The following is a 53,497-nucleotide window of genomic DNA, read 5'->3' on the forward strand; positions in this document are numbered from 1 at the left end:
CGTTCCGCTCATACCGCCGGCTCCTCCTCGGTGCTCGCCAGGATCTCCGCGATGTGCACCGGCCGCATGTCAGTGCCGGTCCGGGTCATCGTGCCGTTCCGCTCATACCGCCGGCTCCTCCTCGGTGCTCGCCAGGATCTCCGCGATGTGCACCGGCCGCATGTCCGTTCCGGTCCGGGTCATCGTGCCGTTCCGCTCATACCGCCGGCTCCTCCTCGGTGCTCGCCAGGATCTCCGCGATGTGCACCGGCCGCATGTCAGTGCCGGTCCGGGTCATCGTGCCGCCGATGTGCATCAGACAGGAGTTGTCGGCCGCGCACAGCACCTCGGCACCCGTCGACTCGGCGTTGCGCACCTTGTCCGCGCCCATCGCCGACGAGACGTCGGAGTTCTTCAGGGCGAAGGTGCCGCCGAAACCACAGCATTCGTCGGCACCGGGCAGCTCGACCAGCTCCAGCCCCTTCACGGCCTGGAGCAGCCTTCGGGGACGGTCGCCCAGTCCCAGCCCGCGCAGCCCGTGGCAGGCCGGGTGGTAGGTGACCTTGTGCGGGTAGTACGCGCCGACGTCCGTGACCCCGAGCACGTCCACCAGGAACTCCGTGAGCTCGTACGTCTTGCGGACGACGGGTGCCAGGGTGGTCGCGAGGGTGTCCCCGCGCCCCTCCGCCCGGGCCCGCTCACCCATCCGCGGATAGAGCTCCCGCACCATCGCACCGCACGACCCGGACGGGGTCACGATCGCCTCGTACTCCCCGAAGACATCGGAGAAATGCCGGGCGAGCGGCTCCGCCTCATGCCGGTAGCCGGTGTTGTAGTGGGCCTGCCCGCAGCAGGTCTGGGTCATCGGGAAGTCGACCTCGACGTCCAGCCTGGTCAGCAGTTTCACCACGGCGCGCCCGGTGTCCGGATAGAGCGTGTCGTCGACACAGGTCAGGAACAGGGCGACACGCATCGCGGCTCCTTGTGGTCGGTCATCGGATGAGTGAAGCGTAGTCGTGGGACGCGGCCCGGGGGAGTCCCCCCTCACGTCCCGGCGAGCCGGGCCCGTGCGGCGCGCTTCCTCGACCGCCTTTCGGTGGGCAACGGCGGGCGATGCGCGATCGTCGGCTACGACGACATCGAGCTCCCCGGCCGCCGGCTGAAAGAGCCGAAGCACGAGCCCCGGTGGGTGGTGCTCCAGCCGGGCCCGCCGTGCGCCGCTCCGGCCTGTCGGCCCGCTGACCGCGCATTCAGTACGATTTCCTGATCCAGGGGTCGGTGCCCGGAGAAACATGTGCTGAACTGGGACGCGGCCAGCAATCCGTCCGTCCCGGGAGCCCTGTTGACCTTCACCTACCGTCAGCCCGGCGTCGTCCTCACCGACCGTCACTTCACCGTCCCGCTTGACCACGACGAACCGGCGGGGGAGGCGATCGGGCTCTACGGCCGCGAGGTCGTCGCGAGCGACAAGGCGGACCGGGACCTCCCGTGGCTGGTCTACCTCCAGGGCGGCCCCGGCTTCGGCGCCCACCGTTTCGTCGGCAGGCAGTCCTGGCTCGACCGCGCCCTCGGCGAGTACCGCGTCCTGCTCCTCGACCAGCGCGGCACCGGCCACTCCACCCCCGCCAGCCGTCAGACGCTCCCGCTGCGCGGCGGCCCCGCCGAACAGGCCGGACTACCTCGCCCTCTTCCGCGCCGACGCGATCGTGCGGGACTGCGAGGCGATCCGCGCCGAGGTCACCGGCGGCGGCCCCTGGACCGTCCTCGGCCAGAGCTTCGGCGGCTTCTGCACCGTGCACTACCTGTCCACCGCCCCCGAGGGCATGGCCGCCGCCGCGATCACCGGGGGCCTGCCCTCCCTCGACGCCCACGCCGACGACGTCTACCGGGCGGCGTACCCCCGCATCGAGCGCAAGGTCACCGAGCACTACGCGCGGTACCCGCAGGACGTCGAGCGCGCGCGGCGGATCGCCGAGTACGTGCTGCACCACGAGCCCGTCCTGCCGAACGGCTACCGCCTCACCGCCGAGGCCTTCCAGTCCCTCGGTATCGTCCTCGGCGCCGGCGAGGGCAGCCATCGCCTGCACTACCTGCTGGAACACGCCTTCGTCCGCACAGCGCGGGGATCCGTCCTCTCCGACGCCTTCCAGGAGGAGGTGCAGGGCCTCCTGTCCTACGCGGGCCACCCTCTGTACGCCCTCGTCCACGAGGCGATCTACGGCCAGGACGAGCGGCCCACCGCCTGGTCGGCCGAACGCGTCCGCGCCGAGTTCCCGCAGTTCGACGCCGCGAAGGCCCTCGCGGCCGACGGCCCGCTGCTGTTCACCGGCGAGTCGATCCACCCCTGGATGTTCGACTGCGACCCGGCCCTGCGCCCCCTGCGCGAGACCGCGGCACTGCTCGCCGCCCGCACCGACTGGAAGCCCCTGTACGACCCCGCCCGCCTCGCCGCCAACGAGGTGCCGGTAGCGGCGGCCGTCTACCACGACGACATGTACGTCGACACCGCCCACTCCCTCGAAACCGCCCGGACGATCCGCGGCCTGCGCACCTGGGTCACCAACGAGTTCGAACACGACGGCGTGCGGGCCGGCGGCCCCCGGGTCCTCGACCGGCTGCTGGCGATGACGCGGGACGAGGCGTGACGTCACAGGCCGCGGCCGGGACCGCGGGTCCTTGGCCGACGCGGCACTAGTCTGCGGACATGACCGAGCCGCGGATCACCCAACTCCAGCCCATGCCCGACGACTGGCGGCGCGCCCTCGCGGTCGTGGCACACCCCGACGACCTCGAGTACGGCTGCTCGGCGGCGATCGCCGCCTGGACCGACGCAGGCCGCGAGGTCGCGTACGTCCTGGCGACGCGCGGCGAAGCGGGCATCGACACGCTGGAGCCGGCGGAGTGCGGCCCGCTACGGGAGCAGGAGCAGCGGGCGAGCGCGGCCGTGGTGGGGGTGTCGGCCGTGGAGTTCCTCGACCGCAAGGACGGTGTGATCGAGTACGGCACCGCCCTGCGCCGCGACATCGCCGCCGCGATCCGCCGCCACCGGCCCGAACTGGTCATCACCCTCAACCATCGGGACACCTGGGGAGGCGTCGCCTGGAACACCCCGGACCACGTGGCGGTGGGACGTGCCACGCTGGACGCGGCCGGGGACGCCGGCAACCGCTGGATCTTCCCGGAACTCGTGGAACAGGGCCTGGAACCCTGGAACGGCGTCCGCTGGGTCGCCGTCGCCGGCTCCAGCACGCCGACGCACGCCGTGGACGCCACGGCCGGTCTGGAGCGTGCGGTGCGTTCGCTGCTCGAACACCGCACGTACATCGAGGCGTTGACGAACGAGGACCCGGAGACGTATGCCCGGGGATTCCTGACCACGGTCGCCGAGCGGACGGCGGAGCGGTTCGGGGGCAGGCCGGCGGTGGCGTTCGAGGTGTTCGGGCGGTGACTCCGCCTCGCCGCGCTCCGCTCGGCACGCCGGTCGCGCCCTGACCCGGCATGCCGCGGGTCTGGCGCGCCGTACGGGCGCGGGTGTGTCATGACCCTGACATCTCAGGGCTCCGACATCATCCGGACCGAAAGGAAACCTGTGCGCATGCCCCGTCTGCGCGTCCTGTGCGGGACCGCCGCCCTCGCCCTCACCCTGCCCGTACTGTCCCCGGGAGAGGCCGTCGCGGCGGTCCCCACCTACGCGGTCTACCTGCAGAACCGTGCCACCGGCCAGAACGCGGCCGACAGCGGCGGCACGGTCGCCCAGCACAGTCCCAAGGGCAACGAGGACCACCAGCAATGGATCCCCGTCACGGTCACCGGCGGGCACCAGCTGCAGAACGCCGACGAGTCCGGGACCTGCCTCGGTCGCAGCGGCACCGCGGCGGTGACCGCGGCCTGCGGCGCCGACGGCACCACGTGGACGATCACCTCGGCCGGGGACGACACCTACACCGTCGGCGTTCCCGGGACGTCCCAGTACCTCACCGGCGTCGCCGACTCCACGGCCGTGCAGCTCGGTTCGGGCGGTGACCTCGCCCGCTGGTACCTCACACCGGCCGACCACGCCACGACGGCCATGCCGTCCGCCGACACCCGGACGCTGGACCAGGTCACGTTCCTCACCGCGCACAACGCCTTCGCCAACGGCGCCGACGGCAGCTTCGCCTCGTTCCCGGTCAGCCTCTTCCCCAACCAGGCGCGCGGCATCAGCCGGCAACTGACCGACGGCGTACGCGGGTTCATGCTCGACACCTACACCGTCGCGGGGCGGGCCGTGCTCTGCCACAACAGCTGCAGCGGCGTGAGCGGCCCGGTACCGCTCGCCACCGACCTGCAACGCATCGTCGACTTCCTCAAGGCCGCCCCGGGGCAGTTCGCCACCGTGTTCCTGGAGGACTACGTCTCCTCCGACGTCCTCAAGTCGTCCCTCGCCTCCGTGAGCGGCCTCGGCGACGTCCTCTACCGGCCCGACCGGGAAGGGGTGGCCGCCAAGGGCTGGCCGGCCATGGCCGACCTCGCCGCCCGCGGCAAGCAGCTGCTGATCTTCAGCGACCGCACCCGCGCCGGTGACGTCGCGAGCGGCTGGGCCACCCGTGACACGTTCGGCGTGATGTACCAGCGGGAGTGGACCGTCGAGAACCACTGGTCGATGGGGTCGGGCATCGGTTCCTCCGACTGGTCCTGCCACAGCCGCTGGGGCACCTCACGGCCGCTGACGACGGACTCGGCCGTCTTCCACCCGCTGTTCGTGATGAACCACTTCCGTGACGCCACGATCGGCGCGACCGTCACCAACGACAACGGCAAACTCCAGAACCGCGCGCAGAGGTTCTGCACTCCGGCGGCCCGAAAGAAGCCCAACTTCCTCGCCGTGGACCGCTACGACCTGGGCACCCCGGCACCGCTCACCACCGTGAGCACACTCAACACCTACATCCTCGCGCCGGGCCAGTAGGGACGCGGCGAGCGGAGCGCACCGCCCCTTCGCCTCAGGCGACGACGGCCGGCGGGCCGAGGGCGCGGTGCGGGCTCACCACCCTGAGGAGGCGCCCACAGGACCGGAGACTCACCGGTGAGTCTCCGGTTCCGGCACGTCAGTAGGCTTGACGCCATGCGAGACCACACGACCGACCGGGCCGGCCTGCGCGGCGACTGTGCGCAGTGCTTCGGACTGTGCTGCGTCGCCCTGCCCTTCGCCGCCTCCGCCGACTTCGCGATAGGCAAGGACGCCGGCACGCCCTGCCCGAACCTGCGGGACGACCACCGCTGCGGCATCCACGCGAAGCTGCGGCAGAAAGGATTCAACGGCTGCACGGTCTACGACTGCTTCGGCGCGGGGCAGCAGGTCTCGCAGGTCACGTTCGGCGGAGAGGACTGGCGTAGCGGTCCGCGTGAACACGCCCGCCTCATGTTCGACGTCTTCCCGGTCGTCCGGCAGCTGCACGAGCTGCTCTGGTACCTCACCGAGGCGCTCACCCTGCCCGCTGCCCGCCCGGTCCACGCCGACCTGCGCCGGGCCCTGGACCAGACCGAACGGCTCACCCGCCAGACCCCTGAGGAACTCGTCGCGTTGGACGTGGGCGCCCACCGGCAGGAGGTCAACGTGCTCCTGCTGAGAACCAGCGAGCTGGTGCGGGCGGGAGCCCGTGGGCGCGGGAAGAACCGCCGGAACGCGGATCTGATCGGCGCCCGCCTCAAGGGAGCCGACCTCCGTGGCGCCAATCTCCGCGGCGCCTACCTCATCGCCGCCGACCTCACCGGCGCCGACCTGCGCGGCGCGGACCTCATCGGTGCCGACCTGCGGGACGCCGACCTCACGGACGCCGACCTGACCGGCGCCTTCTTCCTGACCCAGCCCCAGCTGAACGCGGCCGGCGGCAGCGCCGGCACCAGGCTGCCGAAGTCACTCACCCGCCCCGTGCACTGGGCAGTGCAGCTCTGACGGCTGTTCCTCCCCGGTAGATGCGGTAGATGCGGTCGATGCGGTCGATGCGGTCGAGGTCGACCCGGCGGCCGACGCGCCCGGAGCGGCGGCCCGCCTGCGATCCAGATGCAAGCGCAGCCCCTCCGGCATCAGCGTCAGCCGCTCGGTCACCCGCAGCCGGTAGCCGGGCTCGGCGCACAGCTCGTAGCGGCGCAGCAGCAGGCCGAGCACCAGCGTCGCCTCGTGCAGCGCGAACTGCCGTCCGATGCAGGCCCGCGCCCCGGTGCCGAACGGCTTGAAGGTGTGCGGGGGCCGGGACCGTACTGCCCTCGGGTCGAAGCGGTCCGGGTCGAACCGATCCGCGTCGGGGCCCCAGACGCCCGGATCGCGCTGCAGCATCGGCGTGAGGACCAGCGTCCAGGCACCCCGCCGCATCGGGTGGTCCCCGGCCAGCACGGTGTCCCGGCGGGCCTCCCGGGCGAAGGCCGGTGCGGTCGGCCACAGCCGCAGCGTCTCGTCGAGGACCCGGCGCACGTACCGCAGCCTGGCCACCTGGTCGTAGCCGGGCGACGGTGTGTCGCCCCAGACGCGGTCCACCTCGGCGCGGGCACGGGCGGCGACGTCGGGGTGCCGGGAGAGGTGGTGCAGGGCGAAGGAGAGCGCGCCCGAGGTGGTCTCGTGGCCCGCCACCAGGAAGGTGATGACCTGGCGGCGGACGTTCTCCGGCGACAGCCGCTCCCCGGTCTCCGGATGGGCCGTGTCCAGCATCCGGTCCAGCAGGTCCCCGTCCCCGGTCGCCGTGCGGCGTGCCCGGACCAGGCCGTCCACGGTGCTGTTGAGGTGGGCGATGTCGGCCTCGTTGCGGCGTGCGGCCCTGCGCAGCAGCAGCGGTGAGGGCACGGTGTTCAGCCGCTGGGCGTAGGTCAGTGTGCCCACCATCGCCGTGACGAACGGGTGCGGGCGGGTGCGCTCGAAGGAGCCGAAGTCGTGTCCGAAGCCGGTCCGAGCGATCGTCTCCAGGGTCAGTTTGGTCATGTCGCCGGGCACGTCCACCGGGCGGCCCGCCGCGAGCGCCCGGTCCCAGTGGCCGGTGAGGCGCTCGGCCACGGCGAGCATCATCGGGTGGTAGGCCTCCATGGCCTCGCGGCTGAAGCCCGGCGCCAGGACGTGGTGCGCCAGCTGCCAGTTGCGCTCGTGGTTGTACGCCGTGAACAGGCCGTCCCCGGCGAGAGGCCGCAGATTGGCGACGCCGAGCCCCACGTGTTTGGCGAACCGCGTCTCGTCCGCCAGGTCGGCCACGAGATCGGGTCCCCACACGAACACGAACTCCCGGCCGAAGGCCCTGCGCCGGAAGATCGGGCCCAGCTGCCGGGCGTACCGGAGGGAGTCCTGCAGGGGGGTGCGCCTGCTCGCGCCGAGGACGTCGCCGAGGAAGGGGAGCCGGTGCGGCGGATGCGGAATGCGGTGCAGTTCGGGCCAGCCCTGTTCGGCACCGCGGAATCCGCCCGGCAGGCCGGCTGCGGTCGTCGTCTCCGCCATGACGCGATCTCCCTTGATCCAGCGACACGTTGCGAGGCAGCACGTATTCCGACACGTGTTGTACGTCGGTTCAATAGCGCGTTCCAGTGTGGTCCCGTTGTTGAACCGGCGTCAAGTAAAGTGCGGGCATGGCCGCGAACCAGGGCGGGCGCACGCGCCGCCGGCTCAGCACGCAGGAGCGCAGGGAGCAGCTTCTGGCGGTCGGGGCGCGGCTGTTCTCGGAGAGCCCCTACGACGAGGTCTGGATCGAGCAGGTCGCCGAGATCGCCGGGGTCTCGCGCGGGCTGCTCTACCACTACTTCCCGACCAAGCGGGACTTCTTCGCCGCGGTCGTCGAGCGCGAGAGCGAGCGGATGCTGCGCATGACGGAGGCGGTGCCCGGGGTTCCGGTGCGCGAACAGCTCGTCGCCGGGCTCGACGCGTATCTGGAGTACGTCCAGGCGCATGCGCACGGCTACCGCGCCTTCCACCGTGCCGACGCGGCGGGGGACCGGACCGTGCGCAAGGTCTACCGGAGGGCGCTGGCCGCGCAGGAGCGGCAGATCCTGGCGGCTCTCGGCGCGGACCCCGAGTTCGGGCCGGTCTTCGAGGAACGGCCCGAGGTGCGCCTGGCCGTGCGCGGCTGGCTGGCCTTCACCACCGCCGTCTGCCTGGAGTGGCTGAGGGACCCGGGACCGACCCGGGAGGAGGTGCGCGACCTGTGCGCGCGGGCCCTGCTGGGCGTCATCGCGTAGTGGTTGCTGGTGGTCGCTCGGCACGGTCGTGCCGGTGATGCGGCAGACGCCCTGTTCCCTGTTCCTCGTTGCCCGGGCGCAGGTCGCAGGCTAGACGGTGATCACGAGCTTGCCGCGGGTCCGCCCGTCCAGCATGTGGCGGATGGCCGCGGCGACCTCGGCGAGCGGGTATTCGCGGTCGACGGCGGGTGAGACCTGGCCGGACTCGATGAGCTCACGCAGGGCCCTCAGGTCTTCGGCGTTCTCGGACGAGACGAAGGTCCCGAGCTTCTGGCCGACGAACGGAGACAGCAGCTGCGCCCGCATCTGACGGTCTGTGCCGCCGAGCCAGCGTCCGCCGGTCTCTCCTCCGACGATGACGAGCCGTCCCTTCGGGGTGAGGGTGCGGCGCAGATCCGACAGCCGGCGGTTGCCTCCGGTGTCGAGGATGACGTCGTAGCGGTCGGCGCCGTCGGCGAAGTCCGCTCGGGTGTAGTCGATGACATGCCCGGCGCCGAGGCCGCGGACCATGTCCGTCTTCGGGGTACTGCACACCGCCGTCACCTCGGCTCCGTAGGCCTTCGCGATCTGCACGGCGAAGGTGCCCACTCCTCCCGACGCGCCGACGATCAGCACCTTCTGTCCCGCCCGGACTCCTCCCTGGTCACGAACGGCCTGGAGCGCGGTGAGGCCGGAGACGGGTACGGCGGCAGCCTCGCCGAAGGAGAGGTTCGCCGGCTTGGCGGAGAGCTTGTCGGCGCGGACGCGCGCGTACTCGGCGAACGAGCCGCTGCAGATGCCGAACACCTCGTCACCCGGCTTGACGCCGCTCACGTCGGCGCCGACGGCTTCGACCGTTCCGGCGAGGCTGCGGCCCGGGTTGGCGTACTTCGGCCGGCGGACGCCGAACCCCGCCAGCCGGATGGGATAGGGCAGGCCGGCCATCACATGCCAGGTGCCCCTGTCCACGCTGGCCGCGTGCACCTTCACCAGGACCTCGCCACGCCCGGCCACGGGCCTGCCGACCTCCGCGAGCCGCAGGACGTCCTCGGGTGCCGGTCCGTACCGGTCCTGCACGATCGACTTCATGGTCTCCGCCCGGGCGGCCGCAGCAGCCGGCCGTGCCGAGTTGTCGAGCTGCTTGTGCTGCATGGCGAAACTCCTGGTCCTTCGACGATCCTTACGTCGTAAGGTTCGTCCTTACTGGGTAAGGTTGTCAAGGTCGACGACGGGAGGACACGCATGACCCCGCGGACCGGGCGCGATCGAGCACCCCGCATTCCGCTCAGCCGCCAGAAAGTGCTGCACGCCGCTGTCGCCCTGGCCGACGAGAGCGGGCTCGATGCGCTGACGATGCGCAAGCTCGGCGAGGCGGTCGGGGTCGAGGCGATGTCGCTCTACACGCACGTGGCCAACAAGGAAGATCTCCTCAACGGCATGATCGACGTGGTGTTCGGCGAGATCGATCTGCCGTCCGGTGAGGACGACTGGAAGACGGCGATGCGCCTGCGTGCGATCTCGGTCCGCCGGGTCCTGTCCCGGCATCCATGGGCGATCGGTCTGATGGAGTCCCGTCGCTCACCCGGTCCGGCGACACTGCGGCATCACGACGCCGTCCTCGGGTGCCTTCGCAAGGCCGGCTTCACCGTCGCCTTGACGGCGCACGCGTACTCGGCCCTCGACAGCTACATCTACGGGTTCGCGCTGCAGGAGAGCAGCCTGCCGTTCGACACTCCCGCCGAGACCGCGGAGCTGGCTCAGGCCATCCTGACGCAGGCCCCGGCCGACCGGTACCCGCACCTGGCCGAGCTGACGACCGAGCATGTACTCCGCCCCGGCTACGACTACGGCGACGAGTTCGAATTCGGGCTGGACCTGATCCTCGACGGGCTCGAAAGGGCCGGCGGAAAGGAAGGCCTGCCGACCATGGTTGGCGTACACCCCGATCTTCGGTAAGTTAGGCAAGGCTTACCTAAGGAGGTACGGGATGGGTGACAGCCAGACCTGGACGGCCGCGCCTGCCGCAGCGGAACAGGCCCGCTCGGTGCTCGCCGCCGCCTGGTCCTGCGCGGTGACGGCGGAAGGCGGCCGCGAGGAGCTCGTCGGGGCGCACAGTGTGACCGAGGACGGCCGGGTGCTGCTGCACGTGCCGGAGGACAGCGCCCTGCTCGCGGCCGCGATCTGCGCACCCCGCGGCGAGCCGTCCGCCGTCCTGGAGTTCGCCGACGTCGCGCCCGTCCCCGTACGCAACCGGATCCGCGCCCGGCTCTGGCTGGCCGGATGGTTCGCCCCCGAGGACGGCCGTCCGGCGTTCCGGGCCACCCGGGTGGTGCTGCGCCGGCCGTCGGGCGCCGTGGTCGTCGACCTCGACGAGTACGCCGCCGCGCACCCCGACCCGCTGGCCCTGGCCGAGTCCCGGCTGCTGACCCACCTCGCCGACTGCCACTCGGACGCGGTCGAGCGGCTCACGCGCCTCGTCGACTCCGACAGCCTGCACGGCGCGGTGCGCGTCCAGCCCCTCGCCGTCGACCGGCACGGGCTGACGCTGCGGATCGAGCGGGCCCGGGCCCACGGCGACGTACGGCTGCCGTTCCACGCGCCCGCCGGCGACGTCGCGCAGCTCACGGAACGCATGCACGTCCTGCTCGAACAGGCGGGCGCGGCCTCCTGCCCGCGTGCCCTACAGCGGCAGCGCACAGACGGCGGTCGGTGACGCGAACGGCTTGCCCGCGAGCCGCAGTCCGCCGCTCTCGCGGTCCACGTGGAACACGCTGACGGTGCCGGACCTCTGGTTCGCGGCGAACAGCAGCGCCCCGTCCGGCGAGAAGGAGATCTGCCGCGGGAAGTCACCGGCCACCGGCACCGTGTCCAGCAGTCTGAGCCCCGCCCCGTCGGCCTCCACCGCGTACCGGGTCAGGCTGTTGTCACCCCGGTTGGCGAGGTAGGCGTACGAGCCGTCCGAGGTCACGAGGAGTTGCGCCGGGTAGCTGGTGCCCGAACCCGTGCCCGTGGACTGCGGCCTGCCGATGGTCAGGCGGCCGGTGCCCGGCGCGTAGGCGCATACCGCCACCGTGTTGTCGGCCTCGTTGGCCAGATACGCGTACCGCCCGCCCGGGTGGAAGGTGAGGTGACGCGGCCCCGCACCCGGCCGGGTGTGCGCCTGGGCGGCTTCGGTGAGGGTGCCCTTGCGCTCGTCGAGACGGTAGGAGTAGACGGTGTCCGTGCCCAGGTCGACGGCGAGCACGTGCCCGCCGTCCGGACTCGTGACGAACTGGTGGGCGTGCGGTCCCTGTTGCCCGGGCCCGGGCCGCGGACTGGAGTGGATGACCAGGTCGGTGCGCTCGCCGAGCGAGCCCGAGGCGCCGATCGGGTGCACGGCCACGCTGCCTGACCCGTAGTTCGCGCTGAGCAGCCACCGCCCGCCCGGATGCACGGACAGATGGCAGGGACCCGATCCGCCTGTGCTGCGGGCGCCGAGGACCTCGCGGTCGGACAGCCGGACGGCGGTCACTGCGCCGTTCTCGCGCTCGTTCACCGCGTACAGCGTGCGGCCGTCGGGATGCACCGCGAGATACGACGGGTCCTCGATGCCGGTGAGCGTGCCGGTCCCGGTGACACGACCGGACTCGATGTCGTACGTGGCGAGACCGATGCCCTTGCCGCCGCCCTCGGCGGAGGTGTAGGTGCCGACGCAGAGCGGGCGGGCGCGGGAAGGCTGCCCGCTCGGCGGCCCCGGCGCGGTCGTGGTGTCCGCGGGCGTCCGGGACGCGCTCGCCGTTTCCGCGGGCGTCTGCGGGGTGGGGCCGGGCGCGGACGTGGAGGACACACAGGCCGGGAGCGCCGACATCGTGGCCGCTCCCGCCAGAGCGCCGACGAAACGGCGTCTGTCCCAGCCGCCGGGCGACGCTGGTGCCCCACTGCTCATGTCCGTACCTCAGGTGATCGGCTCCCCCGGTCGTACCAGCCACCCTGGCGCGCTCCACCCGCCGCACGCAAGCACCACTCTTCCCGTCGCGCAGCGAGCAGCGGCCCGCCGGCGGCTACCAGTCCCCGTCCTCGACCGGCTTGCCCGGCGCGTCCTTGAGCGGGGTCACCTGGTGCGGCGCCGGGTCCTGCCAGGGTTCGTGGTCGTCACCGAGCCAGTCGCCGACCGGCTGTACCGCCTCGAGCGCGTCCGTGGGTGCGAGATCCTGCCCGTCCTGGTCGTAGTAGTCGTACCAGGGCAGCCCCGCGCGGGTGTAGGCCGCGCGGTCCACCGGGGACGCAGGGGGCGCCTCGCCCGTGATCCGGCGCCACTCCGGAGGCGTCACCAGGTGCACGAAGACCCGGCCGGCGGGTTCCTTCGCCCAGTGCTTCAGGGGCCGGTCGTCCTCGTAGACCTCTTGGCGCATCGAACCGCCCACGCCGAGTCCCATGGCCGCGGCGGCCCGGGGCGGGCTCGCGGGAGCGGCGGCCGGCGCCTGGGCCGCGCCGGGAGCCGGCGGGGCCGCCATGGGCAGTGCGGCGCCGTACCCTCCGGCCGTCTTCACCGACCGCAGTTCCGCACGGCGCCTCTCCTCCTCGCGCCAACGGGTCAGTTCGCGGTCGTTGAGCGGGAACGACTGCAGTTGTACACCGCCCCAGACCTCCTCGCCGGTGACCTGGCCCTCGACTGTCGCGCCCAGTCCCAGCGGCACCGCGACGAACTGACGGACGGTCCCCTTGCCGGAGTTGATGCCGTCCAGCCACGGCTGGCGCGGCAGCACGACGTAGTTCTGCGGCTTGCGGGACAGCCGGCTGCTCCACGGCCTGCCCGAGACCGCACACACCTTGCCCACCCCGACCTGCAGCGCGGCCGGCTCCGTCGTGCCCGAGAAGCTCAGCCACATCGCCTCGCGCAGATACACCGGCAGCATCACGCCGCCGCGCGCCCGCCATGCCTCGGGCACCGTGTCCGGGTAGTCCGCGACCCGGCGCACGGGGAACTCGCCGAGCCCCGGCGGCAGCGGATGTGTGCCCGTCTCTGGAAGGCGCAGCGTACGGACGAACCGCACCGCCACACCGCCCGGCAGCCGCAGCGTGTTCCCGTCGATCCGCACGGTGGTGCCGTCCATACGCCCCGCCCCCTTCGTCCCCCTCGATGACTACGTCACCTAGAACGACGGGCGGCCACCGCGCGGTTCCGGCGCAGCCGCTCCGGGACACGCGCCCTCTCCCGCAGCCGGGTCAGCCGGGGCATCCGCTCGCGCTGCTCACGGCTGACCCGGTCCAGCTCCTCCAGGAGCCGGCGCGAGCGGTGCTCGGTGTCGAGCTCGTCGAGGATGCGGTTGACCTCCGTCAGCACGGCGCCGTGCAGCTGCCACTGACGGACGTCGCGCCGCACCTCCTCCAGGAGCAGCATGGCCAGCTTGTCGCGGGTGGCCGCGGCCTGCCGCAGCTCGGTGGAGAGCCGCTCCTCCGCCGACTCCGCGCTCAGACTGACATGGGTGGTGACGAGCACCGCGAAGCTGACCACCGCGTCGGCGATCTCGGACAGCAGCTGCTCCACGGCGGCGCCCGTCTCCGCCGCGAACAGCGGCTCGTGGTCGCGTTCCTTCGCGAGGTCGGTGAAGGTGCGTGCGAGCACGCGCAGGACGACCGTGCAGATCTCCAGCGTGTCCAGGCCGGTGCGCAGCACCACCCGGTGCAGTACGGCCTCGCGGACGCGCGGGTTGAGCCGCAGGCTGTCCTCCGCCTGCCGCAGTGCCGCGTCCACCTCCACGATGTCGTGGTCGAGACGGCGTGCCTCGTGCAGCCGGGCCGCCGCCTGCTCGACGGGCGTGCGGCCCGCGGCCTCCTCGCCCATGCTCAGCATCAGCTGCCGCAGCCGACGGGCGAGCCCGTCGATCGACTCGCCGGCCTCGTCCACCCACACCGGAGGGGCCAGCAGCAGATTGCAGCCGAGCCCGACGACCGCGCCGATCAGCGTCTCCACGACCCGCGCCCAGGCCGTGTCCCCGACGGTGGTGACCCCGAGCACCAGCATCGCGCTGATCGCCACCTCGGGCACGTACTCGTCGACCCGCACCAGGTGGCCGACGGCCAGGGAGGCGACGATCAGCAGGGCGAGACTCCACCAGGTCAGGCCCACGAGCAGGCTGAAGGCGATGGCGACGAGGACGCCGGCGACCACCGAGTTCACCCGGCGGATGCCGTTGGTGAGCGTGGAGTAGAGGGTGACCTGGACGACCAGCAGCGCGGTCAGCGGCGCGGTGAGCGGCGCCGCCTCGGGGCTCAGGCGCAGCGCGATGACGTAAGCGAGCGACGCCGCGACCGCCGATCGCAGCGTCTGGACCACGACGGGGTCCCGGTGCAGCTTCACGAAGCGCACGGGGGACGCCGCCCACTCACGAACATCTCGCATCCTTGGGCCGACCTCTTCCACAGACGCACAGGCGGTACTCATCGAGGACCATAACTGTCCGCAAGCAAGCCTAGATTGTTCCCGTCAGCCGGAGCCGTCCGGACACCGGCAGGAGCCGTCCGGACACCGGCAGGAGGGGGCGGTCACGGCGCACACCCACGGCATCGAGATTCTCACGCAGTCGCACGCCTCTCTGGCCGACGTCGTCGCGGCCGTCCCGCGGGAGGCGTGGGGAGCGCCGACGCCGTGCGACGAGTGGACGGTACGACAGGTCCTCAACCATGCGCGCGTCGAACACCCCGACCGGCTCCTCGCCGCTCGCATCGAGCACCGCGGCGATCCGCGCCAGGGGCATCCTGTCCCGCGCGACAGCGCGATGCGGCGGGCCCGCTCGACCTGAGCGGGCGCCGCGCTGACGTTTCGCCGGTCACCGCGGAGGTACTCGCGTGTCGCCACCCGAGGAGAAGGGAGTACGCCGTGCCCGAGCAGCGCCCCGAAGGACCCGGCGAGAACGGCACACCCCTACCGCGGGACCTGCCCGACCAGCAGGCCGGCGAGGGCGAGGACCCCTGGGACGCCGACACCTCCGATGCCGCCGCGCAGGAGGAGGGCGAGCCCGCCGACGACGTGCCCGACACCGACGAGGCCGGCAGCGGCCCCCAGGGGGCGCCCCAGCCGGGCGCCGTGAACCCCGAGCAGCCCGTACCGGACGAGCCCTCCGCCTGACCCCGACCGGGAGCCGCCAGGGGCATGGCCGACCCGGTCCGCCCCCTGCCCGTCCACCGTCAGCTCACCCGTTCCGGCCGGAACGGCCGGGCAGTGCCGCGGAATCCCCGCCCACCGGGCGGCTGCGACCGTGCCGAGCGGGCGGCGGACGGGGCGGCGGACGGGGTGGAGCTGCGCCATCGGGTGACCCCGCCTCGCCGGTCAGCCGCGGCCCCCTGTGGCCCCAGGGTTTGTGCCCCAAGGGTTCGGCGACCCTCCGGCCGACCACGGGCCTCGCCCGGCCGTCAGCCGTTACGAGGCAGCCGTTACACGTGGGCGGCCCTGCCGTGGCCGACTCCGTCGTACGGACGATCGGCCCTTGGGCGCGGGCGTCAGCTTGCCTTGCGGCCCCGCAGCGGCTCCGTCTCCGCGCCCTCGCCCCGCTGCAGCCCCTGCAGGAACTCCTGCAGCACCTCGGTCGCCGTCTGCTGCGCGTGCCAGCCCAGCTCGGTACGGGCGCGCGTGCAGTCCATCAGGGGCAGCCTGAGGACGGCGTCGAAGAGATGGGGTGAGGCCGGCAGCAGACGCAGGCCCCATGCCGCGGCGATCGCCGAGCGTGCCGCCGTACGGGGCAGCCTTACCGTGCGGGCGTCGAGCATCTCGCTCAGCATCTCCGCGTCCACCGGCGGCTCGGCGGCCAAGTTGAAGGCGCCGCGGGCGTCGGAGTGCACCGCGAGACGGTACGCCTCGGCCGCGTCGTCGGTGTGCAGCGCCTGCACTCGCAGTCCCGGGATGTCCGGCAGGAAGGGCAGCAGCTCCGGACGCGCCAGCGGGCCCGGCAGGAAGCGTCCGCCGAAGATACGGCGCTGCTCACTCGCCGACTCCCGCTTGAAGAGGAAGGCGGGCCGCATCCGCACCACCCGGACGTCGGGGTGCTCGCGCTCGAAGGTGTCCAGCGCGCGCTCCAGATAGGCCTTCTCCCGGCAGTAGGCCGCGTCCGGCCAGCCGTGCGTGGGCCACGACTCGTCCACCGCGTGCTCCTTGGGCCCGGGCGAATACGCGCCGACCGACGATGCGTGCACCAGCGCCGGTACACCGGCCGCCGCCACCGCGTCGAACACCCGGATGGAACCGAGGACGTTGGTGCGCCAGGTCACCGCCGGATCGTGCGTCGGCTGGAACGCCCAGGCGAGATGAATCACCGCGTCGGCGCCTGTGAACTCGCCCACGAGATCGGCTGTTTCGGACGCCAGGTCGACCGAGGACCATTCCGTCTTCGGAGGCGACCACTCGGGCGTCCGGCGGGCCAGCCCCAGCACGGACCCGACCTCAGGGTCCTCGGAGAGGAGCCGCACGACGCTGGTGCCGACGTTGCCGGTGGCGCCCGTGACCACGATCCTGCTGGCTGTTGTGCTGCTCATGACCGACTCCTCTCGGGCGGTACTGGGCGGGAGGCCCGAGTACCCGGCCGGAGAGGATGCACGCGCTTCGTGCGTGCGGGCATATGGCCGCGCATCGGGCCTGAGCGATGATCACCTCATTGAGTAAGATTTCGTCGAGGGATACCGCCCGCCGGACCTCCAGCGCCACTGGTTCGAGACGTACGCCGACGAGCCGCGCGCCGGGCACCCGGACCGCACCGCCGACCGGAACCGCTCGGCGGCCGGCCGCTACGTGTCCCCACCGCACATCGCCCCGCACACCGCTGGCGCGGCCGTCGACCTCACCCTCGCCGACGCCCACGGCCGCGAACTCGACCTCGGCACCCCGATGAACGCCGGGCCGGGGAAGAGCTCCGTCGCCTGTTACTCCGTCGCCGACAACATCACCGAGGAGGCGAAGGCGAGCCGTGCCGGGTGGGGCGCCGGCGGCGGCCGGTCTGGTCAACCACCCGACCGAGTGGTGGCACTGGTCGTACGGCGACCGCTGCTGGGTCCCGAGCACCGGCGCACCCGCCGCCCGGTACGGGCCCGGGGAACTCCACGAGCCCCAGCCCTGACACGGCGGGGTTCCCACACCGTCCTCACGAGCCGGCGGCGAACGCGTCCACCCCCGTCCGCTCGGCCGACAGTGCCCACAGACGGGCCGCCTGCTCAGGGTCGGTCGCCCAGTCCTTGACGCCGGTACGGGAGCCGTCGGCCGGGGCGGGTTCGGCGATGTCGCAGTCCTCCAGGTACACGCCGCCCAGGCCGTCCAGCCGGGGCGAGGTCGCGGCCCACACCTGGGTGGCGGCGCCCTGCTGCGGGGTCTTCAGACCCTCCTGGGGGATCGGGTTGCCGTCCTCGTCGATCCAGCCGGCGGCCACCATCTCCTCCTTGGGAAGGTGGCGCTGGAGCGGGGTGAGGATGCCGCCCGGGTGCAGCGAGAAGGCCCGTACGCCGTGGTCCCGGCCGAGCCGGTCGAGTTGGACGGCGAACAGGACGTTCGCCGTCTTCGCCTGGCCGTACGCCTCCCACTTGTCGTAGCGCTGCCGCCAGTCGACGTCGTCCCAGCGGACGCCGGAGAGGTGGTGGCCGCGCGAGGACACGGAGACCACCCGGGCGCCGCCGGCCTCGATCGCCGGCCACAGGCGGTTGACCAGCGCGAAGTGGCCGAGGTGGTTCGTCGCGAACTGTGCCTCCCAGCCGGGCCCGACCCGGGTCTCGGGGCAGGCCATGATCCCGGCGTTGTTGATGACGAGGTCGACCGGGCGGCCGGTGGCGAGGAACCGCCCGGCGAAGCCGCGCACGCTGTCCAGGTCGCCGAGGTCCAGTTCGTCCACCTCGACGCCGTCGAGGTCGGCCACGGCCTCCTGTGCGGCGGCGGGGCGGCGGGCCGGGACGACAACCCGGGCGCCGGCCCCGGCGAGCGCACGGGTGGTCTCCAGGCCGAGACCCGAGTAGCCGCCGGTGACGATCGCGAGCCGTCCGCTCAGGTCGATTCCGGCGAGGACCTCGTCGGCGGTGCTCCGGGCGCCGAAGCCCGAGCCGATCTTGTGCTGTGCAGTGCTCATGTCCCGAACGCTACGAATTGGAGTGCGCTCGAAGTCAAGGTGCCCGGGTGTGCGGCGCGGGCACCTCAAGGCCCCGACCGGACGGGGCATCACGGTCGGGGCGGCCATGGGCGGGCGTGGATGGCGGTCGCCTCTCGGCCAGAGGCTCCACAGCCTTCGGCGGAGCGATCGTCCCTGTGGGCAGATCGTCCCTGTGGGCAGAACGTGAGGCCCGGTGAGCAGAAGGCGAGGCCCGGTGGGCAGAAGGCGAGGCCCGGTGGGCAGAAGGCCATCCCCGGGTGAGCCCCCGGGACACAGTCCCATCCGCCCCCACCCGTTGTTCAAGGGACAACCACCCAGGGGTGTTCCTCACCCCGGCGCCGTCCGGGGTGACTCCGTAACTCACGCCAGGGGGCTGTCCGCCAGGGACTCCAGCAGGTCGGCGGGGCCGTCGTAGATCGCCTCCGCTCCCGCCTCCTCGAGGTCGGCGCGGGGGATGCCGCCGCACAGCACACCCACGCAGCGCACCCCGGCCCGGCGGCCGGCCTGCATGTCCCACACCGTGTCGCCGACGAAGACGGCACGCTCGGCGGGCACCCCCGCCAGTTCCAGGGCGTGTTCGACGGGCTCGGGCGCGGGCTTTCCCTCCTCGACGTCGTCGGCGCTCGCCGTTGCGGTGATCGCGTCGTCCGCGCCGATCGCCCGGCGCAGGGCGGACAGTTCGGCGCCGCTCGCCGAGGTGGCGAGCACCACCGTCCAGCCGTCGTGGTCGAGGCGCCGCAGCAGCCGGCCCGCGTCCCTCAGGGCGGGCAGCCGGTCGAAGTACTGCCCGTACAGCGCCTTGTGGGCGGCGCTCAGCTCGGCGTCCTGGTCCTCGTCCCGGCCGTCGCCGAGGAGATGGGCGACGAGGTCGGCGGAGCCGAGGCCGACGGCGCGGTGGATGGCGTGCATCGGCACCTGGTGGCCCGCCTGCCGGAACGCCTCCCACCAGGTCGCCACATGGAGGTGGTTCGTGTCGACGAGGGTTCCGTCGACATCGAACACTGCTGCCCGCTCCATACCCGTCACCCCGTCCTTCCTTCGGTGCTCGCCGCCGAGTACCACATCAGCGGCCCGCCACGCCGGCCGGTGTCCTGCCCTCCCGGGTCCAGGCCAGCAGGTCGTCCATGGACCATGTGGTGACCACCCGCCCGGCGGGCACCCCGCACTCCTCCGCCCGGGCGCAGCCGTGGATCTGCCAGTCGAGCTGGCCGGGCGCGTGTGCGTCCGTGTCGATCGAGAACAGCACACCCTCCTCGACGGCCCGGCGCAGCAGCCGCCGCGGCGGGTCGAGCCGCTCGGGCCGGCTGTTGATCTCCACTGCGGTACCGGACTCGGCGCACGCCGCGAACACCTCGTCCGCGTCGAACTCCGACTCGGGCCGCCCCCGCCCGGTCACCAGCCGACCGGTGCAGTGACCGAGGATGTCGGCATGCGGATCGCGTACGGCGGTCACCATCCGGCGGGTCATCGAGCGGGCGTCCATCCGCAGCTTGGAGTGCACGGACACCACCACGACGTCGAGCAGCTCCAACAGCTCCGGCTCCTGGTCGAGCGAACCGTCCTCGAGGATGTCGCACTCGATACCGGTCAGCAGCCGGAACGGCGCCCAGCCCGCGTTGAGCCGCGCGAGCACCTGCAGCTGCTCGCGCAGCCTCTCGGGCGACAGCCCGCGCGCCACCGTCAGCCGCGGCGAGTGGTCGGTCAGCACGGCCCACTCGTGGCCGAGCTCCGCCGCGGTCCGGCCCATCTCCTCGATCGGGCTGCCGCCGTCCGACCAGTCGGAGTGCAGATGGCAGTCCCCGCGCAGCAGCGCCCGCAGCCGCTCGCCACCCCGGGCGAGCGGGGCCTCGCCCTCGCCTTCCAGCTTCCGCAGATAGCCGGGGACCTGCCCCGCCAGCGCCTCGCGCACCACTTGCGCCGTCTTCGGACCGACGCCCTTGAGCGACTCCAGCGTCCCGGCGTCCGCCCGCTCGCGGACCTCGTCCTCGGGGAGCCCGGACAGCACCCGGGCCGCCGTACGGAAGGCGCGCACGCGGTACGTCGGCGCCAGGGACCGCTCCAGCAGGAAGGCGATCCGGTCCAGGGCCTCGACGGGATCCATCACCACCTCCTCCTCCAGAGTTCCCCAGCTGCCCGGAGGCCGCACGACGGGCGGACGGTTTCTGCGCCGCACGCGTCGTCCTGCGCGGGCACGCCGCGCTCACCCGGCTGGGCGAACACCCGGACTTCGGGCGTCCGCCACGCGAGAAGCCCTCGGGGCGGTGGTTGCCGGCCTGCTCGGCGGGTGACGTGAGCATCTCGCCGCCGCGGGTTGCGCTCTACCCTCTATGCATGACCGAAATCGCGAGCCCTCACATCGCCAACCCGCGGATCTTGGTGCTCGGGGTGCAGCCGGGCACGCCGCCGTTCCGGATCGTGGAGATCGACGGCCAGGTCGTCGGTGAGGCGAAGGCCGTCACCGACGTCCTGGAGGCCGCCGCAGCGTTCGGCATCACGGTCCACGACCTGGACGATCCGGAGGTGGTCCGCTGGGTTGGCGGGGACAAGTTCACCTGGAAACTGCACCGGCGCTAGGCCCACTTCTGGTCGGCGCCGCCCGTGCAGGTCCAGATCTGCAGCCGGTGCCGCCGGCCGGGTTGTCGCCGGTCACGTCGAGGCACTTGTCGGCATGCGGGTTGACGATGTCGCGCCGGGCGGTGACGGTCCGTTCTGGCTGGGGCCGCCGGTGCAGTCCCACAGCTGGACGGTCGAGCCGTCCGCGGTGCCGTTGCCGGCGTCGAGGCGCTTGCCGAGCACCCGGGAGGTGCCGTCCGATCCGGCGGTCGTCCGCCACTTCGAGGAGTCGACGGCGGCACCGGCGGGCCCGTCGAAGGTGTCGGAGAACTCACCGCGGTGGCGGCGGCGCCCGGCGGTCCGGCCTGCGGACCGGCCTGGGCCGGTCCGGTCGCGACCGACGGGGCGAGCACGCCGGGCAGGGCGGCGAGGAGGCATCTGCGGAGCAGGCGTGGACGGGCCACGGCTCTCCCTTCCGCGCGGTGGACGCGCGTGCGGCCGACTGAGGTGGGGGGTGAGTGCGTCGCCTCTTGATTCAAGGAGTGGATAAGCGGGCGTCAATACCTTGGTGCGGACCAGGTGTTGAGAGTCATGACGAGCTCACTCGCTCCGCTCGCGCGCGTGCACCGCCCGGCTCAGCCTCCGTCCCAGCAGGAGGTAGCCGACCAGGGCGCCGGTGGTGTTGAGGATGACGTCGTCGATGTCGAAGGCCCGCCCGGTGACCAGCGCACCCTGCGCGAACTCCACCAGCAGCATGACGACGGCGGTGAGCAGCAGGATGCGCACGATCCCGCGGGTGCGCGGCGCGAGCACCGGTACCAGGACGCCGAACGGCACGCCAAGCAGCAGGTTGCCGCCGACCTGCCGGACGGCGTCGCGCAGTGCCGGCTGATCCAGGTAGGCGCGCAGGGATCGGCCCGGACGCATGTTGGTGTGCGTCAGCGCCTCCGATGCGGGGGAGGGCTCCAGGGTGAGCCGGGCCAGTACGGCGGCGAACGCCACCATGAAGGCGAAGGCGCACAGCATCGCCAGCAGGCGGAGAGGAAGGGCAAGTGGTCGCCGCTCGCGCCGGGCCGGCCGCGGCGCACGTCCCGTCCTCGCGGTGCGCGGGCGTTCGGACTTGTCCGTGCGGGGGTTCTCGGTCCTGGCCGTGCGGGGGCGTAACGCGGCGAGTGCACGTGAGGCTGCCCGGGCCATCTGGTCCTCCAGTCTTCAACTTCCCTGTTTCTCAGGGCGGTTACCCCCGAATGGTCCGAGGATGCCGCCGCCGGCTCCCGGACGTCGGACTCCCGCGGTTTCCCTTCGCGCGGTCGGGGCACTCCGGGCTGAGACCCGCGCGCCGCCACCCCCCACACCGGGGGCGGTGTTTGGATGGCGCGGGAACGTCATGACGGACATCTCGCCGCGCCGGTGAGCGTGCAGGGCCGAGGAGGTACGGCGCATGAACCCGCGTACGGCACTCCTCGCGCTGGCCGAGATCCTTGCCTGGTGGGTCGCGCTCGCCGTGCTCTGGCTGGTCCTCATCAGCGCGGTGGACACCCTTGAGCTCGCGGTCGGCGCGGGCGCCGCGGGCGCGGGAGCGGTCGCGGCCCGGGCCGCGCGACGGTCGGTGAATGGACGGTGAACGGACGGTGAACGGCTGGACGTTCGCCGCGGCCCTCGCGCTCGGCGGGGGCGTGGGAGCCACCCTGTGGGGCGTGGCCACCGGGCCGCTGCGGCGGCGGGTCGTGGCACAGAACCTGTCCACCGCACTCGCCTGCCCCACCCTGCTTCTGCTCTCCCAGGGATACGGCCGCCCGTCCTACGTCGATCTCGCCCTGGTCCTGGCCGTGCTCGGCCCGGTCGGCACGCTCGTCTTCGCCCGGCTGCTCGCCGACGAACTCGCCGGCGACCCGCCCCGCGCCTGGGGCGCGACCTGGGCGGCGGCCGGCCTTTGCGCGGCGGTGGTGGTCGCGCTGTGCGTGGCCGTCGGACCCGGCCGGGCGATGGTCAAACTCCTGCTCGTCGGCGCACTGCTGATCGGCGGGAACGTCATCGCCTCGCGTGCGCTGTCGGGCGGGTTCCGGAGCGTCCGACGTGGCTGACGCGGTGATCGTCGTGGCGCTGCTGCTGGTCGCCGGGTCCGCGACGGCGGCGGTGGCGGTCCGCGACCCGGTCCGCCAGTCCCTCGTCCTGGCCGTGCTCGGCGTCGTGCTCGCCGTCCTGTTCACCGTGCTCCAGGCGCCCGACGTCGGCCTGTCGCAGCTGGCGGTGGGCGCCGCGCTCACCCCGCTGCTGCTGCTCCTCGCGGTCCGCAAGGTGAAGCGGCGCGGGCAGAGGAAAGAGCGCGAACGGTGAACCGGCGCACCCGGCTGTGGCTCGTGGCCGCGGGTGGGGCGGGCCTCGCCGTCCTCCTCGTGGCCGCGTGCCTCGAACTGCCGTCCTTCGGAGGCGACAGCCACCCGTACGGGGACCGGGCCGTCCGCGCGTCGCTTTCCCGGCACACCGCCAACACCATCGCCTCCGTCAACTTCGACCAGCGTGCCTTCGACACCCTCGGCGAGATGAGCATCCTCTTCGGGGCCGTCCTGGGCTGTGTGGTCCTGCTGCGCCAGACCCGCGACGAACACCGCGCCCGCCCCGAACCCGAGGAAGTGGCCCCGCCCGTACGCCGCTACGCCCTCGTCGTCCTGCCCGTCGCCCTGCTCACCGGCCTGTACGTCATCGCCCACGGGCAGCTCAGCCCCGGCGGCGGCTTCCAGGGCGGCGTCGTCGCCGCGACCGCCCTTCACCTGCTGTACCTGGGCGCCGACTACCGCGCCCTGGAACGCGTCCGGCCGGTCGGCCTCTACGAGGTCGGGGACGCCGTAGCCGTCTCGGCCTACGTCGTCACCGGTCTCGCGTGCCTCATCGGCGGCACCGCGTTCCTGGCCAACACCGTCCTGCCGTACGGCACGTTCAACACGCTGTCCTCCGGCGGCACCGTCCCCCTGCTGAACGCGGCCATCGGCATGGAGGTCGCGTGCGCGGTCGTCGTGCTGCTCGCCCGCTTCCTGGACCAGGCCGTCGAGATCGAGGAGGAGAGCGGGAAGTGAGACCGCTGTGAGCGCCGTGATGCACGTCCTGCCGTACCTGGTCGCCGTGTGGGTCTTCCTGGCCGGCTGCTACGGCCTGGCCACCAGCCGCAACCTGATCCACGCCGTCGGCTGTCTGTCCGTGTGCCAGTCCGCCACATACGTCCTGCTGCTCGCGGTCGGCTACCGGGACGGCGGCACCGCGCCCGTGTTCTCCGACCTCGAGCCCGGCTCGCGCCCGGTCGTCGACCCGGTGGTCCAGGCGCTGGCCCTGACCGACGTCGTGGTCGGCGCCACCGTCACCGCGCTGCTGCTCGCGCTCGTCGTGCAGATCTCCAAGCGGCACGGCACGGTCGACCCCGATGAACTCTCCGAGCTGCGCGGCTGATGCACCACCTGCTGCCGCTTCTCGTCGCCGTACCCCTGCTCGGGGCGGGCGTGCTGGCCGCCGGGGGCCGTCGGGTGCCCCGGTTCGCCGCCGAGTCCGTGGGCTGTGCCGTCTCGGCCGGCACGGCCGGGCTCGCACTGGTCCTCCTGCTGAACTCCTCGCCCCCCATGGTGGAGTGGGCGGGCGGCTGGGCACCCGTGGACGGCAGGAGCGTCGGCATCGTCCTCGTCGGGGACGGCCCCGGGCTCGCCATGGCCGCGCTCGCCTCCCTGCTGACGCTGGCGGCCCTTGCGTACTCCTGGCACTACTTCGAGTCGGCGCCCCGCCGGCACGCCGGGTCCTTCCCGGCGCTCATGCTGCTCTTCCAGGCCGGTATGTGCGGCTTCGCCATCGCGGGCGACCTGTTCAACGCGTTCGTGTGGTTCGAGCTGATGAGCGTCGTCGCGTACGCACTGACCGGCCACCGGGTCGAGGAGGCCAAGGCGGTCCAGGGCGCGCTGACCTTCGGCGTGGTCAACTCCCTGGGCGCGTACGCCATGCTGATGGGCGTCGCGCTGCTGTACGCCCGCACCGGCGAACTGGACATGACGCAGATCGGCCGGGGACTCGACGCGCACGGCCCACCCGACGCCCTCGTCCTCGCCGCGTTCGTCCTCGTCCTGACCGGCCTGCTGGTCAAGTCGGCCGCCGTGCCCTTCCACTTCTGGCTGCCGGACGCGCACGCCGTCGCGCCCACCCCCGTGTGCATGCTGCTGTCGGGCGTCATGGTCGAGCTCGGCGTCTACGGTGTCTGGCGCGTGTACGGGACCGTGTTCGCCGGGCCCGGCGGGGTCCCGGCCGCCGGCTTCGAACGGGCCCTCGTGGTGCTCGGAGCGCTGACGGCGGCCGTCGGCGCGGTGATGTGCTGGTACCAGCGGCATATCAAACGGCTGCTGGCGTACTCGACGGTCGCCCACACCGGGCTCTTCCTGATCGGCATCGGCGTCCTGACACCCGAGGCCGACGACGGGGTCGCCCTGTACATCCTCGGCCACGCCGGCGTGAAGGCGGCCCTGTTCGCCTGCACCGGCATCCTGCTCGACCGGTACGGCACCGTCGACGAGCACGCGCTGCACGGCAGGGCCCGGCAGCTGCGCGGCGTCACCGTGCTCTTCGCCACCGGAGCGCTCGCCCTGGCCGGGCTGCCGCCGTTCGGCACCGCGCTCGGCAAAGCAGTCACGGAGGAGGCCGTGGGCGGCCCGCTCACCATGCTGTACGTCGTCGCGTCCGCGGTGACGGGCGGGGCGGTCCTGAGGGCCGGCGCCCGCGTGTTCCTCGGCCTCGGGCCCCGGCCCCGGGACGGGAGCGGGTACGAGACGACCGGCGCGGGGGAGAGGCCCGAGACCCGGCACCGGCTCAGGCGGATCCCCGACACCATGACGGCGGTTCCCGCGGTGCTGCTCGCGGCGGCGCTCGCCGTAGGCGTGGGACCCGGCTTCGCCCACGTGGTGGCGCACTCCGTGAACGAGGCGGGGTCCGGCGGTGTCTTCGCCTCCGTGCACTGGACCCCGGCCGGCGTCCTTCTGGACCTGCTCTCGACCCTGCTGGCCGTGGGCCTCGCGGCCGTCGCCGTGACCCGGCCGAAGCTGCTCGCGGTACCGGACCGGGCGCTGCCGCTGCGGCGCCTGCAGTCCGGGCACGTCGGCGACTACGTGGCCTGGATGCTGGTGGGCAGCACGCTGCTCGGCGTCCTTGCCCTGCCGGGCATGCTCGGCACGTGATCAGCTGCCGTAGCTGACGTGGACCTCCTCGAAGCCGAGGGAGCGCAGCAGGCCTTCGAGCATGCCGGTGGTGTTCTTCTCGGCGCGCGCGGTGAGGCCGCTGTCCTCGGCCGCGCCGGCGATGTGCCGTACCGCCAGCTTCTGCACGGCCTGCTCGCTGTTGGGATTGTCCGAGAAGAGGTCGCCGAGCCGGTCGAGGAGACCGCGCTGCTTGGAGACCGCGTAGGAACGGTCGGGGTCGAGGGCCGGCCGGCCCAGGCCCGCGTGCGGCAGCCGCAGTGTGGCAGACGTACGGCCGTCGTTGACCCTGACGTCGTTCTCGCCGACCTTGCCGAGGTCGACGTAGGCGTCGACGGTGCCCGCGCCGACGTACAGGGTGCGCGAGCCGCGGATCGCGTCGGGCAGGTACTTGGCGTCCTTCTCCAGGTCCACGACGACCTGGAAGTTGCCGGAGGCGGCGTCGTAACGGCTGATGTCCTGAATGGACTGGAGCAGTGCCGGACCCGAACGGTCCCGCGTCTCGGTGCCGAACAGATCCTTGAGGCCGGGAAGCACGCTCAGCCGGATGCCCGCGAAGAACACGACGAGCACCAGTACGACGGCGCTCACCGCCTTCGCCCAGCCGGGCATGCGCCTGGACATGCGCCTGATGGGAGTCGTCATGGCGACGGCCCTCCTTCCTACTGTCCGGATTCCCTTCAAAGTAGCTGTCAGACCGTGGTGTTGGCGCACTGATGTTCCTGACGGAGGCGGCGACGGCGCACAGGGGGACCGCAACCGATTTTCGGGGCCGTAGCATGAGCCGGACCGCCGGAAATGATCATGCGAGGAGCGGATCGTGCGAGACATCGCCGTGTTCAGCGGAAGCGCCCACCCCGAGCTCGCCCAGGAGGTCTGCGCCCATCTCGGGGTGCCGCTCAGTCCGACCCGGGTCAGCCGGTTCGCCAACGACTGCCTGGAGGTGCAGCTCCAGGCCAACTGCCGGGAACGGGACGTCTTTCTCGTCCAGCCGCTGGTCAGGCCCGTCCAGGAGCACCTTGTCGAGCTGCTGCTGATGTGCGACGCGGCACGCGGGGCCTCGGCGGGCCGGATCACCGTGGTCATGCCGCACTATTCGTACGCGCGCTCCGACAAGAAGGACGAGCCGCGCATCTCGCTGGGCGGGCGGCTCGTCGCGGACCTGATGACGGCGGCCGGCGCGAGCCGCGTCCTCGCCATGACCCTGCACTCACCGCAGGTGCACGGCTTCTTCTCGGTGCCCGTCGACCATCTGCACGCGCTGCGCGAGCTGGCGGCGCACTTCAGGCAGCACGACCTGTCCCGTACCACCGTCGTCTCGCCGGACCTCGGCAACGCCAAGGAAGCGGCCGCGTTCGCCCGGATGATCGGCGCCCAGGTGGCCGCCGGCGCCAAGCAGCGGTTCGCGGACGACCGGGTGAGCATCAACTCCGTCATCGGCGAGGTCGCGGGCCGGGACGTCATCGTCCTGGACGACGAGATCGCCAAGGGCAGCACCGTTCTCGAACTGCTCGACCGTCTGCGGGAGTTGGGGCCGCGTTCGATCCGGGTCGCGTGTACGCACGGCCTGTTCGCGGCCGGCGCGCTCAAGCGCATCGGCGAGCAGCCGGACGTACTGGAGATCGTGTGCACCAACACCGTGCCGGTTCCGGAGGAGGAGCGCACGGACAAGCTCCGCATCCTCTCCATCGCCCCGGCGCTCGCCGAGGCGGTGCGTCGCATTCACAACGGTGAGTCGGTCAGCGCCCTGTTCGACGCGCCGCGGACCGAATAGGAAAGCCGCCGTGGCGAGGCGGAGTTCGAGCGGACGAAGCCGCACGTGAACATCGAAGTCCGCCGGTCGTGAGGGCGGCCGGACGGTGGGAGCCGGTCAGGTCACCAGGATCGTGCGGCAGGTGCGGCAGGTGCGGTCATAACGAGCCGGACGTGGCTTCGGGCTGGCCCAGGGCCGCGTCCAGCGTTCCGTGGGGAGGCAGCAGGCGCGAGAGTCCGGTGGCCCGCATGATGCGCAGAGTGAGCGGGTGGGTGCAGACGACGGACAGCTCTCCGTCGTGGTCGAGAACCCGGCTGCGGGCGCGGTACAGCAGGCGCAGACCGGAGCAGTCGAAGAACTCGACCCGCCTGAGGTCGATCACGATCCTGGGGCCGGGGCGGGCAGTCACCCGGTCCAGGCAGGGGAGGATCTCCACGGTCGCGGCGATGTCGATCTCGCCGCGGAACTCCAGAACGGTGTGTCCACGGTCCTGGCGGACGCGCAGATGCCGGGTGAGCGGTGCAGGTTCCTGCTGCACGACGACATCGCCTCCAACCGAATCAGGGCTCGCGGCGAGCGCAAGTCCCGCCCCCGCCCTGCAAGTTACCCTCGATGGAGCGAATTTGAGCATGTTCGATTGACATATGTCTTCGAATTGCGGCCGACGGGGTCACGACAGGGCGTGCCAGGCCTTGGTGAGCGTCTGACGGAGCTGCTCGGCCTGGTGTGCCGTGAGGTCCCGGACCATCCGTTCCTCCGGTTCCCGTGCGGGACCCGCGTGACGGGAGAGCAGCTCGCGGCCGGCGTCATGGAGACCACCGGCAGCGTCGCCGTGCTGCGCCAGTGCGTCGACGCGCTCGCCGCCCGCGGCACCCTGTGCGTCGGCGGCGCCCCGCCCTTCGGCACCGAAGTCTCCCCGGACGCCAACGGGCTGCCCGGCGGCAAGCGGATCGTCGGCCTCACCCTCGGCGACAGCGAGACGCAGACCGTCGTCCCCGCCCTGGTCCGCCTGGTCAAGGACGAGCGGCTGCCGCTGCACCGCCTGATCGGCGCCTGTCCGTTCGCGGACATCGACCAGGCGGTGCGGGACATGCGCGCGGGCAAGACCATCAAGCCCGTGCTCACCTTCTGACCTCGGTCGGTCAGTCCACGACGAGCACCAGCTTGCCCGTGGTCCGGCCGGTGTCGCCGAGCGCGTGCGCCTCGGCGGCCTCGGCCAGCGGGAACGTCCCGGCGATCGTGGCGCGCAGCTTGTCCGCCTCGACGAGCTCCGCGATCGCCCTCATGCCGGTGTGCGAGGCGTCGACGAGCATCCGGACCGCGCGCACGCCGTGCCGCTCGGCCTCCTCGTAGAAGTCCGCCGACCCGACCGGCAGGATCGACACCACGACCCCGCCCGGGCGCAGCACCCGCAGCGAGCGGAGCGAGTAGTCGCCGCCGATCGTGTCCAGCACCACGTCGACGTCCTTCACGGCCTCCGCGAAGTCCGTCTCCCGGTAGTCGATCGCCTCGTCCACGCCGATCTCGCGCAGGAAGTCGTGTTTTCCCGCACTCGCGGTGCCGATCACATACGCGCCCCGGGCCTTCGCGATCTGCACGGCCACGTGCCCGACCCCGCCCGCCGCCGCGTGGATCAGCACCCGCTGCCCGCGCCGCAGGTCCGCCGTCTCGACCAGCGCCTGCCAGGAGGTCAGGGCCACCAGCGGCAGCGCGCCCGCCTGTGCGTGGTCGATCCCGGCCGGCTTGTGGGCGAACGCGCGGGCCGGGCCGGTGACGTACTCGGCGTGCGAGCCGTGGCCGAACGGGTACGGCAGCATGCCGAAGACCTCGTCCCCGGGCGCGAACCGTGCGACGCCGATCCCCACGGCCTCGACCACACCGGAGACGTCCCAGCCGAGGACGAACGGCGGCTCGCCGAGGAAGCCGCCGGTCTCCCGGTGCTTCCAGTCGGTCGGGTTGACGCCGGCGGCGCGCACCCGCACCAGCACCTCGTTGGGCCGCGGTGCCGGGCGCTCGATCTCCACTTCCCTGAGGACCTCGGGACCGCCGAGGACGTCCTGACTGATGGCTCGCATGGTGTTCACAGTGCTCATGGTGGTCCAGCGTGCCGGGGACGGCCCGCCAAGAAAATGGCACGATCGCCAATCTCCGATAGAATCGTGCCATGAAGCGAGTGGAACGAGTCGTGGTCCTGGCGCTCGACGGCGTCTACCCCTTCGAGCTGGGTATCCCCAGCCGGATCCTCGGCGCGGCCGACGGCCGGTACGAGGTGCTGACCTGCACCGTCGACGGGCTTCCGGTGCGCAGCAACGCGGACTTCACCATCACCGTCGAGCACGGGCCCGAGGCACTGGCCACGGCCGACACGGTCGTGATCGCACCGGTCTCGCCGGCCCGGGTGGCCGCCGAACTCCCGGACGAGGTCCGGGCGGCCCTCGCGCACATCCGGCCCGGCGCGCGCATCGTCTCCATCTGCACCGGCGCCTTCGTCCTCGCCGCGGCCGGACTCCTCGACGGCCACCGGGCCACCACCCACTGGTGCGTCGCCGACGAGTTCCGCCGCAGGTTTCCGCACATCACCCTCGACCCGGATGTCCTCTTCGTCGACGACGACCGCGTCCTGACCTCGGCCGGCGCCGCCTCCGGCGTCGACGTCTGCCTGCACCTCGTGCGCAAGGACCACGGCAGCGAGCTGGCCAACAAGGTCGCCCGCCGCTGCGTCGTCCCGCCGTTCCGGGACGGCGGACAGGCGCAGTACATCGAACAGCCCGTGCCGGAGCCGGGTGCCGCCGGCACGGCCGCGACCCGCGCCTGGGCCCTCGAACGCCTCGGTGAACCGCTGACGCTGACCGATCTCGCCGCCCACGCCCGGATGAGCCTGCGCACCTTCGCCCGCCGCTTCAACGACGAGGTGGGCCTCAGCCCAGGCCGCTGGCTGATCCAGCAGCGTGTCGCCCGGGCCCGCCATCTGCTGGAGGCCAGCGACCTGCCCGTGGACCAGATCGCCGGCCGGGTCGGCTTCGCGACGGGCGCGTCCCTGCGGCAGCATCTGCACGCCGCGATCGGGGTGTCGCCGCAGGCGTACCGACGCACGTTCCAGGAAGCGGGCAGGCCATGAACGCTCACGGCCACCGCAGCGTCGGAAGCTGCGGACAGGGTCGAGGAACAGGGGGCGGGGATGCTCAGGGGGCTCGCGGCAGCGGCGGTGCTGGTGGCGGTGACGGCCGTCGGGTGCACGACGACGGGGACGTCCGTATGCCCGACGACGCCCGGGACACCGGACACCGCCTGGTCGACCGGGAGTTGTGGTTGACGGACGACCCGTCATGGGCGTACGTCCGCACGCCCGACGGTGTGGAGGCCTGGCCCCTGGCGAAGCGGGCCGTCGCCTGCAAGTGACGGCTGGTCACCTGCTGGCGTGCAGCGTGACCAGCAACTGCCAGACCTGGTCGGCGATTTCCTCGGCGGTGGCCTCCAGGAGTCCGTGCAGCCAGTCGGCCAGTACTCCGGCGAACGTGGCGGCGACCGCCGACGCGACCAGTGGGGCGTCCGCCGCGCCCGCGAGTTCACGCTCGCGCAGGCTGTAGGCCCGCAGGTCGCGGTGGAGCACCCGGCCGAGCGGGCCGCCGCCGCCCGGGCTCAGCAGGGCTCGGTACAGCCCGGCATGCGGGGTCAGAGAGGCGAAGAACTCCGACAGGGCGGGCGGCGCGTGCAGCGGGTCGGGCCGCCCGTGCCAGGAGTGCAGTGCCTCCACGGCCTCGCGCACGACGTCCGCGCAGGCGTCGACCGCCAGTGCCTCGAGGTCGGCGTAGTGCACATAGAACGTGGCCCGGCCGACGCCGGCGCGGCGCACCAGCGCGGCGACGCCGACCTCCTCCAGCGGCCGCTCGGCGCACTCGTCCAGGAGGGCCAGGCGCAGCTTCGCCCGGGTGCGGGCGGCCCGCGGGTCCTGGGGCCCGTCGCCGTTCACCGGGCGACGAGGACGGCGGCGAGGGCGAGCGCGGCGGGCAGGGCCTGTGCGAACAGGATGCGGCGGTTGGCGGTGACGGCACCGAACACACCCGCGACGACGACGCAGGACAGGAAGAACACCTGGGCGCGGAAGCCGGTGGGTTCCGCGGCGACCAGGCCCCACACGAGGCCGGCCGCGAGAAAGCCGTTGTAGAGCCCCTGGTTGGCGGCCATCGGCGCGGTCACCCGCGCCATCTCCCGGTCAAAGCCGTGCAGGGCCCGTCCGGGCTTCTTCTGCCACAGGAACATCTCCAGCACCAGGATGTAGGCGTGCAGCGCAGCCACCATCCCCACCAGCACGTTCGCGACCGTTTCCATATCCGGCGACCCCTTCGCAATCATGGACAGGTGTCCACTATAGCTGGACAGGTGTCCAGGAAATTGTTTCCGGTGGGTGAATTCCTGGTACGGGTCAGGAGACGGGGTGCGGAACCGGTGGGGGTCTTGGCGCCGCACTCTCTCGCCCTGCGGCAAGCTCTGCAGCCAAGAAGCAGGTGCGTAAAGGCATTTGTCGATCTGTTGGTTTCTGGCGGAGAGTGACGGAACCCTCACTTCCGCTGGAGGGCGTGATTGATCCTTTGGCATATAAACCAGATAAGCTCCCCTCCGGCGCAGCGAGTTGACGCGATCGCGATCGGTCGTCGTCTCGCGGTGCGCACTCATGAGTGCGGTCCCTTGCACACCCCCATTGTTCGATCGTGTTGCTTCGAAGGATGCAGATGGAACTCGCCACTCCGCCCCCGGCGGCGCGGGCCCCTGTCGCCTGGTACAGCTGGTGGCTGATGCCACTGGCTTTAGGAGGCGGAACGGTTGCCGCCACGTTCATGAGCTCCGAGCAGATAACCGCGGCCGTCGCCGGCACCGCGGTGACGGCCGCCAGCGCCGTCTGCGTACGGCTCCTGATGCGCACGCAGAAGCAGCTGCGCCGGTCCGAGGGCGCCTTCCGTGCCTCGCAGGCCGAGCACTCGCAGCAGTGGCAGCAGCATGTCGCAGGCCTGGAAAGGAAGTTCGCAGCCGAGCGGGCCGCGCTGGAGGCACAGCTCACCGACCAGTCCAGTGCCTACGAGGCCCAGCTGGTCGAGCAGACCGCCGCGTACGACGCCCAACTGGCCGACCAGTCCCGGGCGTACGAGGAGCGGCTGGCCGACCACTCCACCTCCTACGAGGCGCAGCTCGCCGACCGGGCGGAGGTCTGGCAGGAGCAGCTGACACATCAGCTGGCCGCGGTCTCCCGGCTCGCAGACCAGCAGCTCCCCCAGGCGCTGCAGCGGCTGCGCGACGGTGACGCCCTCGACGACCTCCTGCCGAGCGTCAACCAGAGCGCGCAGGTCAGCGCCGACCTGCAGGCCGAACTGCGCAAAATCCTCAGGACGTCACTGATCGGCGTCGAGGAGGAGTTCAACCGCTCGACCACCGCCGAGCAGGCCGTCATCAGCATCGGCAACCGCATCCACGTGCTCACCAGCAAGCTCCGCGGCCGCCTGCACGAGATGCAGGGCGAGCACGGCCGGCTGCCGGCCGTCGCCCGGGGCCTGATGGAGCTCGATCAGGAGATCGGCCCCGCCGACTGTCTCGCTGCCAGCATCGGCGTGCTCGGCGGCTCTGACCGGCCCGGCCGGCAGTGGCAGGAGCCCCAGCGGCTGCTGAGCGTGGTGCGCGGCGGCATCGGCCGGATCAAGGACTTCCACCGGATCGACGTACGCCATCTGCCCGAACTCGGCGTCGACGGCGGTCTGGTGGACCACCTCACGCTGATCTTCGCGCATCTCCTGGACAACGCGGCCCGCTACTCGCCGCCCACCGAGCCGGTGATCGTCTCCGGCAAGGAGGTGCCCAACGGGGTCGGCATCGAGATCCAGGACTCGGGCAAGGGCCTGAGCGAGGAGAAGAAGCGCGAGGCCGAACTGGCACTCGCCGGCACCGGGGCCGGACCCGGCCTCGGCGGTATCTCGGAGGACGCCACCATCGGCCTCAGGGTCGTCGGCATCCTCGCCCGCCGCTACGGCATCCGCGTCACCTTCGCGGACTCGCCCTGGCTCGGCACCTCGGTGGTCGTCGTGGTCCCGCACAAGTACTTCAGTCCGGTGCCCGCGGCCGAACCGGTCGCTGCCGCCCCGGCGGTCCGGGCGTCCGCAGCCGACCCGGCCGACGCGCAGGCACTCGCCGACCTGGAGTACGCGGCCGAGACGGGCGAAGCGGTGGACACCACGCCCGGCGGACTGCCCCGGCGCCGCAAGCGGTCCGAGGAGGTGCGGCCCCAGCCGGCCGAGCGCACCGAGCGGTCCGAGGAGGCGGTCGTAGCGGCCGTCCCGCCGGACGCGTCCTTCGCGGGCCTCGCCGCCTTCGCCTCGGCCGGACGCGAGTCCGACGACGGCGGGGGATCGCGCGACGGCCGCGACACGACCGCCGGACGCGAGTCCACCGAGCACGGCACTGAAGAGAGCGACTAGTCCACATGACGCAACAGGGAACCGACGTGAGCTGGGCGCTCCGCGATCTGGTGGAGAGCATCCCGGAGATCCGCTTCGCCCTCGTGGCCTCAAGTGACGGCAAGGCCATCACCTCCTTTGGCGCCGAGGACCCCGACGACGTGGACCGTTTCGCGGCCGTCGTGGCCGGCCTGCAGGCACTGGCCCAGCCGGTGGCCGAGCAGTTCCCCAAGTACGCGGGGCAGCTGCGGCTGGCGATGATCGAGGTCGACGGCGGCCACCTCTTCGTCGTACGGGCGGGTGTGGAGACGTATCTCGGCGTACTGGCCCGCGAGGGCCTCGACCAGGGCCTGCTGGGACACCAGATGAGGGACCTGGCCCGCAGGATGGGTGAGCTCCTCGGCACCACTCCGCGCCTGGAGGAGCACTCTGGATGAGTGCTCCCCGCCGGCCCACGGACCCGTCCGGTCTCGAGCGGTACTACGTCCTCACCGGAGGACGTAGCGGACCGGGCGGTTCGGCGTCGAGTCTCGACGTGGCGACCCTTGTCGTCTCCCACACCACCCCCGCCCCGGGCATGCAGCACGAGCACGAGGAGATCCTGCGGCGCTGCCGCAATCCGCTGTCGGTGGCCGAACTCGGCGCCCACCTCGGATTGCCCTTCAACATACTCGCGGTGCTGTTGGCGGATCTGCTCGAGGCAGGCCGTATTGAAGCCCGTGACCCCATCCCGGCGCACGGTGCCGGCCGCGGGCCCGACCTCGCGCTCCTTGAGGAGGTACTCAGTGGACTTCAAAGGCTTTGACCATCCCGGCCGGCCGGCCGCCGCCGAAGGGGCGGGCCGGGGTCGGGAGACCGAGCGCGCGGAGGCCCGAAGGGCTGAGCACGACCGGCCTCGCGACGCCGGCTTCGGAGCTCTGGAGACGAACGGAGACAACGGGGCCACCCGCTCGGTGAAGGTGATGATCGCCGGCGGCTTCGGCACGGGAAAGACGACCCTGGTCCGATCGGTCAGCGACATCAAGCCGCTGACCACCGAGGAGACCCTCACCCAGGCCAGCGCCGACGTCGACCACCTCATCGGAGTCGCCGACAAGACCCAGACCACCGTCAGCCTGGACTTCGGCAAGATCGGCATCAACGACGAGCTGGTGCTCTACCTGTTCGGCACCCCGGGCCAGGAGCGGTTCTGGTTCCTGTGGAACGGCCTGTTCAAGGGCGCGCTCGGAGCGATCGTCCTGGTGGACACCCGACGCCTGGCCTCCAGCTTCCGGGCGATCGAGGAAATGGAACGGCAGAACGTCCCCTTCGTCATCGCCCTGAACGTCTTCCCCGACTCCAAGCACCACCCGGTCGAAGAGATCCGGGACGCTCTGGACATCCCTCCGCACACCCCGATCGTGGCCTGCGACGCCCGCGACCGGGCCTCCAGCCGTGACGTACTCATCGCCCTGATACGTCACCTGCAGGAACGCTCCGCCGTCGCACTGGAGCCCCGATGAACGGCCAGAACTACGACAGTCCCGACGCCCCCCGCGGCTGCCCGGTCGCACACGGTTCGGCCGAACCGGCCCGGCTGTACGGGCCCGAGGCGGCGACCGACCCGTTCGGCATCTACGAGCGGCTGCGCAAGGAGCACGGCTCCGTCGCCCCGGTGCTGCTGGAGGGCGACATCCCCGCCTGGCTGGTGCTGGGCTACCGGGACAGCAGGCGGGTACTCGACAACCCCCGCCAGTTCAGCCGGGACGCGCGGATCTGGCGGGACTGGCGGGAAGGACGGATCGCGGAGACCTCTGCGCTGATTCCGATGCTCGGCTGGCGTCCTGACTGCGTGTCCCAGGACGGCGAGCCGCACCGCAGGCTGCGCGGCGCCGTCAACGATGTGCTGCAGGACGCTGTCGGCCGCGGTATCCGCCGCCACGCGACGCATTTCGCCAACAAGCAGATCGACGGGTTCGCGGACAACGGCCGCGCCGATCTGGTGGCGGACTACGCCGACTATCTGCCGATGCTCGTGATCACCCGCATTCTGGGGCTTGCCGAGGCGGAGGGGCGCCGGCTGGTCGAGTCCTGCGCCCATGTGCTCAAGGGCGGCGAGGACGCCGTGGTGCACGACGGCAGGATCAGGGAGATCTTCGGTGAACTCGCCGAGCGCAGGCGGTCCGAACCCGGCTCCGACCTCACCACCGGCCTGCTGGAGCATCACGCGGCTCTCGACCACGACGAGGTCGTCCACCACCTGCGCGTGGTGCTGATCGCCGCGCACGTGACGACCAACCTGCTGGCCCGGGTGCTGCGGCTGGTCCTGACCGACGCCTCCCGGCTCTCCGGGCTGATCAGCGGTCAGCTGAACATCTCGGCGGTGGTGGAGGAGGTCATGTGGAACTCTCCGCCGCTGGCCGTCCTCCCGGGGCGCTTCGCCGCCAGCGACGTCGAACTGGGCGGGCACCGCATCCAGGAGGGCGACCTGCTCGTTCTCGGTCTCGCCCCGGGCAACCTCGACCCCGAGGTCCGGCCCGACCCAAGTGTCTCGGTGCAGGGCAACCAGGCGCACCTGGCGTTCGGGGCGGGCCCTCACGAGTGCCCCGGGCAGAGCATCGGGCAGTCCATGATCGAGGTTGCGGTGGACGTCCTGCTGCACCGGCTGCCGGGCCTGCGGCTGGCCGTGCCGACGGATGAGCTCACCTCGACCGCCTCCACCTGGGAGTCCCGCCTGGACAGGCTGCCGGTCGAGTTCCCGGTGTGAGCAGGCTGCTGCCCGGTCGGAAACCCGACCGGGCAGCGCCGCCGCCCCGCACGGCCGGCAGGTCGTCCACGGAGCCTGGTACGGCCGGCTCTGCGGCGGCTGCCGGGCCTTCCTCCGCCGCCGCGTAGCGGCCGGACCAGCGCCCACTCGTGGCTGCCGTTGGTCCGTTGCTGGACGGCCTCCCCACCCATCCGCACGCGGTCCCGCCCGTCAGGACGCGGACGGCGACTCCGGCAGGGCTCCTGCCGCCGTGTCGTTCCGGGGCGAACCGGCCCTTGAAGGTCTGGTCGATCGATCCGAACGTCCGTCGGAGCGGTTGAACAGATGCGATCCGGCCCGTTCGGGTTCCTCCTTGCGGGCCGTCGGGTGGCTTCGACCTCGGCTGCGGTGTCGAGCATGTCGCGCCGTGTCTCGCGTTCCTCGGCCTTGGTGGTGGGCGCGAAGGACTTCTGGAACAGGATTGGGGCGTCAGCCGTCGAGCCAGTCGCCTGCGAGGCCCGTGGGACGGTATCCCGTGGCGTTCCACAGGAAGTGCGGGTGGGCGCAGCCGAACATGTAGGCGAGCAGTGCGGTGTCCTCCCTCCCGGTTTGAGGGTTGTACAGGGTGTAGAAGTATTCACTTCCGACTGCGCCGGAGTCTTCTTGGACGTGACGAGCGCGGGCCGTTGACGGTGCGGCACTGGATGCCTCCACAGCGGCGATGTAGGTGCGGCGCAGGATCTCCCATGTGCTGTCGGTGTTGCCGTACCAGGGGCCGTGCAGTGCTTCGAAGGCATGGAGCTCGGCGTCGAAGAGGGGCCATGTCTGGGGGTATTGGGCTCGGCAGCGTGCGGACAGCTCGGCGGTCCGGGTGCTCAGTGCCGGTGCGGTGGGCCGCGGGGTGATGTTGAGGGTGGTGCCGTGGGTGAGGATGCCGGTGCATGCGTTGGGCTGCAGGTCGCAGAGCGGGCACTCCTGGGCCGGGGGGAGGCCCTGGGTGATGCCGTCGAACCACAGGGCGTGGCGGCCCGTGAGCCCCATCCAGACGATGGTGCTGGTCATCAGCCACGTGTTCCACATCGAGGTATGCGCCTCGGGCATGCAGCCGTACTTGACGAGGGCGATGGCGCAGGCAGCGTAGAGGGCCTTGGTGTGGGTGGGTATCTCGGCGAGCCAGAAGTTGCTGATCTCGCCGGTGAGGGCGTCGGCTCGTACGTCGGCCATGTCGTCGATGACGCGGCACAGCAGCAGGGAGGCGAGGTGTTCCTCCTGCCAGAGTTCGGTGTCGGGTGAGACGTGCCAGAACAGGCAGTCCAGCATCTGCAGGAGCGAGTAGGTGCTCTGGCCGAGTGGGTTGGTCTGGGGGAGCGTGACGCTGCCCGCGTGGTGCTGCTGGAGCCAGTACTCGTCGACGGATCGCTTATGGGCTGCGTAGAGTCCGCAGACCAGGGCCCGTGCGCTGTTGGTGCTGAAACTCTCGGCCAAGCGGCCTTCGACGAGTTGGGTGAGGCGGGTGGTGTCGATGGTTTCGATCACACGTTTGTACTCGTGGAAGACGAGGATGTCGTCTTCGAAGCTGTGGCGGAGGCCAAGGTCTCGGTGAAGGTCGTTCATCTGCCGGACCCAGATCCATCCAGCGGTCAGGACGCTGTCGAGTTCCGGGCGGTACGGCCAGGTCTTGACGGTGAGGGGACGACCGGCGCTCTGCCGCCAACCGTAGTCATCCAGCGTGCGTGCTGGAGGCGTGGGCAGCCGACGGCACAAAGGGCAGACACAGTCGGTTATTCGCTCCTCCTCGCGCGGCGGGGTGAGTGCCCGGCTCCTCCAGGCCCCTTCCAGCATCGTGCAGGTCAGTCGGCAGACCTCAATATCGGTGCTGACTTGGGGGAAGGCTGCCTCGATCGTGCGCAGATTGCTGTCGAGTCGCCTCAGCCTGGCGTAGCCCTCCTCGTCGGGCGGGAGGAACGCGCGCGGCGCCAGATGGAGGGCTCCCTCCACATGCAGCGTGGTGCCGGAGTGCGGGTATCCAAGTGCGTCCAGCCGCTCCTGAGCGGCGTTCTGGAACCTTCGGTACTGCTCCGTGCTCCCGTTGATGCGTTTCGCCACGAGGCGGGCCAGGGTGTTCCCCGCCTCCGCGGTCTGGAGCTGGGCGCCTGGCTGCGCCGGGAGCAAGCTGTCGGCGGACGCCTTCGGAACAGCACCTACGACACGAGATTTCACACCGGTCTCCGTTCAAGCTGTGGTCCTGGCAACGGAATCGATCGACCGTGGTTGTCGGCCGGTCGTGTCCGAAAATCTTCTGTACCTTCCGCGACGGCCTCGCCGAACAGCCGGACTCACGCGACCGGCTCCGGCTCCTGCTGCGAACGACCGTGAGGGGCACGACTGCTGCGTTGACGGCCGAGGAAGTGGAGCGGGTCGCCCACCTGCCCTTCGAGGACGAACTGCTCCGTGCCCGGCCGGTTCTCGAACGCGGCGAGCCGCTCGTCCACGGCAGATTCGTCCTCGACACCGCCGGCCTTCCATGAACGGCCCGCCCTTGTCGAAGCACTCCTGCTGCAGGACGAGCACCCGCACGGGCGGCTCAGCTGTGTTGATCAGGAAGCACTCGCGGGCCCGTCAGGCGTAGCGCGACCACCGGATCAGAGGTGCGCTGCCGCTCCAGGAAGGCAGCACCCGCGGCCTGCGGCCCGCGGCGGATCCCACGACCCGTACTCCTCGAACTCCGGCCTGGCTGCGGACCAGGACCATGTCCCAGATCCCGCACAGACGGCGCTCCTGGGCGTACTCCAGATGACTGCTGACAGGGGTGTCGAAGGGGAGGCCGAACGTGACGTCCTGAGGCATGCGCTTCCTTTCGGGAGACGGACCGCAGGGTCCCCGGCCCTGCGAACAAGCGGCTGTCGAGACCGCCCGCGCACTCGAACTGGACTTCGCGGATCGAAGGTTGAACCGAGAAGCGCTACGAGGCTGCCCAGAGCGTAAATGATCTACACCGTGACCCGGCCGTGATCTGGGTTACTGCTCAAGCCTCATGAGCTGCGTACACTCGCGCGCCCCCGCGTACGTGAGCGCGACCTTCGTGCCCGCGATCTCCTGTGCCGGCCCGTCGAACGGATCGCGGTCCAGGCCCACCGGATCGGCCAGCACTCCCTCCCCGTCCGCGGCCGGTGCCGTCGGCATGGTTCACCGGGGCCGAGCCCGCCGTGCAAGCGCAGATCGCCTCGGCGAGTCCGATTCTCTCGGCGGGCAGGAATACCGGCGTGTCGTCGTCCGGTGCCACGCGGTCGACTGAAACGGCGCGGCCGGGATATCCGACAGACACAGAGCGCGGGGCGCGACGTCCCACGCCGGACTTTCGGAGGAGACATGACGCTGGTGAAAGCGGGGGTCGTCGTGCTCGACTGCGTCGAGCCCGAGAAGCTCGCCGTGTTCTACAAGGAGCTGCTGGAGGCCGAGGAGACGGACGTCACCGCCAACCGCGTGGAGATCAGGGGTGCCGACGGGACCCGGCTGGCGTTCCGCCGCGACGTGAACGCGACGCCGCCGAGCTGGCCGCGTCCCGAGAACGCGCTCCAGGCCCACCTGGACTTCGTGGTGGAGGACCTGGACGAGGCGGAGCGCAGGGTGGTCGGGCTCGGCGGGCGCCCGCTGGAGACGAAGGACGCCTCGGGCCCCTTCGAGGAGCGCGGCTACTCCGACCCGGCGGGCCACTCCTTCACCCTGCGCCTCGTCCCGTCGACCGCCCCCAAGCAGGGCTGAATCACCCGGGCCGCCCCGCCCGGTGGCCGGACCGGGCCGGGAGCCCGTGTCAGTCCCGGCCGCCCTTCTCGCTGGTCGGCCAGACACCGGTGGAGCGCTCGATGGCCTTCGCGCCCGTGCGGTCCACCGCACTGCGCACGACGGCGAAGATGGCACCCTGGACCGCGGCGGCCAGCAGGATCTCGCCCCAGCCGCGGTCCTGGTCCAGTGCGTCGGGCGCGTCCTCCTCGTGGCGTATCGCCTTCCACGTCTTCTTGAAGGCAAGTCCCGCCAGTGTTCCGCTCGTCCAGCCCAGGACGAACCCGAGGGGCTTGTAGGCGAGGGGGAGTTTCTTCTTCTTGGCCACGTGAGTCTCCTTCTCTTGTGTGCGTTACCGGGGTCGGGGCCTGCCCCGCGGCGGTACGTCCTCCTCGGCGCGGATCCGCCCCGGCGGCGTCCCGTCGCCGAACGGACGACCGCCCATCTCCTGACGGTGATGGGGCGTCAGCCAGCCCGACAGATCCGGGCCGACAGGCACGATGCCGGTCGGGTTGATGCCGGTGTGCACCTGGTAGTAGTGCCGCTTGATGTGGTCGAAGTCGACGGTGTCGCCGAAACCCGGCGTCTGATAGAGATCCCGGGCGTACGCCCACAGCACCTGGTTCTCCGTCAGCTTCCAGCGGTTGCACTTGAAGTGGCCGTGGTAGACGGCGTCGAAGCGGACCAGGGTGGTGAACAGCCGGATGTCCGCCTCGGTGACCGTCTCGCCGACGAGATAGCGCTGCCGGGCCAGCCGGCGTGTCAGCAGGTCGAGCTGACGGAAGACGCCCGCGCACGCGGCCTCGTACTCCTCCTGGTCCGTGGCGAAGCCCGCCCGGTACACGCCGTTGTTGACGTCCTCGTAGACGTCCGCCATCACCGCGTCGATCTCGTCGCGCAGCGCCCGCGGATACAGGTCGGGCGCTCCCTCGCGGTGCAAGGCCGTCCACTCGGTGGCGAAGTCCAGGGTGATCTGCTGGTAGTCGTTGGTGACCAGTGCCCCGCTGGGCACGTCCACGAGCGCGGGCACGCTCACCCCGCCCGGGTAGTCGGTCTCCCGCCGGTCATAGGCCTCGCTGAGGTAGCCGATGCCGAGGACCGGGTCGCGGCCGTCCGGATCGAGGGTGAAGCGCCAGCTGCGGTCGTCCTGGATCGGGTCGGCGACGGCCAGCGACAGGGCGTCCTCCAGGCCGAGGAGCCGCCGGGACACGAGCGCCCGGCTCGCCCACGGACAGGCACGGCTGACCACCAGACGGTAGCGTCCGGCCTCCACCGGCCAGCCGTCCCGGCCGTCCGCGGTGATCCGGTCCGTGAAGTGGCTCTTGGACCGGGTGAACGTCTTCCTGCCATACGCGCGGTTGCCGTCCACGCCGCTCATGTTTCCTCCTGCCGTGTGCGGGTCCTGATGACCGCGTTCCCCGAAATCCGCGGACGGCACGGTGTGAGCCGCGGTGACCGGGGCAGTCGGCGTGAGTGAGCGGGACAGCAACGGATCAGAACGCAGACCGCAAAACCCGCGTCACCGTGCTGGTGGCGCTCGTGGCCAACCTGGTGATCTCGGTCGCCAAGGGGATCGGGGGCCTGATCGCGGGATCGCCCGCGCTGCTGTCGGAGGCGGCGCACTCCGTGGCCGACAGCCTGAACGAGGTCTTCCTCCTCGCCGCCCTGCGCCGCAGCCGCCGTCCCGCTGACGAGCGGCACCCGTTCGGCTATGGCAAGGAACGGTTCTTCTGGGCCCTCCTCGCGGCCGTCGGGATCTTCGTCATGGGCGGCTGCTTCTCCTTTTTCCAGGGCTTCGAGGCCCTCAGGAACGGCGCCGAGGAGAACTTCAGCGGGTACGTGGCGGGTCTGATCGTGCTCGGCGTCGCCTTGGTCGCCGAGGGGATCTCGCTGTTGCGGGCCCTGCACCAGGTGCACCGGCAGGGCGGCACGGGCGGGATGCGCGACCCGGCCCTTCGCACGGTCGTCGCCGAGGACGGTACGGCGGTCCTCGGGGTGACCCTCGCCATCGTCGGCATGGTGCTGCACATGGTCACCGGGCAGGTCGTGTGGGAGGCCTCCGCCTCGCTGGCGATCGGCGGGCTGCTGGTGTACGTGGCCTACCGGCTGGGCCGCGAGGCCCGCGACCAACTGATCGGGGAGGCCATGGACCCGCAGGCCAGCGCCAGGATCCGCGCCCTGCTGGCGGCACAGCCCGAGATCGACAGCGTGGAGGCGCTGTACACGATGAAGACGGGGCTCGACTCGGCCCTGGTGGCCGCGCGGGTCGACCTGGTGCCCGGCCTGGACAGCGAGCAGGTCGAGGAGGTCGCCGTACGTATCAAGCGGTCCATCGTCCGCACGGTTCCCGAGGCGGGCGAGGTCTTCCTCGACGTGACCGACCGGCCCGCGATGGAGGCACGGGACAGCCCCGCCGCGACGGGGGAGCGCGGCGGGGCCTGACGCACGCGTGCCCGGCGGTAACCGGTTCATGCGTAAGCGGACCAAGATTTTTCGGCCGGGTCAGTCTCCGTCGGGCTCCAGCACGAAGACGGGGATCTCCCGGTCGGTCTTCTTCTGGTAGTCGGCGTAGGGCGGGTACGCCCGGACGGCCCGCTCCCACCACTCGGCCTTCTCCGCACCGGTGACCTCACGGGCCGTCATGTCCCGCTTGACGGGTCCGTCCTGCAGCTCCACCCGGGGATCCGCCTTGACGTTGTGGTACCACACCGGGTGCCGGGGAGCCCCGCCCAGCGACGCGACGGCCGCATAGCGACCCTCGTGCTCGACGCGCATCAGCGGAGTCTTGCGGATCTTGCCGCTTCTGGCTCCGCGGGTGGTCAGCAGGATGACCGGCAGACCGTACCCCCGGAGGGTCGTTCCCTGCGTTCCGCCGGAGCTCTCGTACAGCTCCACCTGCGCGCGCACCCACTGCGTCGGACTCGGTTCGTACTCGCCTGCGAGGGGCATGGCATCCGTCCCGTCGTCTGTCACGGCTGACTTCCACGGGCGTCAACACCGCGGCGCCCGGGATTCATCCGCCCGGCACGCCGACCGGAGACCGCCTCGCGGCCCGGCGAGATCCGGCGGACAGTGGACCGAACCGGGCGGCGGAATCGCGCCATCCGTGGCCCGGAGCGGCCGGCTGTGGCGTCCGGAGCCCGTCATGAGGGCGCCACCGGCATCCGGGCGGCCAGCGCCGCGATCACACCGCTCGACGCCAGCGCCGTCAGCAGCCGGCCCCGACGGCCCGTCAGAGCCCGGCCGAGCAGGGCGCCGCCCCCCGCGAGGAGCAGCTGCCAACTCGCGGACGCGGCGAAGGCCGCCAGCACGAACACCCCCTGCTCCAGGGGCCGTACGGCGTCTTCGGCGCGCGTGCCGAGCACCAGGGCCGCGAAGTAGACCACCGTGGTGGGGTTGAGCAGGGTGATCCCGAGCAGGGCCAGATATGCCCGCGCGGGGCCCGGGGGAGGCGGGGCGGCCCGGGTGGTGAGCCCGTGACCGCGGTACTGGCGTACGGCCGTGACGGCGCCCCGGGCCGCCAGTGCGAGCAGCACCAGGGCGGAGGCCCAGCGCAGCGGCACCAGCGCGGGCCGCAGCGCGTGCGCGAGGGCGGAGCCGCCGAGGGTGGCCGCGAGGGCGTAGAGCCCGTCGGCGGTCGCCACGCCGAGCGCGGCGCAGACGCCGGTGCGAAGGGAGGTCCGGGCGGTGAGGGAGACGAGGCAGGTCGCGACCGCGCCGACGGGCAGGGCGATGCCGTAGCCCGCGAGCAGCCCCGCGACGAGCGCGGCGGTCACGACCGCGGAAGTGTGGGCCTCCGGGGCCGGCCGGGCTGCTGTCGGCCGTGCACCCGACGCACGGCGGTGGCGGTCGGCGGCGGCAGGGCAACGGTCGAAGGCATGGCCGGATCCTGGGGCCGGCGGCCGTGTGACCACAACCGGTTTTCGCAGCGGACCGAGTCGGCCGCGCGGCCGTCGCTCTCCGGCCAGAATCCCCGTCTCGCCTGTCTGGCCGAACTTCACGTCGCCGTATAGGTGCCCGGAGCATCTAATGAGGGTCTGCATGACACCCCCTCGTCTGCGAGGTTTTCCATGACGGAAACGGAACCCGTCGCCTTCCCCCAGGACCGGACCTGCCCCTACCACCCGCCCGCCGCCTACGACCCCCTGCGCGCCGCCCGTCCGCTCACCCGGATCAGGCTCTACGACGGCCGTCCGGCCTGGCTGGTCAGCGGACACGCCGTCGCCCGCGAGCTCCTGGCTGACCGGCGTCTGTCCACCGACCGCACCCGCGCCGGCTTCCCTGCACCCACCGAGCGCTTCGCCGCCGTGCGGAACCGGAAGATCGCGCTGCTCGGCGTGGACGACCCGCGGCACCGCGTCCAGCGCCGGATGATGATCCCGAGCTTCACCCTCAAACGGGCGACCGGGCTGCGCCCCGCGATCAGGCGGATCGTGGACGAACGGATCGACGCGATGATCGCGACCGGGCGGCCCGCGGATCTGGTGACCGCCTTCGCGCTGCCCGTGCCCTCGATGGTGATCTGCGCGCTGCTCGGCGTGCCCTACGCCGACCACGACTTCTTCGAAGGGCAGTCACGACGGCTGCTGCGCGGCCCGACGGCCGCCGACACCCAGGACGCGCGCGGCCGACTGGACGCCTACTTCGAGGAGTTGATCGACCGCAAGCAGAAACAGCGGGAGCCCGTCCAGGGCGTGCTGGACGAACTCGTCCACCAGCAGCTGCGCGAGGGCGCGGTCGACCGCCAGGAGCTGATCGCCCTGGCGACCATCCTGCTGGTGGCGGGCCACGAGACGACCGCCGACATGATCTCGCTGGGCACGTACACCCTCCTCCGACACCCCGAGCGTCTGGCCGAGTTGCGCCTTGATCCGACGCTGCTGCCCGCCGCCGTGGAGGAGCTGATGCGGCTGCTGTCGATCGCGGACGGGCTGCTGCGGCTGGCCACCGAGGACATCGAGGTGGCCGGCACGACGATCCGGGCCGGCGACGGGGTCGTCTTCGCTACCTCGGTGATCAACCGTGACGAGGACGCCTACCCCGAACCGGACACCCTGGACTGGCACCGGCCGGCCCGCCATCATGTGGCGTTCGGCTTCGGCATCCACCAGTGCCTCGGCCAGAACCTGGCCCGGGCCGAGCTGGAGATCGCCCTGAGCACCCTCTTCGACCGGCTGCCCACACTCCGCCTGGCCGCCCCGGCCGACGAGATCCCCTTCAAGCCCGGCGACACGATCCAGGGGATGCTGGAACTCCCCGTGACCTGGTAAGAGGCCCGGCCATGCACATCGACATCGACAAGGACGCCTGCATCGGCGCGGGCCAGTGCGCTCTGACCGCCCCGGGCGTCTTCACCCAGGACGACGACGGCTTCAGCTCCCTCCTGCCCGGCTGGGAGAACGGATCAGCTGACCCCATGGTGCGGGAGGCCGCCAGGGTCTGCCCCGTCGGCGCCATCACGGTGTCCGCTCCCGCGGGCTGATCAGCAGCCCGGCCGCGTCCCGCGCCTCGGCCGCCGCTTCGACCGGACCGTGGCCGTTGCCGGCCGGGCTGCCGGGCCTGCCGCCGCCGGGGCGCGTCCGCGCGAATGGGCGGTGGGACTCGACGTCGGCAGCGCACGGCGGTGACGCGCGCTCGTGCCGGCCGTCGTGCCCGCGGTCATGGTGCCCCGCACAGCTGGTGCGGCCGCGCCGGGTTCGGCCTCGGCGTGTGCCGCCCGGCCTCAGCCGGCCTTCAGCAGCAGCCCGGCCGCCTCCCGCGCCTCGGCGGCCGGTCGCGTGCTCCCGGTGATGCCCGCCGTGACCATCGCGCCCTCGGCCAGCAGGAACAGCTGCCCGGTGAGCGCGTCGGGCAGTCCGGCGTCGGCCACGAGGGAGGCGAGGTAGCCGCGGAACGCCTCCTTGTGCGCCCGGACCTGCGCCGCCACGCGCTCGGAGGTGGCGCCCAGTTCGCCGTACGAGTTGATCCAGGCGCAGCCGCGGAAGCCGTCCTCGGCGAACCACTCCGCGAGCCAGTCGTAGACGGCCAGGATCCGCCGCCGGGGTTCCTCGTGACGTTCCACGGACGCGGCGAGCCGTCCGCGCCAGCGCACGTCGCGCCGCTCCAGGTACGCCGCGACCAGCTGCTCCTTCGCCGGGAAGAGCTGGTAGAGCCGCTTGAGCGACACGCCGGACGCGCCGCGGACGTCGTCCATGCCGACGGACTGGATGCCCCGCCCGTAGAACAGCTCCTCCGCTGCGTCCAGTGCCTTCCCGCGGGCGACTGCGCTGTCCATGGACGACCTCTCCTTGACGTGAGAACGAGCGTTCTCCTACGGTAGCAGCCAGTGCGGAGAACGCTCGTTCTCCGTGGAAACCGCCGCTGTCCCTTCGGGAACCAGGAGAAGACCATGACCGACCGACCGCCCCTGCCGCCCTTCACCCGGGAGACCGCCCGGCAGAAGGTGCAGGCCGCCGAGGACGCCTGGAACACCCGTGACCCGCACAAAGTGTCGCTCGCCTACTCCGAGGACTCGGTCTGGCGCAACCGCGACACCTTCGTCACCGGTCGCGCGCAGATCGTCGAGCTGCTCACCGCGAAGTGGCAGCGCGAGCAGGAGTACGCGCTGCGCAAGGACCTGTGGTCCTTCGACGGCAACCGCATCGCGGTCCGCTTCCAGTACGAGTCCCGCGGCGCCGACGGCCAGTGGTGGCGGTCGTACGGCAACGAACTGTGGGAGTTCGACGAGCACGGGCTGATGACCCGGCGGGAGGCGAGCATCAACGACGTACCCATCGAGGAGAACCAGCGCCGCATCCTCGGGCCGCGGCCCGAGGCCGAACGGGGGCGGTCCTTCCCGGTCGAATAGGGTTCCAGGGTGACAGGACCGGACGGGAAGCCCTTCCTCTACGTCGTCGTCTGCGCCGCCGGAATCGCCGCGGACGTCAGCAAGTTGATCACCGCCGCCCAGGAGCGGGACTGGGAGGCCGGCGTCATCGCCACGCCCGTCGCCATGGGCGGGTTCTTCGACACCGCCGCCGTCGAGACGCAGACCGGCCGGCCCGTCCGCAGTGCCTGGCGCACGCCCGGCGATCCGCGCCCCTTCCCGCCGCCCGACGCCGTCGTGGTCGCGCCCGCGACCTTCAACACCGTCAACAAGTGGGCTGCGGGCCTGGCCGACACCCTCGCCGTGGCCACGCTGTGCGAGACGCACGGCCTCGGCGTCCCCGTCGCCGTCCTGCCGTGCTTGTCCGACGCGCTGGCCGCCCACCCCGCCTACCGGGACAGCGTCATACGGCTGCGCGGGATGGGCGTCCGGTTCGGAGAGCCGTACTCGGGCGAGGCGGGGGAGAGCGGCGAGCACCCGGAGTTCGGGTGGGAACGGGCGCTGGACCTGCTGGAGCGGTGAGCCGGACACGTACCACGCCGTACGCTCCCCTTCGTACCCAACCCGAAGGCAGGAGCAGCAACGATGCAGTACGTGAAGCTCGGTTCGACGGGCCTGGACGTGTCGCGGATCTGTCTGGGCTGCATGACCTACGGCCTGCCCGACCGCGGCGTGCACGAGTGGACCCTCGACGAGGAGGCGTCGCGTCCCCTGATCCGGCACGCGCTGGAGGCCGGGATCAACTTCTTCGACACGGCGAACGTCTACTCCGACGGCACCAGCGAGGAGATCGTCGGAAAGGCGCTGCGTGACTTCGCCCGCCGGGACGAGATCGTGCTCGCGACCAAGGTGCACGGCCGGACGCGGCCCGGGCCCAACGGCGGAGGACTGTCCCGCAAGGCGATCATGTCCGAGATCGACCACAGCCTCAGCCGCCTCGGCACAGACTACGTCGACCTCTACCAGATCCACCGCTACGACCCGCACACGCCGGTCGAGGAGACGATGGAGGCCCTGCACGACCTCGTGAAGGCGGGCAAGGTGCGCTACCTCGGGGCCAGTTCGATGTACGCGTGGCAGTTCTCCAAGGCGCAGTACACCGCCGAGCGGCACGGCTGGACCAAGTTCGTCTCCATGCAGAACCACTACAACCTCCTCTATCGCGAGGAGGAGCGCGAGATGCTGCCCCTGTGCGCGGACCGGGGCGTCGGCGTGCTGCCCTGGAGCCCGCTCGCCCGCGGCCGCCTCACCCGGGACTGGGGAACCGTCACCGAGCGCAGCGCGAACGACAACTTCGGCAGCCGTCTGTACCAGGAGGGCGACCGCACCATCGTCGAGGCCCTCACCCGCATCGCGAACGACCGCGGCGTCCCGCGCGCGCAGGTCGCCCTCGCCTGGCTGCTGCACCAGGACACGGTGGCCGCACCGATCGTGGGCGCGGCCGAGGCCCGGCACATCGAGGACGCCGTGGCCGCCGTCGAACTCGGGCTCAGCGACAAGGAGATCGAGGAGCTGGAGCAGCCCTACACCCCGCACCCGATCGTCGGCCACAGCTGACCCGTCCGCTCAGTGCGGCCCGTGCGGTGCGAACTCCGTGCCGCACGGCCCCGCGGCCTCGCTCTCGGGCGACGGGACGCGTGCGGAACGTGTGGCCCAATGGTTGGGGTGTGACGTCGGGTGACCGGCCGGGTGCCTGATGTGGTGCCTGTTCAATGGTTTTCCAATGGTTTCGGCAGAGCCCGCCCGAACCCGGTGAATACGGTTGCCGATTGCCGAATCGATACGGCGGCAATCGCACGACGAGCCGGTATTGACGAGACGTCAAATACCCTCTGTCCGCGTGCCATGCACAAAACGGCGGCATCACTTGTTCCGCCTCGCTGACCTGTGCAAAGGTGTGCCCTGTCGGCGCACGGACAAGGCTTATTCCGCTGTGCGCACCAGGCCGCTCCCGTTCGCCGCCGCGTTTCGAAAGAGCCACCACAGGCGGACGTCCGAGATGCCTAATCCGGTACGGAAGGACTCGTCGCGCGAGCGGCGGACTCCCATGCCCTTGGTATGGACTTTGTGCAGCGTGCCCTCGGGAGGAATGGCGCCGTGAATGACGCAGGCCTGTCGAATTCCCCGACTGCCGGCCGCCAGGCCGACGCCACGGACGAGCAGCTGAGCGCCGAGCTCAAGAAGTGGACGGGGACGACACCCGCGCTGCATCCGGTCGGTGAACTCCTCGACCGGCACTGGGAGGCCGCATTCGCCTACGCGCGGCTGTCCACCGCCGGCGCGCGTCCCGCGGGAATGCTCACCACCGCGGCCTTCACGAGGCTCTTCGGCGAGTCGCTGCGTCAGAACGGACCGACGGCGGCGTGGCGGCCCCGGTTGCTCGTCACCGTGCGGCGCATCGCCGCGGAGTGGGACGGCGACCACCGGCGGGAGCTGCTCCACCCGGACCTGCGCTCCACCGACGGCGGCGAGCGACTGGCGGCCCGTCTGCTGCCGCCGCCCAACCGGCGGCTGCTGTCCGGGGCGTTCCAGCGGCTGCCCCAGTCGGCGCGCTGCCTGCTGTGGCACAGCGAGGTCGAGGCCGAACCGCTCGCGGTACCGGCCGCGCTCCTGGGCCTGGCCGAGGAGGACGCGCGCGTCGAACTGCCTCGGGCCCGCGAGCGGCTGCGCGAGGAGTGCCTGCACGTCCACCGCGAACTCGCCCCCGAGCAGGAGTGCGGGCTCTACCTGAGGCTGCTGGACGTGACCTGCCGGCGCGGCGGCGTCGACGTCGACCCGGACCTGCGCGTCCACCTCGACCGCTGCAGGCACTGCCGGGACACCGCCGGCCAGCTGAACCAGTTCAACGGGTTCCTCGGCATCGCACTGGCCGAGGCGGTGCTCGGCTGGCGCGCGCAGGCCTACGTGGAGGCCAGGGCGGCCGGGGCAGATGACAGCGTTGTCGCATCGGAGCGGATACCGTCGGCCTTCATGGGCGAGGCGTTCCCTACCGTGGCGGCCGGCCCGCGTACCGGCTCCCGCCGGTCGGCCCAGAAAGCCGCCCGCCGTGCCGCCGCCCGCCGCCGCAACGTCGCCGTGGCCGCGCTGACCGTGAGCGGGCTGATCGTGCTTCCGCTGGTCCTGTGGTCCGTGTTCGGCACTTCGGACGGCACCGATCAGGCCGGCGGTTCCCAGTCCTCCGAGGCCCCCGGCTCCGGCGCGGGCTCCTCCACCGGCAACCCGTCCCGTACCGGCTCCCGGGACGTCAAGGAAGTCGAACTGCGCGGGCGGCTGCGCAACGTCGCCTCCGGGCTCTGCGTCGGCATCGTCGGCAGCAAGGCCGCCAAGGGTGCGGCAACCCGCCTGACCAAGTGCACCTCGGCGGCCGGCCAGCAGTGGTCGTACGAAGCCGACGGACTGCTGCGCAGCGCCGCGGACCCCGGCCTGTGCCTGGACTCCCACCTCGGCTACTCGGTGCGCCTCGCCCCGTGCGCGGGCTCGTCCGGGCCGGACGCCGGGAACATCCGCTACGACTTGACCCTCCAGGGCACGCTGGTGCCGCGCTGGGACCAGGACCTTGCCCTGGCCCCCGCCGCCACCGACGGTGCGGGCGCGCTGGTCCTGAAGAACCGTGACGACGACGCCGCCCAGCGCTGGGTGTTCGACACCTCGAAGGCCGCCCGCCAGATGGAGGTGGTCAACTGGGACGCCACCTCGCAGACCGCCTTGGCCGCGTCCACTCCCAAGGTCCCGAAGGCGCCCACGCCGACGCCCTCCGTGACCCCCTCGTCCAGCGAGCCCTCACCGCCCCCCACGAGCTCGTACCCGACGGGCGCCTTCTGTTACCACTACGGCTACTCCTGCTCGTGGAACGGCGAGTCGGGCCGGCCCGACCACGGTCCCGGGCACGGCGGCCGTCGCTGACGGAGGCGGCCGTTCAGGCACGTGATCAGGCCGTGCCCCGCCCGTCCAAGAGGCGTCGGTAGGAGACCCGTGAGGACTGCGGTGCGCCTGGCGTCAGGCGCCGGTGCCGGAGTCGAAGACCGTCAGGAACACCGTCGACGCGTTGCCCGCCACCGGCACCTTTCCGGCCGTCCACGTCACCTTCAGGGCGTCCCGCTCGTCCGGCGGGGTCACCAGCAGTGCCGCCGGAGTGGCAGCGCGAGCGCCGCTCAGTTCCGGGTTGGAGAACGACAGCCCCGCCCATGCGCTCCTGCCCGGCGAGAGCGTGACGGTCGTCGGCGTACCCCCGGACCGCTTCGGGTCCGGCCCCAGCTGCTCGCCGGACGCGTCGAGGAACGCCGCGCCCGGATAGCCGCGCACCGTGCACGTCCGGGTCGATGTGTTGGTCAGCACGATGGGGAAGTTCCACTGCCCCGCCCCGGGGTTGTTGCGGCCGACGGAGGCGCGCAGCTCGGAGGTGTGGCAGCGGGTGGGTGGCTGGGGGGAGGGTGCGGTCGTCTCCGGTCGCGACCGCGGAGCGCTCGCCGAGCCGTCACCGCTGCCGCTTCCGGCGCTGCTTTCGCCGCCGCAGCCGGTCAGCAGGGCGAACACCGCGGCCGCGCCCGAGAGCAGGCGGAGCAGGCCCGCCGGGTGGCGGCCGGGGAGACGGCGGGGGTGAAGGTGCTGGGACGTCTTCGCCATGTCGTTCGACACTCCTGGACGTTCGTCGCCTGCGTGCTGAACCTTTGCGCCCCCGCCCTCGCTCACTCCTCGTCGAGGAGACCGATCTCCGCCCAGATCGTCTTGCCGTCGGGGGTGTGCCGGCTGCCCCAGCGCTGGGTGAGCTGGGCGACCAGCAGCAGACCGCGCCCGCCCTCGTCCCAGGTCTTGGCGCGGCGCAGGTGCGGAGCGGTGTGGCTGGTGTCGGACACCTCGCAGATCAGGGTGGCCGCGTCGTGGATGAGCCGCAGCCGGATGGGGTCGGCGCCGTACCGGATCGCGTTCGTCACCAGCTCGCTCACCACCAGTTCGGCGGTGAACGACGCCTCGCTCATCCCCCACGTGGCGAGCTGTTCGACGACCTGCTTGCGGATCGGGGCGACTAGCGACGGGTCGGCCGGGATGTGCCAGGTCGCCACCTGGGACGGGGGCAGTCCCCGGGTACGGGCCAGCAGCAGGGCCACGTCGTCGGCGACCCCGCCCTTCGGGAGCAGAGCGTGCAGGACACGGTCGCAGGTCTCCTCCAGCGAGCCGGAGGCGGCACCCAGGGTGTCGCAGAGCAGCGCGTGGCCGGCGTCGACGTCCCGGTCACGGCTCTCGATCAGCCCGTCGGTGTACAGGGAGAGCACGGTTCCCTCGGGCAGTTCGAGCTCGGCGGACTCGAACGGCAGCCCGCCCAGTCCCAGCGGCGGCCCGCCGGGCAGGTCGACCTGCTCCGGCTGCCTTCCGGGCCGGATCATGACGGGCGAAGGATGCCCGGCCCGGGCCAGCGTGCAGCGCCGCGACACCGGGTCGTACACCGCGTACAGACAGGTGGCGCCGACCTCGCCGGGCCTGCCCTCGTGGCCGGCCTCCACGGACAGCCGTACGACCAGGTCGTCGAGGTGGGTGAGCAGCTCGTCGGGGGCCAGGTCGATGTCGGCGAGGGTGCGCACGGCGGTGCGCAGCCGGCCCATGGTCGCCGAGGCCTGGACGCCGTGGCCGACGACGTCTCCGACGACCATCGCGACCCGCATCCCCGACAGCGGGATCACGTCGAACCAGTCGCCGCCCACTCCGGCCTGCGCCGCCGGAAGGTAGCGCGAGGCCGCCTCCACGGCGGCCGTGCGCGGCAGCGACCTGGGCAGGAGGCTGCGCTGCAGGGCGAGGGCCGTCTCCCGCTCGCGGGAGTAGCGGCGGGCGTTGTCGATGCAGACGGCCGCCCGGGCCGTGACCTCCTCGGCCAGCAGCACGTCGTCGGGCGTGAACGGGGCGGGGTTCTCGAACCGGGTGA

At 71.8% G+C, this 53,497-nt stretch carries 58 protein-coding genes and 7 pseudogenes (1 of these 65 cut by a window edge); 35 read left to right on the forward strand and 30 right to left on the reverse strand.

The features are described from left to right. Positions 1-8 precede the first annotated feature (8 nt). Positions 9-95: pseudogene (locus ACZ562_RS14440) on the reverse strand ((Fe-S)-binding protein); the annotation flags it as partial. A gap of 101 nt (positions 96-196) precedes the next feature. Continuing rightward, complete coding sequence (locus ACZ562_RS14445) at positions 197-952, reverse strand: (Fe-S)-binding protein (protein WP_471177968.1); 756 nt, start codon at positions 950-952, stop codon at positions 197-199. A 369-nt stretch (positions 953-1,321) separates the two neighbouring features. Here ACZ562_RS14445 and ACZ562_RS14450 point away from each other — a divergent pair. The 4 genes and pseudogenes from ACZ562_RS14450 to ACZ562_RS14465 all read left to right on the forward strand — a co-directional run bounded on the left by ACZ562_RS14450 (position 1,322) and on the right by ACZ562_RS14465 (position 5,914). After that, positions 1,322-2,624, forward strand: a pseudogene (locus tag ACZ562_RS14450) (alpha/beta fold hydrolase). A 59-nt stretch (positions 2,625-2,683) separates the two neighbouring features. Continuing rightward, the gene (locus ACZ562_RS14455) at positions 2,684-3,427 is read left to right on the forward strand and encodes a PIG-L deacetylase family protein (RefSeq protein ID WP_471177970.1); all 744 of its coding nucleotides are present in this window, start codon (positions 2,684-2,686) and stop codon (positions 3,425-3,427) included. Positions 3,428-3,574: 147 nt separating this feature from the next. Then, positions 3,575-4,927 (forward strand): RICIN domain-containing protein, encoded by a 1,353-nt coding sequence (locus ACZ562_RS14460; RefSeq protein ID WP_471177973.1) that lies wholly within the window; start codon positions 3,575-3,577, stop codon positions 4,925-4,927. 156 nt (positions 4,928-5,083) lie between these two features. Then, on the forward strand, positions 5,084-5,914 hold the full coding sequence (locus ACZ562_RS14465; protein WP_471177975.1) for a pentapeptide repeat-containing protein: 831 nt from the start codon (positions 5,084-5,086) through the stop codon (positions 5,912-5,914). Here ACZ562_RS14465 and ACZ562_RS14470 read toward each other — a convergent pair. Next, positions 5,876-7,435, reverse strand: coding sequence for a cytochrome P450 (locus ACZ562_RS14470; protein ID WP_471177977.1), 1,560 nt, complete (start codon positions 7,433-7,435; stop codon positions 5,876-5,878). The two genes, ACZ562_RS14465 and ACZ562_RS14470, sit on opposite strands and share 39 nt — an antisense overlap. Positions 7,436-7,563: 128 nt before the next feature. Here ACZ562_RS14470 and ACZ562_RS14475 point away from each other — a divergent pair, with 128 nt between their 5' ends. Beyond that, positions 7,564-8,169 (forward strand): TetR/AcrR family transcriptional regulator, encoded by a 606-nt coding sequence (locus ACZ562_RS14475; protein ID WP_471177979.1) that lies wholly within the window; start codon positions 7,564-7,566, stop codon positions 8,167-8,169. A 90-nt stretch (positions 8,170-8,259) separates the two neighbouring features. Here the strand turns inward: ACZ562_RS14475 and ACZ562_RS14480 are convergent, their stop codons facing one another. Beyond that, positions 8,260-9,237: an NAD(P)-dependent alcohol dehydrogenase gene (locus tag ACZ562_RS14480; protein WP_471178795.1), complete on the reverse strand. Its 978-nt coding sequence runs from the start codon at positions 9,235-9,237 to the stop codon at positions 8,260-8,262. Positions 9,238-9,390: 153 nt separating this feature from the next. Between ACZ562_RS14480 and ACZ562_RS14485 the strand changes: the two genes are divergently transcribed. After that, entirely contained in the window at positions 9,391-10,104 is a 714-nt protein-coding gene (locus ACZ562_RS14485; protein ID WP_471177982.1) for a TetR/AcrR family transcriptional regulator, read from the forward strand. 31 nt (positions 10,105-10,135) lie between these two features. After that, positions 10,136-10,861 carry a DUF2470 domain-containing protein gene (locus ACZ562_RS14490; RefSeq protein WP_471177984.1) on the forward strand — a complete coding sequence of 242 codons (726 nt, stop codon included), beginning with the start codon at positions 10,136-10,138 and terminating at the stop codon, positions 10,859-10,861. Here the strand turns inward: ACZ562_RS14490 and ACZ562_RS14495 are convergent. The 3 genes from ACZ562_RS14495 to ACZ562_RS14505 form a co-directional block, all read right to left on the reverse strand. Next, positions 10,829-12,073: a lactonase family protein gene (locus ACZ562_RS14495; RefSeq protein WP_471177986.1), complete on the reverse strand. Its 1,245-nt coding sequence runs from the start codon at positions 12,071-12,073 to the stop codon at positions 10,829-10,831. The genes ACZ562_RS14490 and ACZ562_RS14495 overlap by 33 nt on opposite strands. A 115-nt stretch (positions 12,074-12,188) precedes the next feature. Then, the gene (locus ACZ562_RS14500; RefSeq protein ID WP_471177989.1) at positions 12,189-13,241 is read right to left on the reverse strand and encodes a hypothetical protein; all 1,053 of its coding nucleotides are present in this window, start codon (positions 13,239-13,241) and stop codon (positions 12,189-12,191) included. A 35-nt stretch (positions 13,242-13,276) separates the two neighbouring features. Beyond that, positions 13,277-14,530 (reverse strand): FUSC family protein, encoded by a 1,254-nt coding sequence (locus ACZ562_RS14505; RefSeq protein ID WP_471177990.1) that lies wholly within the window; start codon positions 14,528-14,530, stop codon positions 13,277-13,279. Between the two features lie 193 nt (positions 14,531-14,723). Here ACZ562_RS14505 and ACZ562_RS14510 point away from each other — a divergent pair, with 193 nt between their 5' ends. Both ACZ562_RS14510 and ACZ562_RS14515 read left to right on the forward strand, forming a co-directional pair. Then, positions 14,724-14,930 carry a maleylpyruvate isomerase N-terminal domain-containing protein gene (locus tag ACZ562_RS14510; protein WP_471178797.1) on the forward strand — a complete coding sequence of 69 codons (207 nt, stop codon included), beginning with the start codon at positions 14,724-14,726 and terminating at the stop codon, positions 14,928-14,930. A gap of 77 nt (positions 14,931-15,007) precedes the next feature. Beyond that, positions 15,008-15,256, forward strand: coding sequence for a hypothetical protein (locus tag ACZ562_RS14515; RefSeq protein ID WP_471177993.1), 249 nt, complete (start codon positions 15,008-15,010; stop codon positions 15,254-15,256). Between the two features lie 371 nt (positions 15,257-15,627). Here the strand turns inward: ACZ562_RS14515 and ACZ562_RS14520 are convergent, their stop codons facing one another. Then, a complete protein-coding gene (locus ACZ562_RS14520; protein ID WP_471177995.1) occupies positions 15,628-16,656 on the reverse strand; it encodes an SDR family oxidoreductase in 1,029 nt (342 codons plus the stop codon). A 130-nt stretch (positions 16,657-16,786) separates the two neighbouring features. Between ACZ562_RS14520 and ACZ562_RS14525 the strand changes: the two are divergent. Next, a pseudogene (locus ACZ562_RS14525) lies at positions 16,787-17,234 on the forward strand (M15 family metallopeptidase); the annotation flags it as partial. Between the two features lie 24 nt (positions 17,235-17,258). Here ACZ562_RS14525 and ACZ562_RS14530 read toward each other — a convergent pair. From ACZ562_RS14530 to ACZ562_RS14540, 3 genes are all read right to left on the reverse strand, one after another. Then, the gene (locus ACZ562_RS14530; RefSeq protein ID WP_471177996.1) at positions 17,259-18,227 is read right to left on the reverse strand and encodes an SDR family NAD(P)-dependent oxidoreductase; all 969 of its coding nucleotides are present in this window, start codon (positions 18,225-18,227) and stop codon (positions 17,259-17,261) included. Between the two features lie 381 nt (positions 18,228-18,608). After that, positions 18,609-19,265, reverse strand: a complete 657-nt coding sequence (locus ACZ562_RS14535) for an HAD family hydrolase (protein ID WP_471177999.1) — start codon at positions 19,263-19,265, stop codon at positions 18,609-18,611. Between the two features lie 46 nt (positions 19,266-19,311). Next, positions 19,312-20,349 carry a PHP domain-containing protein gene (locus tag ACZ562_RS14540; RefSeq protein ID WP_471178002.1) on the reverse strand — a complete coding sequence of 346 codons (1,038 nt, stop codon included), beginning with the start codon at positions 20,347-20,349 and terminating at the stop codon, positions 19,312-19,314. A gap of 230 nt (positions 20,350-20,579) precedes the next feature. Between ACZ562_RS14540 and ACZ562_RS14545 the strand changes: the two genes are divergently transcribed. Further along, positions 20,580-20,822, forward strand: a complete 243-nt coding sequence (locus tag ACZ562_RS14545; RefSeq protein ID WP_471178005.1) for a hypothetical protein — start codon at positions 20,580-20,582, stop codon at positions 20,820-20,822. Here the strand turns inward: ACZ562_RS14545 and ACZ562_RS14550 are convergent. After that, positions 20,819-21,077 (reverse strand): annotated as a pseudogene (locus tag ACZ562_RS14550) (ricin-type beta-trefoil lectin domain protein); the annotation flags it as partial. The gene ACZ562_RS14545 and the pseudogene ACZ562_RS14550 overlap by 4 nt on opposite strands. A 324-nt stretch (positions 21,078-21,401) precedes the next feature. Further along, positions 21,402-21,998 carry a VanZ family protein gene (locus ACZ562_RS14555; protein ID WP_471178007.1) on the reverse strand — a complete coding sequence of 199 codons (597 nt, stop codon included), beginning with the start codon at positions 21,996-21,998 and terminating at the stop codon, positions 21,402-21,404. 244 nt (positions 21,999-22,242) lie between these two features. Between ACZ562_RS14555 and ACZ562_RS14560 the strand changes: the two genes are divergently transcribed. Genes ACZ562_RS14560 through ACZ562_RS14585 form a run of 6 tightly spaced genes read left to right on the forward strand, consistent with a single transcriptional unit; the run spans position 22,243 to position 26,002 of the window. Then, complete coding sequence (locus tag ACZ562_RS14560) at positions 22,243-22,425, forward strand: hypothetical protein (RefSeq protein ID WP_471178009.1); 183 nt, start codon at positions 22,243-22,245, stop codon at positions 22,423-22,425. A 7-nt stretch (positions 22,426-22,432) separates the two neighbouring features. Further along, positions 22,433-22,885: an MrpF/PhaF family protein gene (locus ACZ562_RS14565; RefSeq protein WP_471178800.1), complete on the forward strand. Its 453-nt coding sequence runs from the start codon at positions 22,433-22,435 to the stop codon at positions 22,883-22,885. Next, positions 22,878-23,138, forward strand: a complete 261-nt coding sequence (locus ACZ562_RS14570; RefSeq protein ID WP_471178011.1) for a hydrogenase subunit MbhD domain-containing protein — start codon at positions 22,878-22,880, stop codon at positions 23,136-23,138. Before ACZ562_RS14565 ends, ACZ562_RS14570 begins: the two co-directional genes overlap by 8 nt. Then, positions 23,135-23,875 carry an MnhB domain-containing protein gene (locus ACZ562_RS14575; RefSeq protein ID WP_471178013.1) on the forward strand — a complete coding sequence of 247 codons (741 nt, stop codon included), beginning with the start codon at positions 23,135-23,137 and terminating at the stop codon, positions 23,873-23,875. Before ACZ562_RS14570 ends, ACZ562_RS14575 begins: the two co-directional genes overlap by 4 nt. A gap of 19 nt (positions 23,876-23,894) precedes the next feature. Beyond that, complete coding sequence (locus tag ACZ562_RS14580; RefSeq protein WP_471178802.1) at positions 23,895-24,242, forward strand: sodium:proton antiporter; 348 nt, start codon at positions 23,895-23,897, stop codon at positions 24,240-24,242. Next, the gene (locus tag ACZ562_RS14585; protein ID WP_471178016.1) at positions 24,242-26,002 is read left to right on the forward strand and encodes a complex I subunit 5 family protein; all 1,761 of its coding nucleotides are present in this window, start codon (positions 24,242-24,244) and stop codon (positions 26,000-26,002) included. The genes ACZ562_RS14580 and ACZ562_RS14585 overlap by 1 nt, the downstream gene beginning before the upstream one ends. Here ACZ562_RS14585 and ACZ562_RS14590 read toward each other — a convergent pair whose 3' ends face one another. Continuing rightward, entirely contained in the window at positions 26,003-26,665 is a 663-nt protein-coding gene (locus ACZ562_RS14590; protein WP_471178018.1) for a DUF4230 domain-containing protein, read from the reverse strand. Positions 26,666-26,840: 175 nt separating this feature from the next. Here ACZ562_RS14590 and ACZ562_RS14595 point away from each other — a divergent pair, with 175 nt between their 5' ends. Then, complete coding sequence (locus tag ACZ562_RS14595; RefSeq protein ID WP_471178021.1) at positions 26,841-27,794, forward strand: ribose-phosphate diphosphokinase; 954 nt, start codon at positions 26,841-26,843, stop codon at positions 27,792-27,794. 136 nt (positions 27,795-27,930) lie between these two features. Here the strand turns inward: ACZ562_RS14595 and ACZ562_RS14600 are convergent, their stop codons facing one another. Both ACZ562_RS14600 and ACZ562_RS14605 read right to left on the reverse strand, forming a co-directional pair. Next, positions 27,931-28,311, reverse strand: coding sequence for an anti-sigma factor antagonist (locus tag ACZ562_RS14600; RefSeq protein WP_471178023.1), 381 nt, complete (start codon positions 28,309-28,311; stop codon positions 27,931-27,933). Between the two features lie 132 nt (positions 28,312-28,443). After that, positions 28,444-28,587 (reverse strand): annotated as a pseudogene (locus tag ACZ562_RS14605) (MarR family transcriptional regulator); the annotation flags it as partial. Here ACZ562_RS14605 and ACZ562_RS14610 point away from each other — a divergent pair. Then, a pseudogene (locus tag ACZ562_RS14610) lies at positions 28,552-28,905 on the forward strand (NAD(P)-dependent alcohol dehydrogenase); the annotation flags it as partial. The pseudogenes ACZ562_RS14605 and ACZ562_RS14610 sit on opposite strands and share 36 nt — an antisense overlap. 10 nt (positions 28,906-28,915) lie before the next feature. Here the strand turns inward: ACZ562_RS14610 and ACZ562_RS14615 are convergent. Further along, on the reverse strand, positions 28,916-29,866 hold the full coding sequence (locus ACZ562_RS14615; RefSeq protein WP_471178026.1) for an NADP-dependent oxidoreductase: 951 nt from the start codon (positions 29,864-29,866) through the stop codon (positions 28,916-28,918). 71 nt (positions 29,867-29,937) lie between these two features. On the opposite strand from ACZ562_RS14615, the gene ACZ562_RS14620 reads away from it, so the two are divergent. Together ACZ562_RS14620 and ACZ562_RS14625 are read left to right on the forward strand one after the other, a co-directional pair. Further along, positions 29,938-30,891: a GlxA family transcriptional regulator gene (locus tag ACZ562_RS14620; protein ID WP_471178029.1), complete on the forward strand. Its 954-nt coding sequence runs from the start codon at positions 29,938-29,940 to the stop codon at positions 30,889-30,891. Between the two features lie 137 nt (positions 30,892-31,028). Next, a complete protein-coding gene (locus ACZ562_RS14625) occupies positions 31,029-31,172 on the forward strand; it encodes a hypothetical protein (RefSeq protein WP_471178846.1) in 144 nt (47 codons plus the stop codon). A gap of 7 nt (positions 31,173-31,179) precedes the next feature. Here ACZ562_RS14625 and ACZ562_RS14630 read toward each other — a convergent pair whose 3' ends face one another. Beyond that, a complete protein-coding gene (locus ACZ562_RS14630) occupies positions 31,180-31,743 on the reverse strand; it encodes a TetR/AcrR family transcriptional regulator (RefSeq protein WP_471178032.1) in 564 nt (187 codons plus the stop codon). Then, complete coding sequence (locus ACZ562_RS14635; RefSeq protein ID WP_471178034.1) at positions 31,740-32,102, reverse strand: DUF1304 domain-containing protein; 363 nt, start codon at positions 32,100-32,102, stop codon at positions 31,740-31,742. The genes ACZ562_RS14630 and ACZ562_RS14635 overlap by 4 nt, the downstream gene beginning before the upstream one ends. Positions 32,103-32,503: 401 nt before the next feature. Between ACZ562_RS14635 and ACZ562_RS14640 the strand changes: the two genes are divergently transcribed. The 5 genes from ACZ562_RS14640 to ACZ562_RS14660 all read left to right on the forward strand — a co-directional run bounded on the left by ACZ562_RS14640 (position 32,504) and on the right by ACZ562_RS14660 (position 36,959). Further along, positions 32,504-34,234: an ATP-binding protein gene (locus tag ACZ562_RS14640; RefSeq protein ID WP_471178037.1), complete on the forward strand. Its 1,731-nt coding sequence runs from the start codon at positions 32,504-32,506 to the stop codon at positions 34,232-34,234. Between the two features lie 5 nt (positions 34,235-34,239). After that, complete coding sequence (locus ACZ562_RS14645; protein ID WP_030043913.1) at positions 34,240-34,650, forward strand: roadblock/LC7 domain-containing protein; 411 nt, start codon at positions 34,240-34,242, stop codon at positions 34,648-34,650. Then, positions 34,647-35,018, forward strand: coding sequence for a DUF742 domain-containing protein (locus tag ACZ562_RS14650; RefSeq protein ID WP_471178040.1), 372 nt, complete (start codon positions 34,647-34,649; stop codon positions 35,016-35,018). Before ACZ562_RS14645 ends, ACZ562_RS14650 begins: the two co-directional genes overlap by 4 nt. 112 nt (positions 35,019-35,130) lie before the next feature. Further along, positions 35,131-35,715: a GTP-binding protein gene (locus ACZ562_RS14655; protein WP_471178804.1), complete on the forward strand. Its 585-nt coding sequence runs from the start codon at positions 35,131-35,133 to the stop codon at positions 35,713-35,715. Next, entirely contained in the window at positions 35,712-36,959 is a 1,248-nt protein-coding gene (locus ACZ562_RS14660) for a cytochrome P450 (protein ID WP_471178043.1), read from the forward strand. The genes ACZ562_RS14655 and ACZ562_RS14660 overlap by 4 nt, the downstream gene beginning before the upstream one ends. A 208-nt stretch (positions 36,960-37,167) precedes the next feature. Here the strand turns inward: ACZ562_RS14660 and ACZ562_RS14665 are convergent. After that, positions 37,168-37,423, reverse strand: a pseudogene (locus tag ACZ562_RS14665) (IS982 family transposase); the annotation flags it as partial. Between the two features lie 4 nt (positions 37,424-37,427). Further along, on the reverse strand, positions 37,428-39,158 hold the full coding sequence (locus ACZ562_RS14670; RefSeq protein ID WP_471178045.1) for a hypothetical protein: 1,731 nt from the start codon (positions 39,156-39,158) through the stop codon (positions 37,428-37,430). Between the two features lie 173 nt (positions 39,159-39,331). Between ACZ562_RS14670 and ACZ562_RS14675 the strand changes: the two genes are divergently transcribed. Beyond that, a complete protein-coding gene (locus ACZ562_RS14675) occupies positions 39,332-39,466 on the forward strand; it encodes a hypothetical protein (RefSeq protein WP_471178048.1) in 135 nt (44 codons plus the stop codon). Positions 39,467-39,557: 91 nt separating this feature from the next. Here ACZ562_RS14675 and ACZ562_RS14680 read toward each other — a convergent pair whose 3' ends face one another. After that, entirely contained in the window at positions 39,558-39,785 is a 228-nt protein-coding gene (locus tag ACZ562_RS14680) for a hypothetical protein (protein ID WP_471178050.1), read from the reverse strand. 171 nt (positions 39,786-39,956) lie between these two features. Then, a complete protein-coding gene (locus tag ACZ562_RS14685; protein ID WP_471178052.1) occupies positions 39,957-40,121 on the reverse strand; it encodes a hypothetical protein in 165 nt (54 codons plus the stop codon). A gap of 186 nt (positions 40,122-40,307) precedes the next feature. On the opposite strand from ACZ562_RS14685, the gene ACZ562_RS14690 reads away from it, so the two are divergent. Then, positions 40,308-40,700 (forward strand): VOC family protein, encoded by a 393-nt coding sequence (locus ACZ562_RS14690; protein ID WP_471178055.1) that lies wholly within the window; start codon positions 40,308-40,310, stop codon positions 40,698-40,700. A gap of 49 nt (positions 40,701-40,749) precedes the next feature. On the opposite strand, the gene ACZ562_RS14695 is transcribed toward ACZ562_RS14690, so the two are convergent. Beyond that, entirely contained in the window at positions 40,750-41,046 is a 297-nt protein-coding gene (locus tag ACZ562_RS14695; RefSeq protein WP_471178057.1) for a DUF4235 domain-containing protein, read from the reverse strand. Positions 41,047-41,070: 24 nt separating this feature from the next. Next, positions 41,071-42,096 (reverse strand): glutathione S-transferase family protein, encoded by a 1,026-nt coding sequence (locus ACZ562_RS14700; RefSeq protein WP_471178060.1) that lies wholly within the window; start codon positions 42,094-42,096, stop codon positions 41,071-41,073. A 95-nt stretch (positions 42,097-42,191) separates the two neighbouring features. Between ACZ562_RS14700 and ACZ562_RS14705 the strand changes: the two genes are divergently transcribed. Next, positions 42,192-43,160, forward strand: coding sequence for a cation diffusion facilitator family transporter (locus tag ACZ562_RS14705; protein WP_471178063.1), 969 nt, complete (start codon positions 42,192-42,194; stop codon positions 43,158-43,160). 60 nt (positions 43,161-43,220) lie between these two features. Here the strand turns inward: ACZ562_RS14705 and ACZ562_RS14710 are convergent, their stop codons facing one another. Continuing rightward, a complete protein-coding gene (locus tag ACZ562_RS14710; protein WP_471178807.1) occupies positions 43,221-43,667 on the reverse strand; it encodes a nitroreductase family deazaflavin-dependent oxidoreductase in 447 nt (148 codons plus the stop codon). A 194-nt stretch (positions 43,668-43,861) separates the two neighbouring features. Continuing rightward, positions 43,862-44,494 carry a LysE family transporter gene (locus ACZ562_RS14715; RefSeq protein ID WP_471178065.1) on the reverse strand — a complete coding sequence of 211 codons (633 nt, stop codon included), beginning with the start codon at positions 44,492-44,494 and terminating at the stop codon, positions 43,862-43,864. A gap of 294 nt (positions 44,495-44,788) precedes the next feature. Here ACZ562_RS14715 and ACZ562_RS14720 point away from each other — a divergent pair, with 294 nt between their 5' ends. Together ACZ562_RS14720 and ACZ562_RS14725 are read left to right on the forward strand one after the other, a co-directional pair. Next, complete coding sequence (locus ACZ562_RS14720) at positions 44,789-45,988, forward strand: cytochrome P450 (RefSeq protein ID WP_471178067.1); 1,200 nt, start codon at positions 44,789-44,791, stop codon at positions 45,986-45,988. Positions 45,989-45,999: 11 nt separating this feature from the next. After that, positions 46,000-46,200, forward strand: a complete 201-nt coding sequence (locus ACZ562_RS14725) for a ferredoxin (RefSeq protein WP_471178070.1) — start codon at positions 46,000-46,002, stop codon at positions 46,198-46,200. Between the two features lie 240 nt (positions 46,201-46,440). Here the strand turns inward: ACZ562_RS14725 and ACZ562_RS14730 are convergent, their stop codons facing one another. Further along, the gene (locus tag ACZ562_RS14730; RefSeq protein WP_471178072.1) at positions 46,441-46,992 is read right to left on the reverse strand and encodes a TetR/AcrR family transcriptional regulator; all 552 of its coding nucleotides are present in this window, start codon (positions 46,990-46,992) and stop codon (positions 46,441-46,443) included. Positions 46,993-47,106: 114 nt separating this feature from the next. On the opposite strand from ACZ562_RS14730, the gene ACZ562_RS14735 reads away from it, so the two are divergent. The 4 genes from ACZ562_RS14735 to ACZ562_RS14750 all read left to right on the forward strand — a co-directional run bounded on the left by ACZ562_RS14735 (position 47,107) and on the right by ACZ562_RS14750 (position 51,486). Next, positions 47,107-47,565, forward strand: coding sequence for a nuclear transport factor 2 family protein (locus tag ACZ562_RS14735; RefSeq protein WP_471178075.1), 459 nt, complete (start codon positions 47,107-47,109; stop codon positions 47,563-47,565). 9 nt (positions 47,566-47,574) lie between these two features. Continuing rightward, positions 47,575-48,105 (forward strand): flavoprotein, encoded by a 531-nt coding sequence (locus ACZ562_RS14740; protein ID WP_471178078.1) that lies wholly within the window; start codon positions 47,575-47,577, stop codon positions 48,103-48,105. A 63-nt stretch (positions 48,106-48,168) separates the two neighbouring features. Further along, positions 48,169-49,140 carry an aldo/keto reductase gene (locus ACZ562_RS14745; protein WP_471178080.1) on the forward strand — a complete coding sequence of 324 codons (972 nt, stop codon included), beginning with the start codon at positions 48,169-48,171 and terminating at the stop codon, positions 49,138-49,140. Positions 49,141-49,680: 540 nt separating this feature from the next. Next, positions 49,681-51,486 carry a ricin-type beta-trefoil lectin domain protein gene (locus ACZ562_RS14750; protein WP_471178083.1) on the forward strand — a complete coding sequence of 602 codons (1,806 nt, stop codon included), beginning with the start codon at positions 49,681-49,683 and terminating at the stop codon, positions 51,484-51,486. 93 nt (positions 51,487-51,579) lie between these two features. Here ACZ562_RS14750 and ACZ562_RS14755 read toward each other — a convergent pair whose 3' ends face one another. Together ACZ562_RS14755 and ACZ562_RS14760 are read right to left on the reverse strand one after the other, a co-directional pair. Further along, entirely contained in the window at positions 51,580-52,206 is a 627-nt protein-coding gene (locus ACZ562_RS14755; protein WP_471178085.1) for a DUF4232 domain-containing protein, read from the reverse strand. Positions 52,207-52,268: 62 nt separating this feature from the next. After that, on the reverse strand, positions 52,269-53,497 hold the 3' portion of the coding sequence (locus tag ACZ562_RS14760; RefSeq protein ID WP_471178087.1) for a SpoIIE family protein phosphatase. The gene runs 1,159 nt beyond the window's last position; 1,229 of the gene's 2,388 nt are visible here — the last part of the coding sequence; the start codon falls outside the window, past its right edge — the gene reads right to left on this strand; it ends in the stop codon at positions 52,269-52,271.

Source organism: Streptomyces sp. NPDC040410 (genome assembly GCF_055595715.1).

Coding starts and splice junctions, on each gene's coding strand:
- ACZ562_RS14745 (WP_471178080.1), top strand. CDS start 48,169: ATGCAGTACGTGAAGCTCGGTTCGACGGGCCTGGACGTGTCGCGGATC.
- ACZ562_RS14690 (WP_471178055.1), top strand. CDS start 40,308: ATGACGCTGGTGAAAGCGGGGGTCGTCGTGCTCGACTGCGTCGAGCCC.
- ACZ562_RS14495 (WP_471177986.1), bottom strand. CDS start 12,073: ATGAGCAGTGGGGCACCAGCGTCGCCCGGCGGCTGGGACAGACGCCGT.
- ACZ562_RS14580 (WP_471178802.1), top strand. CDS start 23,895: ATGCACGTCCTGCCGTACCTGGTCGCCGTGTGGGTCTTCCTGGCCGGC.
- ACZ562_RS14500 (WP_471177989.1), bottom strand. CDS start 13,241: ATGGACGGCACCACCGTGCGGATCGACGGGAACACGCTGCGGCTGCCG.
- ACZ562_RS14445 (WP_471177968.1), bottom strand. CDS start 952: ATGCGTGTCGCCCTGTTCCTGACCTGTGTCGACGACACGCTCTATCCG.
- ACZ562_RS14685 (WP_471178052.1), bottom strand. CDS start 40,121: ATGCCGACGGCACCGGCCGCGGACGGGGAGGGAGTGCTGGCCGATCCG.
- ACZ562_RS14730 (WP_471178072.1), bottom strand. CDS start 46,992: ATGGACAGCGCAGTCGCCCGCGGGAAGGCACTGGACGCAGCGGAGGAG.
- ACZ562_RS14540 (WP_471178002.1), bottom strand. CDS start 20,349: ATGGATCCCGTCGAGGCCCTGGACCGGATCGCCTTCCTGCTGGAGCGG.
- ACZ562_RS14680 (WP_471178050.1), bottom strand. CDS start 39,785: ATGCCTCAGGACGTCACGTTCGGCCTCCCCTTCGACACCCCTGTCAGC.
- ACZ562_RS14480 (WP_471178795.1), bottom strand. CDS start 9,237: ATGAAGTCGATCGTGCAGGACCGGTACGGACCGGCACCCGAGGACGTC.
- ACZ562_RS14590 (WP_471178018.1), bottom strand. CDS start 26,665: ATGACGACTCCCATCAGGCGCATGTCCAGGCGCATGCCCGGCTGGGCG.
- ACZ562_RS14645 (WP_030043913.1), top strand. CDS start 34,240: ATGACGCAACAGGGAACCGACGTGAGCTGGGCGCTCCGCGATCTGGTG.
- ACZ562_RS14455 (WP_471177970.1), top strand. CDS start 2,684: ATGACCGAGCCGCGGATCACCCAACTCCAGCCCATGCCCGACGACTGG.
- ACZ562_RS14720 (WP_471178067.1), top strand. CDS start 44,789: ATGACGGAAACGGAACCCGTCGCCTTCCCCCAGGACCGGACCTGCCCC.
- ACZ562_RS14660 (WP_471178043.1), top strand. CDS start 35,712: ATGAACGGCCAGAACTACGACAGTCCCGACGCCCCCCGCGGCTGCCCG.
- ACZ562_RS14470 (WP_471177977.1), bottom strand. CDS start 7,435: ATGGCGGAGACGACGACCGCAGCCGGCCTGCCGGGCGGATTCCGCGGT.
- ACZ562_RS14635 (WP_471178034.1), bottom strand. CDS start 32,102: ATGGAAACGGTCGCGAACGTGCTGGTGGGGATGGTGGCTGCGCTGCAC.
- ACZ562_RS14625 (WP_471178846.1), top strand. CDS start 31,029: ATGCCCGACGACGCCCGGGACACCGGACACCGCCTGGTCGACCGGGAG.
- ACZ562_RS14700 (WP_471178060.1), bottom strand. CDS start 42,096: ATGAGCGGCGTGGACGGCAACCGCGCGTATGGCAGGAAGACGTTCACC.
- ACZ562_RS14485 (WP_471177982.1), top strand. CDS start 9,391: ATGACCCCGCGGACCGGGCGCGATCGAGCACCCCGCATTCCGCTCAGC.
- ACZ562_RS14460 (WP_471177973.1), top strand. CDS start 3,575: ATGCCCCGTCTGCGCGTCCTGTGCGGGACCGCCGCCCTCGCCCTCACC.
- ACZ562_RS14560 (WP_471178009.1), top strand. CDS start 22,243: ATGAACCCGCGTACGGCACTCCTCGCGCTGGCCGAGATCCTTGCCTGG.
- ACZ562_RS14555 (WP_471178007.1), bottom strand. CDS start 21,998: ATGGCCCGGGCAGCCTCACGTGCACTCGCCGCGTTACGCCCCCGCACG.
- ACZ562_RS14735 (WP_471178075.1), top strand. CDS start 47,107: ATGACCGACCGACCGCCCCTGCCGCCCTTCACCCGGGAGACCGCCCGG.
- ACZ562_RS14585 (WP_471178016.1), top strand. CDS start 24,242: ATGCACCACCTGCTGCCGCTTCTCGTCGCCGTACCCCTGCTCGGGGCG.
- ACZ562_RS14465 (WP_471177975.1), top strand. CDS start 5,084: ATGCGAGACCACACGACCGACCGGGCCGGCCTGCGCGGCGACTGTGCG.
- ACZ562_RS14620 (WP_471178029.1), top strand. CDS start 29,938: ATGAAGCGAGTGGAACGAGTCGTGGTCCTGGCGCTCGACGGCGTCTAC.
- ACZ562_RS14615 (WP_471178026.1), bottom strand. CDS start 29,866: ATGAGCACTGTGAACACCATGCGAGCCATCAGTCAGGACGTCCTCGGC.
- ACZ562_RS14755 (WP_471178085.1), bottom strand. CDS start 52,206: ATGGCGAAGACGTCCCAGCACCTTCACCCCCGCCGTCTCCCCGGCCGC.
- ACZ562_RS14710 (WP_471178807.1), bottom strand. CDS start 43,667: ATGCCCCTCGCAGGCGAGTACGAACCGAGTCCGACGCAGTGGGTGCGC.
- ACZ562_RS14530 (WP_471177996.1), bottom strand. CDS start 18,227: ATGAGCACTGCACAGCACAAGATCGGCTCGGGCTTCGGCGCCCGGAGC.
- ACZ562_RS14545 (WP_471178005.1), top strand. CDS start 20,580: ATGACCGAAATCGCGAGCCCTCACATCGCCAACCCGCGGATCTTGGTG.
- ACZ562_RS14640 (WP_471178037.1), top strand. CDS start 32,504: ATGGAACTCGCCACTCCGCCCCCGGCGGCGCGGGCCCCTGTCGCCTGG.
- ACZ562_RS14490 (WP_471177984.1), top strand. CDS start 10,136: ATGGGTGACAGCCAGACCTGGACGGCCGCGCCTGCCGCAGCGGAACAG.
- ACZ562_RS14650 (WP_471178040.1), top strand. CDS start 34,647: ATGAGTGCTCCCCGCCGGCCCACGGACCCGTCCGGTCTCGAGCGGTAC.
- ACZ562_RS14475 (WP_471177979.1), top strand. CDS start 7,564: ATGGCCGCGAACCAGGGCGGGCGCACGCGCCGCCGGCTCAGCACGCAG.
- ACZ562_RS14505 (WP_471177990.1), bottom strand. CDS start 14,530: ATGCGAGATGTTCGTGAGTGGGCGGCGTCCCCCGTGCGCTTCGTGAAG.
- ACZ562_RS14520 (WP_471177995.1), bottom strand. CDS start 16,656: ATGAGCAGCACAACAGCCAGCAGGATCGTGGTCACGGGCGCCACCGGC.
- ACZ562_RS14725 (WP_471178070.1), top strand. CDS start 46,000: ATGCACATCGACATCGACAAGGACGCCTGCATCGGCGCGGGCCAGTGC.
- ACZ562_RS14535 (WP_471177999.1), bottom strand. CDS start 19,265: ATGGAGCGGGCAGCAGTGTTCGATGTCGACGGAACCCTCGTCGACACG.